This window comes from Brachybacterium sp. B718/18, assembly GCF_055454375.1.
Window position 1 is genome coordinate 95,810 of record NZ_JBVDDO010000005.1, and the last position, 43,711, is coordinate 139,520.

At 72.9% G+C, this 43,711-nt stretch carries 44 protein-coding genes; 24 read left to right on the forward strand and 20 right to left on the reverse strand.

The window, feature by feature from the left end; genetic code table 11:
• Positions 1 to 30: 30 nt before the first annotated feature.
• From ACZCAH_RS09595 to ACZCAH_RS09605, 3 genes are read right to left on the reverse strand one after another with little or no spacing between them, the layout of a single operon-like run.
• Positions 31 to 777, reverse strand: coding sequence for a phosphoglyceromutase (locus ACZCAH_RS09595; protein WP_464340863.1), 747 nt, complete (start codon positions 775 to 777; stop codon positions 31 to 33).
• A gap of 15 nt (positions 778 to 792) precedes the next feature.
• Positions 793 to 1,218 carry a D-aminoacyl-tRNA deacylase gene (gene dtd, locus ACZCAH_RS09600; protein ID WP_464340864.1) on the reverse strand — a complete coding sequence of 142 codons (426 nt, stop codon included), beginning with the start codon at positions 1,216 to 1,218 and terminating at the stop codon, positions 793 to 795.
• Between the two features lies 1 nt (position 1,219).
• Entirely contained in the window at positions 1,220 to 2,857 is a 1,638-nt protein-coding gene (locus ACZCAH_RS09605; RefSeq protein ID WP_464340865.1) for a phosphotransferase, read from the reverse strand.
• 56 nt (positions 2,858 to 2,913) lie between these two features.
• Between ACZCAH_RS09605 and ACZCAH_RS09610 the strand changes: the two genes are divergently transcribed.
• From ACZCAH_RS09610 to purM, 7 genes are all read left to right on the forward strand, one after another.
• Positions 2,914 to 3,339, forward strand: a complete 426-nt coding sequence (locus ACZCAH_RS09610) for a DUF3151 domain-containing protein (RefSeq protein WP_464340866.1) — start codon at positions 2,914 to 2,916, stop codon at positions 3,337 to 3,339.
• Between the two features lie 70 nt (positions 3,340 to 3,409).
• On the forward strand, positions 3,410 to 4,696 hold the full coding sequence (locus tag ACZCAH_RS09615; protein WP_464340867.1) for an adenylosuccinate synthase: 1,287 nt from the start codon (positions 3,410 to 3,412) through the stop codon (positions 4,694 to 4,696).
• A complete protein-coding gene (locus ACZCAH_RS09620; RefSeq protein WP_464340868.1) occupies positions 4,693 to 5,088 on the forward strand; it encodes a sterol carrier family protein in 396 nt (131 codons plus the stop codon). Before ACZCAH_RS09615 ends, ACZCAH_RS09620 begins: the two co-directional genes overlap by 4 nt.
• The gene (locus ACZCAH_RS09625; protein ID WP_464340869.1) at positions 5,085 to 5,855 is read left to right on the forward strand and encodes a copper homeostasis protein CutC; all 771 of its coding nucleotides are present in this window, start codon (positions 5,085 to 5,087) and stop codon (positions 5,853 to 5,855) included. The genes ACZCAH_RS09620 and ACZCAH_RS09625 overlap by 4 nt, the downstream gene beginning before the upstream one ends.
• A complete protein-coding gene (locus ACZCAH_RS09630) occupies positions 5,852 to 6,265 on the forward strand; it encodes a hypothetical protein (RefSeq protein ID WP_464340870.1) in 414 nt (137 codons plus the stop codon). Before ACZCAH_RS09625 ends, ACZCAH_RS09630 begins: the two co-directional genes overlap by 4 nt.
• A gap of 27 nt (positions 6,266 to 6,292) precedes the next feature.
• Positions 6,293 to 7,756 (forward strand): amidophosphoribosyltransferase, encoded by a 1,464-nt coding sequence (gene purF, locus ACZCAH_RS09635; RefSeq protein ID WP_464340871.1) that lies wholly within the window; start codon positions 6,293 to 6,295, stop codon positions 7,754 to 7,756.
• On the forward strand, positions 7,753 to 8,907 hold the full coding sequence (gene purM / locus ACZCAH_RS09640) for a phosphoribosylformylglycinamidine cyclo-ligase (RefSeq protein ID WP_464340872.1): 1,155 nt from the start codon (positions 7,753 to 7,755) through the stop codon (positions 8,905 to 8,907). Before purF ends, purM begins: the two co-directional genes overlap by 4 nt.
• A 107-nt stretch (positions 8,908 to 9,014) precedes the next feature.
• Here the strand turns inward: purM and ACZCAH_RS09645 are convergent, their stop codons facing one another.
• A complete protein-coding gene (locus ACZCAH_RS09645) occupies positions 9,015 to 9,218 on the reverse strand; it encodes a DUF3073 domain-containing protein (protein ID WP_464340873.1) in 204 nt (67 codons plus the stop codon).
• Between the two features lie 257 nt (positions 9,219 to 9,475).
• Between ACZCAH_RS09645 and ACZCAH_RS09650 the strand changes: the two genes are divergently transcribed.
• From ACZCAH_RS09650 to ACZCAH_RS09660, 3 genes are read left to right on the forward strand one after another with little or no spacing between them, the layout of a single operon-like run.
• A complete protein-coding gene (locus ACZCAH_RS09650; protein WP_329747230.1) occupies positions 9,476 to 9,685 on the forward strand; it encodes a BldC family transcriptional regulator in 210 nt (69 codons plus the stop codon).
• A complete protein-coding gene (locus ACZCAH_RS09655) occupies positions 9,682 to 10,620 on the forward strand; it encodes an alpha/beta hydrolase (RefSeq protein ID WP_464340874.1) in 939 nt (312 codons plus the stop codon). The genes ACZCAH_RS09650 and ACZCAH_RS09655 overlap by 4 nt, the downstream gene beginning before the upstream one ends.
• A gap of 29 nt (positions 10,621 to 10,649) precedes the next feature.
• The gene (locus ACZCAH_RS09660) at positions 10,650 to 11,141 is read left to right on the forward strand and encodes a hypothetical protein (RefSeq protein WP_464340875.1); all 492 of its coding nucleotides are present in this window, start codon (positions 10,650 to 10,652) and stop codon (positions 11,139 to 11,141) included.
• Here the strand turns inward: ACZCAH_RS09660 and ACZCAH_RS09665 are convergent.
• Positions 11,108 to 12,205 carry a lysylphosphatidylglycerol synthase domain-containing protein gene (locus tag ACZCAH_RS09665; protein ID WP_464340876.1) on the reverse strand — a complete coding sequence of 366 codons (1,098 nt, stop codon included), beginning with the start codon at positions 12,203 to 12,205 and terminating at the stop codon, positions 11,108 to 11,110. The genes ACZCAH_RS09660 and ACZCAH_RS09665 overlap by 34 nt on opposite strands.
• Positions 12,206 to 12,266: 61 nt before the next feature.
• Here ACZCAH_RS09665 and ACZCAH_RS09670 point away from each other — a divergent pair, with 61 nt between their 5' ends.
• Positions 12,267 to 12,602, forward strand: a complete 336-nt coding sequence (locus ACZCAH_RS09670) for a hypothetical protein (protein ID WP_464340877.1) — start codon at positions 12,267 to 12,269, stop codon at positions 12,600 to 12,602.
• 24 nt (positions 12,603 to 12,626) lie between these two features.
• Positions 12,627 to 15,239 carry a DNA helicase PcrA gene (gene pcrA, locus ACZCAH_RS09675; protein WP_464340878.1) on the forward strand — a complete coding sequence of 871 codons (2,613 nt, stop codon included), beginning with the start codon at positions 12,627 to 12,629 and terminating at the stop codon, positions 15,237 to 15,239.
• Between the two features lie 27 nt (positions 15,240 to 15,266).
• Here pcrA and ACZCAH_RS09680 read toward each other — a convergent pair whose 3' ends face one another.
• The 3 genes from ACZCAH_RS09680 to ACZCAH_RS09690 all read right to left on the reverse strand — a co-directional run bounded on the left by ACZCAH_RS09680 (position 15,267) and on the right by ACZCAH_RS09690 (position 18,934).
• Positions 15,267 to 18,092, reverse strand: a complete 2,826-nt coding sequence (locus ACZCAH_RS09680; RefSeq protein ID WP_464340879.1) for a multicopper oxidase domain-containing protein — start codon at positions 18,090 to 18,092, stop codon at positions 15,267 to 15,269.
• 153 nt (positions 18,093 to 18,245) lie between these two features.
• Positions 18,246 to 18,677 (reverse strand): hypothetical protein, encoded by a 432-nt coding sequence (locus ACZCAH_RS09685; protein WP_464340880.1) that lies wholly within the window; start codon positions 18,675 to 18,677, stop codon positions 18,246 to 18,248.
• Positions 18,677 to 18,934 (reverse strand): hypothetical protein, encoded by a 258-nt coding sequence (locus tag ACZCAH_RS09690; RefSeq protein ID WP_464340881.1) that lies wholly within the window; start codon positions 18,932 to 18,934, stop codon positions 18,677 to 18,679. Before ACZCAH_RS09690 ends, ACZCAH_RS09685 begins: the two co-directional genes overlap by 1 nt.
• Before the next feature lie 198 nt (positions 18,935 to 19,132).
• On the opposite strand from ACZCAH_RS09690, the gene sucC reads away from it, so the two are divergent.
• The 6 genes from sucC (at position 19,133) to ACZCAH_RS09720 (ending at position 25,139) form a co-directional block, all read left to right on the forward strand.
• Complete coding sequence (sucC, locus tag ACZCAH_RS09695) at positions 19,133 to 20,299, forward strand: ADP-forming succinate--CoA ligase subunit beta (protein ID WP_464340882.1); 1,167 nt, start codon at positions 19,133 to 19,135, stop codon at positions 20,297 to 20,299.
• A gap of 12 nt (positions 20,300 to 20,311) precedes the next feature.
• Entirely contained in the window at positions 20,312 to 21,202 is an 891-nt protein-coding gene (sucD, locus tag ACZCAH_RS09700) for a succinate--CoA ligase subunit alpha (RefSeq protein WP_464340883.1), read from the forward strand.
• Positions 21,203 to 21,379: 177 nt separating this feature from the next.
• Entirely contained in the window at positions 21,380 to 22,294 is a 915-nt protein-coding gene (locus tag ACZCAH_RS09705) for a lysostaphin resistance A-like protein (protein WP_464340884.1), read from the forward strand.
• 126 nt (positions 22,295 to 22,420) lie between these two features.
• Positions 22,421 to 23,140, forward strand: coding sequence for a metal-dependent transcriptional regulator (locus ACZCAH_RS09710; RefSeq protein WP_464340885.1), 720 nt, complete (start codon positions 22,421 to 22,423; stop codon positions 23,138 to 23,140).
• A gap of 188 nt (positions 23,141 to 23,328) precedes the next feature.
• Positions 23,329 to 24,210, forward strand: coding sequence for a C40 family peptidase (locus ACZCAH_RS09715; RefSeq protein ID WP_464340886.1), 882 nt, complete (start codon positions 23,329 to 23,331; stop codon positions 24,208 to 24,210).
• 86 nt (positions 24,211 to 24,296) lie between these two features.
• Positions 24,297 to 25,139: a hypothetical protein gene (locus ACZCAH_RS09720; RefSeq protein WP_464340887.1), complete on the forward strand. Its 843-nt coding sequence runs from the start codon at positions 24,297 to 24,299 to the stop codon at positions 25,137 to 25,139.
• A gap of 58 nt (positions 25,140 to 25,197) precedes the next feature.
• Here ACZCAH_RS09720 and ACZCAH_RS09725 read toward each other — a convergent pair whose 3' ends face one another.
• The 5 genes from ACZCAH_RS09725 to ACZCAH_RS09745 form a co-directional block, all read right to left on the reverse strand.
• Entirely contained in the window at positions 25,198 to 26,121 is a 924-nt protein-coding gene (locus ACZCAH_RS09725) for an HAD family hydrolase (protein ID WP_464340888.1), read from the reverse strand.
• 91 nt (positions 26,122 to 26,212) lie between these two features.
• Positions 26,213 to 27,088, reverse strand: coding sequence for a putative RNA methyltransferase (locus ACZCAH_RS09730; RefSeq protein WP_464340889.1), 876 nt, complete (start codon positions 27,086 to 27,088; stop codon positions 26,213 to 26,215).
• A gap of 6 nt (positions 27,089 to 27,094) precedes the next feature.
• The gene (locus ACZCAH_RS09735) at positions 27,095 to 27,640 is read right to left on the reverse strand and encodes a YceI family protein (protein ID WP_464340890.1); all 546 of its coding nucleotides are present in this window, start codon (positions 27,638 to 27,640) and stop codon (positions 27,095 to 27,097) included.
• 226 nt (positions 27,641 to 27,866) lie between these two features.
• Positions 27,867 to 28,493 carry an MBL fold metallo-hydrolase gene (locus ACZCAH_RS09740; RefSeq protein WP_464340891.1) on the reverse strand — a complete coding sequence of 209 codons (627 nt, stop codon included), beginning with the start codon at positions 28,491 to 28,493 and terminating at the stop codon, positions 27,867 to 27,869.
• Positions 28,494 to 28,535: 42 nt separating this feature from the next.
• On the reverse strand, positions 28,536 to 30,929 hold the full coding sequence (locus ACZCAH_RS09745) for an ATP-binding cassette domain-containing protein (RefSeq protein WP_464340892.1): 2,394 nt from the start codon (positions 30,927 to 30,929) through the stop codon (positions 28,536 to 28,538).
• Between the two features lie 179 nt (positions 30,930 to 31,108).
• On the opposite strand from ACZCAH_RS09745, the gene ACZCAH_RS09750 reads away from it, so the two are divergent.
• Positions 31,109 to 32,533 (forward strand): mycothione reductase, encoded by a 1,425-nt coding sequence (locus ACZCAH_RS09750; protein WP_464340893.1) that lies wholly within the window; start codon positions 31,109 to 31,111, stop codon positions 32,531 to 32,533.
• Positions 32,534 to 32,571: 38 nt separating this feature from the next.
• Here ACZCAH_RS09750 and ACZCAH_RS09755 read toward each other — a convergent pair whose 3' ends face one another.
• On the reverse strand, positions 32,572 to 34,707 hold the full coding sequence (locus ACZCAH_RS09755; protein WP_464340894.1) for an LCP family glycopolymer transferase: 2,136 nt from the start codon (positions 34,705 to 34,707) through the stop codon (positions 32,572 to 32,574).
• Between the two features lie 109 nt (positions 34,708 to 34,816).
• On the opposite strand from ACZCAH_RS09755, the gene ACZCAH_RS09760 reads away from it, so the two are divergent.
• Positions 34,817 to 36,277: a GuaB1 family IMP dehydrogenase-related protein gene (locus ACZCAH_RS09760; RefSeq protein ID WP_464340895.1), complete on the forward strand. Its 1,461-nt coding sequence runs from the start codon at positions 34,817 to 34,819 to the stop codon at positions 36,275 to 36,277.
• A 136-nt stretch (positions 36,278 to 36,413) separates the two neighbouring features.
• Positions 36,414 to 37,409, forward strand: coding sequence for a UDP-glucose 4-epimerase GalE (gene galE / locus ACZCAH_RS09765; RefSeq protein WP_464340896.1), 996 nt, complete (start codon positions 36,414 to 36,416; stop codon positions 37,407 to 37,409).
• A 34-nt stretch (positions 37,410 to 37,443) separates the two neighbouring features.
• Here galE and ilvA read toward each other — a convergent pair whose 3' ends face one another.
• Genes ilvA through ACZCAH_RS09780 form a run of 3 tightly spaced genes read right to left on the reverse strand, consistent with a single transcriptional unit; the run spans position 37,444 to position 39,571 of the window.
• On the reverse strand, positions 37,444 to 38,781 hold the full coding sequence (gene ilvA / locus ACZCAH_RS09770) for a threonine ammonia-lyase IlvA (RefSeq protein WP_464340897.1): 1,338 nt from the start codon (positions 38,779 to 38,781) through the stop codon (positions 37,444 to 37,446).
• Positions 38,778 to 39,275: a 2-C-methyl-D-erythritol 2,4-cyclodiphosphate synthase gene (ispF, locus tag ACZCAH_RS09775; RefSeq protein ID WP_464340898.1), complete on the reverse strand. Its 498-nt coding sequence runs from the start codon at positions 39,273 to 39,275 to the stop codon at positions 38,778 to 38,780. Before ispF ends, ilvA begins: the two co-directional genes overlap by 4 nt.
• Positions 39,272 to 39,571, reverse strand: coding sequence for a PTS sugar transporter subunit IIB (locus tag ACZCAH_RS09780; RefSeq protein ID WP_464340899.1), 300 nt, complete (start codon positions 39,569 to 39,571; stop codon positions 39,272 to 39,274). The genes ispF and ACZCAH_RS09780 overlap by 4 nt, the downstream gene beginning before the upstream one ends.
• A 98-nt stretch (positions 39,572 to 39,669) precedes the next feature.
• Here ACZCAH_RS09780 and ACZCAH_RS09785 point away from each other — a divergent pair, with 98 nt between their 5' ends.
• Positions 39,670 to 40,425 carry an IspD/TarI family cytidylyltransferase gene (locus tag ACZCAH_RS09785; protein WP_464340900.1) on the forward strand — a complete coding sequence of 252 codons (756 nt, stop codon included), beginning with the start codon at positions 39,670 to 39,672 and terminating at the stop codon, positions 40,423 to 40,425.
• A 10-nt stretch (positions 40,426 to 40,435) separates the two neighbouring features.
• Entirely contained in the window at positions 40,436 to 40,747 is a 312-nt protein-coding gene (locus tag ACZCAH_RS09790; protein ID WP_329747263.1) for a hypothetical protein, read from the forward strand.
• Between the two features lie 48 nt (positions 40,748 to 40,795).
• On the opposite strand, the gene ACZCAH_RS09795 is transcribed toward ACZCAH_RS09790, so the two are convergent.
• A complete protein-coding gene (locus ACZCAH_RS09795; protein WP_464340901.1) occupies positions 40,796 to 41,509 on the reverse strand; it encodes a 2-C-methyl-D-erythritol 4-phosphate cytidylyltransferase in 714 nt (237 codons plus the stop codon).
• A 10-nt stretch (positions 41,510 to 41,519) separates the two neighbouring features.
• Positions 41,520 to 42,002, reverse strand: a complete 483-nt coding sequence (locus tag ACZCAH_RS09800) for a CarD family transcriptional regulator (RefSeq protein WP_076810443.1) — start codon at positions 42,000 to 42,002, stop codon at positions 41,520 to 41,522.
• 262 nt (positions 42,003 to 42,264) lie between these two features.
• Here ACZCAH_RS09800 and ACZCAH_RS09805 point away from each other — a divergent pair, with 262 nt between their 5' ends.
• Positions 42,265 to 42,798, forward strand: coding sequence for a hypothetical protein (locus tag ACZCAH_RS09805; protein WP_464340902.1), 534 nt, complete (start codon positions 42,265 to 42,267; stop codon positions 42,796 to 42,798).
• Between the two features lie 132 nt (positions 42,799 to 42,930).
• Here ACZCAH_RS09805 and ACZCAH_RS09810 read toward each other — a convergent pair whose 3' ends face one another.
• Complete coding sequence (locus ACZCAH_RS09810) at positions 42,931 to 43,623, reverse strand: response regulator (protein ID WP_464340903.1); 693 nt, start codon at positions 43,621 to 43,623, stop codon at positions 42,931 to 42,933.
• Between the last annotated feature and the right edge of the window lie 88 nt (positions 43,624 to 43,711).

Sequence of the window (43,711 nt, forward strand, 5' to 3'; positions counted from 1 at the left end):
GGGGCGCCGTCCTCGTCGGCTCAGGTCAGCTCACTTCTTGCCCTGGTTGGCGACGGCCTCGGCGGCGGCCTTCGCGGCGACCGGGTCGAGGTAGCGGCCGCCCTTCTCGACGGGCTGGAAGTCCTCGTCCAGCTCGTACACGAGCGGCTGGCCGGTGGGGATGTTCAGGCCCGAGATCTCCTCGTCGGAGATGCCGTCGAGGTACTTCACGAGCGCGCGCAGCGAGTTGCCGTGGGCGGCGATCAGCACGGTCTTGCCCGCGATCAGATCGGGCTTGATGCCCTCCTCCCAGTAGGGGAGGAAGCGCTCGACGACGTCCTTGAGGCACTCGGACTTCGGCAGCTGGTCGCCGAGGTTCGCGTACTGCGGATCCTGGTCCTGGGAGAACTCGGAGCCGAACTCGATCTCCGGCGGCGGGGTGTCGTAGGAGCGGCGCCAGGCCATGAACTGCTCCTCGCCGTACTTCTCGCGGATCTCGGTCTTGTCCAGGCCCTGCAGCGCCCCGTAATGGCGCTCGTTGAGGCGCCAGTCGCGGCGCACCGGGATCCAGTGGCGGTCGGCGGCGTCGAGCGCGAGGTTCGCGGTCATGATCGCGCGGCGCTGCAGGGAGGTGTGCACGACATCGGGGAGGATTCCGGCCTCCTTCAGCAGGCGGCCTCCGCCGGCGGCCTCCTCGCGGCCCTTCTCGGTGAGGGCCACGTCGACCCATCCGGTGAAGAGGTTCTTGGCGTTCCAGTCGCTCTCGCCGTGGCGGAGCAGCACGAGTGTGTAGGTCATGTCGCCCAGCGTACGTCAGGCCTCGAGGAGGATCGTCACCGGTCCGTCCCCCGTCAGACCCACCCGCATGTGGGCCCCGAAGCGGCCGGTCGCGACCGTGATCCCGCGCTCGCGGAGGGCATCTGCGACCTGCTCGACGAGGGGCTCGGCGACCGTGCCGGGGGCGGCGCCGTTCCAGGAGGGGCGGCGGCCCTTGCGCACGTCGGCGTAGAGCGTGAACTGCGAGACGACGAGTACGGAGGCCCCGGCGTCGAGCACCGAGCGCTCGCCCGAGAGGATCCGCAGCTCGGCGATCTTCCGGGCGATCAGGGCGACCTGCTCGGGCCCGTCGTCGTGGGTCACGCCGACGAGGGCGAGCAGGCCCTCGCCGGTGATCTCGCCGACCACCTCGCCGTCGACCTCGACCCGGGCCCCGTCGACCCGCTGCAGCACCGCGCGCACGTCAGCGGGGCAGGATCGAGCCGATGCGACGCTCCTGCGTGGGGGCGTCGTCGTCGGCGTCCGAGGGGCCGGCGGGGTCCAGGGCGGCCGACGGCACCGGACCGGCGGACGGCACGGGACCGGCGGACGGCACGGGACCGGCCGACAGCGCGGGGGCGGAGTGCCGAGGCGGCGCGGAGACCTCCGGCCCGGCCGAGCGCGGCGCGGCCGATGGGACCGGTGCGGACTGGGTGGCGGACGGGACGGGTGCGGACTGGGTGGCGCACGGGACGGGTGCGGACTGCACGGCAGGCGCGGACGGCGTCGCGGGAACCGGAGCCGGAACCGGAGCCGAGGGAGCGGACCGCGCGAGGCGGGCCGTCTCGGCGGAGCGCGCGGCCGAGACCCACTCCTCGGCGACGCGCACGATCGCCTCGGTCGCCGCCTCCCACGCGGCCTCCTGCTGCCGATGCGGACCGGTGGCCAGCGACAGCACCACGCCGGCCGAGCGCAGCGCGAGCTCGGTGGGATCCACGCGATCGGCGAAGACGGTGTGCCAGGTGCGGATCGCGAGCTCGACCCGCTCCTGCATCGCACGGTCGATCCGTCCCGCATTGCCGTAGTCGGCGAGGACGCTGAGATGGGCCAGGAGGCAGGCGAGGTCGTCCGCACGGCGGCCCGGGCCGACGGTGTCGATGTCGAGCACCCCCACCACGCGACCGTCCTGCACGAACACCTGCGCCTCGTAGAAGTCGCCGTGCACCACGTCGTGCGGGCGCATGTCCATGCGCTGCTCGAGGGCAGAGAGGCCGTCGCGGATCGTGCGCACGAGGGCATCGAGGCGCGGCCCGAGCGAGGGCAGCGAGGAGGCGACGATCCCGGCGTAGAACTCGACCGAGTCCGTCCACGGCGGGCGCAGCGGCAACGGGTACATCGAGGCCGGCAGCCGGTCCAGCAGGGCGACCAGGTCCTCGGCGCGGCAGGCGTCCACGCCCTCGTCGATCACGGCCCGGGCGAGTGGGCGCCCGGGAAGCTCCTCGAGCACCACCAGACCGTCGTGGTGGGCGATCACCTTCGGCACGGGGACCCCGGCGGCCAGCAGCCGCTCGTGCCGATCCACGATCTCGCCGCTGCGATGGGGCTGCATCACCTTCAGGAAGACCGCATGACCTCCCTGCGCGGCGCGCAGCACGGCGCGGCGACCGGGCCGGTAGGAGACGACGTCGATGACGATCGGGGCGGCCGGGTCCGGGCCGAGGGTCACGCCGAGCCCGGCGAGGGTCCGACCGACCACATCGGGGTAGCAGACCTGCGGCAGCATCGGCAGCCACGGGTCGTGGGGATAGCGCCACACCCGGACGTTGATGTCGCCGTCGGTCATCACCAGGGTCTGCTCAGCGACGTAGAGGTCCCTCTCGCGCTCGCCAATGTGGGCGCTCGCTCCGAAGAGCTCCTCGCGGGCAGGGGCCTGCGGGCCGTCGAGCTCGGGCCACGACACCATGGTGCGGTAGAGGGCCTTGGTGCTGCGACCGGGTCGGTGATCGACATGGTCGAGCTGCCAGCTGTGCAGCACCCCGCCGGAGTTCCCGACGGCGGAGCGGAGCAGCCCTCCTGCTCCGGGCCCGGTGAGGAGCTCCGAGCCGTCCTGCGTTCGTGACATAGGTCTTTTCTGTTCGGTCCGAGGGATCGTCAGGCGACGGCGCCTACGATGCGTGCATGGCTGATCGTACCGACAACCTCACCGGCACCAACCTCCTGGGGATCCCCGAGACCCGGCTCCCCGACGACTTCGTGGATGTCGAGGTCGCCGCCGAGCTCGAGGACGCAGAGCCGCGCGACGTCGCCGCCCGGCACCCCGAATCCCCGCTGGCCTGGGCGACCCTGGCCGAGGAGGCGCTCGCCGACGGCGAGGACGTCCAGGCGTACGCCTACGCCCGCACCGGCTACCACCGCGGACTCGATGCGCTGCGTCGGGCGGGCTGGCGCGGCCAGGGCCCGATCCCCGCCTCCCACGCCCCCAACCGGGGCTTCCTCCGCGCCCTGGTGATGCTGGGCGAGGCCTCGTCCCGCATCGGCGACACCGTCGAGGCCGATCGGATCGCCGACTTCGTCCGCGAGGCGGACCCGACCCTGCTCCGTTGAGCCCAGCCTCTGCTTGGTAGGATCGCCGAGGTCCTGCACCCGCACCCCACCCCTCGCCCCAGGAGTCGCCATGCCCGCCGTCGTGATCGTCGGAGCCCAGTGGGGCGACGAGGGGAAGGGCAAGGCGACCGACCTGCTCGGAGAACGCGTCGACTACGTCGTCAAGCCCAACGGCGGCAACAACGCCGGGCACACCGTGGTCGTCGCGGGGGAGAAGTTCGAGCTCAAGCTCCTTCCCGCAGGCATCCTGTCCCCGCAGGTCACCCCGGTGATCGGCAACGGCGTGGTGGTCAACCTGGAGGCGCTCTTCGAGGAGATCGGAGTGCTCGAGGCGCGTGGCGTGGACACCTCCCGCCTGCGCATCAGCGCCAATGCGCACATCGTCGCCCCCTATCACCAGACCCTCGACAAGGTGACCGAGCGCTTCCTCGGCAAGCGCGCGATCGGCACCACCGGCCGCGGCATCGGGCCCGCCTACATCGACAAGGTGGGCCGCCTCGGGATCCGCGTCCAGGACCTCTTCGACGCGTCGATCCTGCGCCAGAAGGTCGAGGGCGCCCTGCGGCAGAAGAACGAGCTGCTGGTGAAGCTCTACAACCGGCGCGCCGTCGAGGTCGACGAGGTCGTCGACGGGCTGCTGTCCTATGCGGAGCGCCTGCGCCCGATGGTGGTGGACACCACCGTGCTGCTCGGCGATGCCCTCGACCGCGGCGAGGTGGTCCTGATGGAGGGCGGCCAGGCCACCTTCCTGGATGTCGACCACGGCACCTATCCCTTCGTGACCAGCTCCAACCCGACCGCCGGCGGCGCCGTGACCGGCACCGGCATCGGCCCCACCCGGATCGACCGGGTGATCGGCATCGTCAAGGCGTACACCACCCGTGTGGGTGCCGGTCCGTTCCCCACCGAGCTCGAGGACAAGTGGGGCGAGTACCTGCAGAAGACCGGCGGCGAGGTGGGCGTGAACACCGGCCGTCCCCGCCGCTGCGGCTGGTACGACGCCCTGATGATCCGCCACGCGGTGCGCATCAACGGCTTCACCGACATCGTGCTCACCAAGCTCGACGTGCTCACCGGGATCGACGAGGTCCCGATCTGCACCGGCTACGACGTGGACGGCGTGATCCACCGCGAGATGCCGATGACCCAGACCGAGTTCCACCATGCGGTGCCCGTCTACGAGACCCTGCCCGGCTGGAGCGAGGACCTCTCCGAGGCGCGGACCTTCGAGGACCTGCCCGAGAACGCACAGAACTACGTGCGCCGCCTCGAGGAGCTCGCCGGCTGCCGCATCAGCGCGATCGGCGTCGGCCCCGACCGGGCGGACACCATCGCGGTCCACGACCTGCTGCCGTGAGCCCCCGCCGCACCGATCCCGGGACCGGGCGGGCGGCGCTGCGGGCCTGGGCCCTCGACCCCGGCGCCGCGCCGCGCACCGTGCTCGCCCCGGCCGTCCGCTCGACCCTGGAGGACCTCGCCGAGGAGTACCCCGGCGGGGCCGTCGAGGTGCGCGTCCCGCCTTTCGCCGCGGTGCAGGCGATCGCTGGCACCCGGCACACCCGAGGCACCCCGCCCGCGGTCGTGGAGACCGACGCGCAGACCTGGTTGGGTCTCGCGACCGGTTCCGTGACCTGGGCGGACGCGGTCGCCGACGGCCGCGTCCGCGCGAGCGGGGAGCGCAGCGACCTCTCCGAGATGCTGCCGCTGCCCGGGGCACGCCGCGCCGTCCGCACCCCGGAGGAGTCATGAGCATCGCCGTAGAGATCGCGGTCCAGGACCTGGCCGGGCTCGAGACCGCCGCAGCGGCCGGAGCGGACCGCGTCGAGCTGTGCGCCGACCTCGACCGCGGCGGGGTCACCCCGCCGCCCGAGCTGGTCCGCTCCTGCGTCGAGCGGGCCGCCGCCCTGGTCTCGGCCCGGGACGCGAAGCCCCACTTCGACGTGCACGTGCTGATCCGCTGCCGCGCCGGGGAGGGTGACTTCCTGGAGCGCCCCGCGGAGTTCGTCTACTCCGACGAGGAGATCGAGCTCATGACCGAGCAGGCCGCCGAGGCCGTCGCCGCGGGCGCCGCGGGCGTCGTGATCGGCGCGCTGACCCCGGAGGGCGCCCTCGACGTCCCCGGCCTCGAGACGATCCGCGACGGGGCGCTGCGCGCCGCCCAGTCCGCCGCCCGCGGCGTGACCCTCACCTGCCACCGGGCCGTCGACGTCCTGCCGGACGCCGCAGCGCGCGCGGAGGCGGTCACCACGCTGCTCGGCCTCGGCATCCACCGGGTGCTGAGCTCCGGCGGCGCGGCGCGCGCCCTCGACGGCGCGGCGGACCTCGCGCTCATGGTCGAGGCCGCCGAGGACCTGCTCGAGATCTGCGCCGGGGGAGGGGTGCGTCCCGCGGACGTCGTCCCCCTCGTGCGCGCCACCGGCGTCGGCTCCGTGCACCTCTCCGCACGCACCGCCGGCTCCTCCACCACCGATCCGGCCGTGGCGACCGCCGCGGTCGAGGCCGCAGGAGTGCTGTGAACACCCAGGACGACCCCACCGCGCAGGACCCGCAGACCACCGCGGGAACAACGACGCCGCAGACCGCGCCCGCCGAGAGGGAGGCCCCGGACACCGCGACCCCGGAGGCCGCGCCCGCCGGGCGGCCGACGTCGCCCGACGGTGCCGAGCCGACGGACGCGACGGAGACCGGCACCGCGGTGTTCGTGCGCCGCGGACGCACCCCCGCCCTCGGGCTGTGGGTCGCGATCTGCCTCGCGGTGCCCGCCGTCGGCGCGCTCCTGGCCTCGCCGTTCCTCGGACTGCCGGACCTGCCCTCGGTCCTGAACCTGATCCTGCTGGCGATCATGTTCGTCGGCGTCCCGCTCGCCGCGATCGCCGCGCTGATCGATGCGCTCCGCCACCGGGGCCCGCGGACGCCGAGATCCTGAACCGCGCCCCTGTGTCAGAATGTGCCGGTGGCACGCGGCGACGGAAATCTCTCCCATGACCTGCTCCCCGGGGAGAAGGGGCCGCAGGACTCCTGCGGTGTCTTCGGCGTCTTCGCCCCCGGCGAGGACGTCTCGAAGCTGACCTACTACGGGCTGTACGCGCTGCAGCACCGGGGGCAGGAGTCGGCGGGCATCGCGACCTCCGACGGCTCGCAGATCCTGGTCTACAAGGACATGGGCCTGGTCTCGCAGGTCTTCGACGAGGCCTCGCTCGAGACGCTGCAGGGCCACATCGCGATCGGGCACACGCGCTACTCGACCACCGGCGGCTCCGTGTGGTCCAACGCCCAGCCCACCCTCGGCCCGCGGCCCGTGGGCACCGTCGCGCTCGCCCACAACGGGAACCTCGTCAACACCGACGAGCTGCTCGAGCTGGTCAACGAGCGGCACGGCGAGCAGCGCCGCGGCGAGATAGCCCGCGGCAACACCACCGACACCGCCCTGGTGACCGCCCTGCTGAACACCGAGGGTCCTCTCGAGGACGCGCTGCGCGAGGTCCTGCCGCGGCTGCGGGGCGCCTACTGCTTCACCGTCATGGACGAGACCACGCTCTACGCCGCCCGCGACCCGCAGGGGATCCGCCCGTTGGTCCTCGGACGGCTCGAGCGCGGCTGGGTGGTCGCTTCCGAGACCGCGGCGCTGGACATCTGCGGCGCGAGTTTCGTGCGCGAAGTCGCCCCCGGCGAGATGATCGTCATCGATGAGCGGGGACTGCGCAGCGAGCAGGTGCTGCCGGCCCAGCCCAAGGGCTGCGTCTTCGAGTACGTGTACCTCGCCCGGCCCGACACCCGCATCGCGGGCCGCAGCGTCAACGAGTCCCGGGCCGAGATGGGCCGGCGCCTCGCCCGCGAACATCCCGTCGACGCGGACCTGGTGATCCCGACCCCCGAGTCCGGCACCCCCGCGGCGATCGGCTACGCCCAGGAGGCGGGCATCCCCTACGGCCAGGGGATGGTGAAGAACGCCTATGTCGGCCGCACCTTCATCCAGCCCAGCCAGACGATCCGCCAGCTCGGCATCCGGCTCAAGCTCAACCCGCTCAAGGAGGTCATCGCCGGCAAACGCCTGGTGGTGATCGACGACTCGATCGTGCGCGGCAACACCCAGCGGGCCGTGGTGCGGATGCTGCGGGAGGCCGGAGCCGCGGAGGTCCACGTGCGGATCTCCTCGCCGCCCGTGCGCTGGCCCTGCTTCTACGGCATCGACTTCGCCTCGCGGGCCGAGCTCATCGCCAACGGCCTGGACACCGCGGAGATCGCCCGCTCCATCGGCGCCGACTCCCTCGGCTACATCTCCGAGGAGGGGATGATCGCCGCCACCGGACAGGAGCGCGAGTCCCTGTGCACGGCCTGCTTCTCCGGGTCCTACCCGGTCGCCCTGCCCGATCCGGTCGCCTCGGCCCAGGGCATCCTCGTCGGGAAGGACGCATGAACATCACCCAGCCCACCGAGCCCGGTCCGGCGCTCACCTACGCCGCCGCCGGCGTCGACACCGCCGCGGGCGACCGCGCCGTCGAGCTGATGAAGTCCGCGGTCTCCGCGACGCACGGACCGCAGGTCCTCGGGGGGATCGGCGCCTTCGCCGGGCTCGTCGACGTCAGCGCGCTCAAGGAGTACCGCCGCCCCCTGCTGGCGTCTTCGACCGACGGCGTGGGCACCAAGATCGCGATCGCCCGCGCCCTCGACGTGCACGACACCATCGGTCGGGACCTCGTGGGCATGGTGGTCGACGACATCGTGGTGGTCGGCGCGGAGCCGCTCGCCATGACCGACTACATCGCCTGCGGCGCCGTGGTCCCCGAGCGGATCGCGGACATCGTGCGCGGCATCGCCGAGGGCTGCCAGCTGGCCGGTTGCGCCCTCGTCGGCGGCGAGACCGCGGAGCACCCCGGCCTGATGGCGCCCGAGGACTACGACGTGGCCGGCGCGGCCGTCGGCGTGGTCGACGCCGAGGACCTCCTCGGGCCCGAGCGGGTCCGAGCGGGCGACGTCGTGATCGGGATGGACGCCTCGGGACTGCACTCGAACGGCTACTCCCTGGTGCGCGCCGTCGTGGCGGCGCATGGCCTCGACCTCGCCGCGCACGTCGAGGACCTCGGCCGGACCCTCGGGGAGGAGCTGCTGGAGCCCACCCGGATCTACGCCGCCGACGTCCTCGCCGTGCTGCGCGCGGAGAGCACCCGCGGAGCGGTCCACGCGCTCAGCCATGTCACCGGCGGCGGCCTCGCCGCGAACCTCGCCCGGGTGATGCCCGTCGGCCTCGGGGCCCGGCTGGATCGCGCGAGCTGGACCCCCGGCGCCATCTTCTCCCAGGTCGCCGCGTGGGGATCGGTCCCACAGACGGACCTCGAGGGCACCCTCAACATGGGACTCGGGATGGTGGCCGTGGTCGCCCCCGAGCAGGCCGACGCGGTGCTCGCCCTCCTCGCCGAGCGCGGGCTCGGCGCCCGGGCGATCGGTGAGGTGCTGGCGGCGGACGGCCTGGGCGCCCCCTCCCGGGAGCTCGAGCGCATCGTGACCGGCGCCAAGGGCGTCGAGGGCGGTTCGGTGCAGCTCGTCGGCCAGCACCCCGGCTGGGTCTGACCGGACCGACCGGGGCCGTCAGCGGAGACGACCTGAGACGATGCGAGGGCCGACCCGATGGGTCGGCCCTCGACAGTCGTCACGGTGCCGGCGATCGCCGGACAGCCTCAGCGGCGATGGGCGGAGGGGGCGTCCTCCTCGGCCCACTCATCGCTGTCCTCGGTCCACTCGTCGCTCTCGGCGGGGGTGGTGGACTCGCCGCGCTGGGACTGAAGCTCGCGCTGCAGGGCGGTGAGATCCGTCGGGGGGCTGTAGTACTTGAGGTCCCGTGCCACCTTCGTGTGCTTGGCTTTCTGTCGGCCGCGACCCATGGATCTGACCCCCTGTGCGTCTGCTGCCCGGGTGTTCTGATCGACCCGGAAGATGGCATTGATTCGGAACCCAAGAGTACATGGCGGTACCAGGATCCGGCGAACCCCCGCGGCCCCGGAGTGCTGGAGATCCCTTGTGACTCGTCGTGAAAGGGATTGCGTGCCGTCTTCCGGTGAACGGTACCCTGGACTCCATGAGCCGCCGTACCCCGGGCGGTACTCTCCCCATCCATCTGCCACGCAGGAGGGCCCGAGACATGTCGAACGGAACCACGGAGCGCGACGACGCTCCGGAGGAGCTGCTCACTCCTGCCGAGGTCGCGAAGATGTTCCACGTCGACCCGAAGACGGTCACCCGTTGGGCCCAGGCCGGGAAGCTCTCCTACATGCGCACCCTCGGTGGGCACCGCCGCTACCACCGCCACGAGGTGGTGGACATGCTGCGCTCCACCTCCCGCACCGAGTGATCCCGGATCGGGTCCTCGGCGCCGGATACACGCGCCGAGAGCTCGACCTCGCCCCCGATGACGAGGGCCCTGTCGTCGCGGTGCTGGTGCACCGCGAGCGCGAGGGAGCGGACCAGCTCCCCCCGATCCTGCTCCTGCACGGCTGGTCCGACTACGTCTTCGACCGGGAGCTGATGGAGCACCTCGGCTCCCGCGGCCTCGATGTCTGGGGCCTGGACCTGCGCAAGCACGGCCGCGCCCTGCTGGAGGGCCAGACCGCGACCGAGGTCGACCATCTCAGCCGCTACGACGAGGAGATCGACCGCGCGCTGCGGATCATCGGCCGCGACCGCCCGCCGATCCTGCTGGCCCACTCCACCGGGGGGCTCACCGCCGCTCTGTGGGCGCAGCGCCGCCCCGGCACCGTCCGGGCCCTCGCCCTGAACTCTCCCTGGCTCGAGATGCACCTCGGACCGGCCACGCGGCTCCTCGCGGAGGCCCCCGTGCGGGCGCTCGCGGGGCGACTGCGCCGCCGGCCGATCCTGCCCGTCGGCGCCTCGCACTACGCCCGCACCACGCACCGCGAGCACGGCGGTCTGTACGACTACGACCTCGTGATGAAGCCGCCGGGAGGCCACCCGTTCCCCGCCGCGACCCTCGCCGCCGTGCTCGACGGGCAGCACCGACTGCGCGCCGCCGGGCCCCTGGCCCTCCCGATCCTGGTCCTGCACTCGCGGCGCACCCGCATCGCGCGCCGCTTCTCCGAGCCGATGCGCCGCGCCGACACCGTGCTCGACGTCCGCTCCCTCGCGGCCGCCGCACGCCGCCTCGGGCCGCGGGTGCGCATCGAGCCGGTCGACGGGGCCCGGCACGACGTCTTCCTCTCCGACGCGGACGCCCGCGCCCGTGCCCTGCGCATCCTGGACGACTGGCTGGACCACCTCCCGCTACGATGAGCGCGACCCCGGCGGTGAGGAGGGACGGGATGCCCGCACCAGTGCGTGATCTGCGCTCCCAGGCGCAGAAGATGCGTCGGGCGGCGGACCGCCTCACCCTGCTCCGCCTGCGCCTGGCGAACTCCCTCGGAGAGCTCTCCCGCTCGGAGGACGCCCCGACCCGGCGCTTCGGCGAGGACCTGCTGGACCGCTGGACCGGGCAGGAGTACGCGGAGCTGGGGCGCCTCAGCAGCGGCCTGCGCGGCGCGGCGGGCCGGCTCGAGCGGGCCGCCCTCGCCGAGGAGCGGGTCAGCGGCCGACGCCTCGGCGGCTACGCGGGGGCGGGCTTCCTGGGCCGCGGCGACGACGCGCACCGGCACGTGGACGAGGTGGCCGAGTTCATCGGCACCCGGGAGGGAGCGAGCATCGGCGGCTATCCGCTCGCGACCGAGTCCGCGGCGGTGCTCCCCGCCCATCCCTCGCACACGCTCGGGATCGACACCCCGGACTACGACGAGCGGGACGGGGACGACGAGGGCTGAGCAGGCCCCGAGGAGCGGGCCATCGCGGCCGCGATCGCGATCCCGCCGCCGACCAGCGGCACCACGAGGGTCACGATGGCCAGCAGCAGCATCGCCGCGGCGGCGTCCGCCGCGACCACCCCGAGCCCGACGAGCGCCGCCGCGCCGACGGTCTCGGTGATCCCCGCCCCGCCCGGCGTCAGCGGGACGAGTGCGAGCACGCGGCCGAGGGCGAAGAGGGCGATGGTCAGCAGCAGCGGCACCTCCACGCCGGCGGCACGCAGGGCGAGGAGCAGTGCCGTCCACTGCGCGATACGTGCGGCGAGCGTGGGCAGGGCGAGGGCGAGGGGCCGCCGCCGCAGCAGGTCCACGAGGGCGTCCCGCTGGGCGAGGACGCCCTCGGTGGGGATCGCGTCACCCAGCTGGGCGAGGCGCTCGAGCACCGCCGCGAGCACTCTGCGGCGCAGGCCGAGGCCGGTCAGGGCCAGGGCGAGGACGCTCCCCGCCACGGCGAGGACCGCCGCCCAGATCCCGCCCGGCAGGGGCAGCGCCGTCGCCGAGAGGGCGTAGGCGCCGAGACCCAGCAGGGGGACGAGGATCGAGGAGACCACGAGGTCCACGAGGGAGGCGGCGAGGATCCCCGTGAGGATCGCGCCGACGGCGACTCCGGTCCGGCGCAGCAGCCAGCCCAGCAGCCCGAGGCCCAGGACGGTCCCCCCGGGGAGGGCGAGACCGAGTCCGGTCGCCGCGGCATGCGCCGGCACGACCGCCCCCAGCCGGGACCCGGCCACGGCCGTGCGCACGGTGACGGCCTCGAGCACGAGCGCCGCGGCGCCCAGGACGAGCATCGCCGGCAGCGCCCAGGCGGGCATCGTGGTGAGGGCCTCGAGGATCAGCGGCCAGGTGGCGCCGGTCGCCCAGGGCAGCGCCCAGGCCAGCATCGCGAGCACCAGCAGCACGGACAGCGCGGCCGCGACCGCACGGGCGGGGGAGACCCGGGGAGGGGTCGGGGTCTCGAACTCCTCGGCGAGCTCCGCGAGGAAGGGAGCCGGGGTCTCGGGAGCAGGGTCGTCGGCCGCGGACATGCGGCGATTCTCGCACGGTCCGGAGCGGGTCCTCCCAGGTGGCGGACCGTAATCTGGACGCATGTCGATCCTCCTCTCCGTCCTCGTCGCCCTCCATCTGATCTGCTGGGCCGTCGGCCTCGGCACCTGGGTCGCGGCCGCCCGCACCCGCACCCCGAACCCGGGCATGGCCCACGCGATCGCCGGGGCCCTGGTGCTCGGGATCATCCTCGCCGCGCTGGTCTCCGTGCTCGGCGACCCGAACCACCTCAAGCTCGGCATCAAGCTCCTGGTCGGGATCGCCGCCGCCGTCCTGGCCTACATCGCGAACCGCCGCCGCGAGCAGACCCCGTCGGCCGTGTGGTTCAGCATCCCGCTGGCGATCATCGTCAACGTGTTCGTCGCCGTGCTCGTCTGACCCTCGCTCTATCCTGAGGTCCTCATGAATTCCCTCTTCGACGATCTCTCCCTGCCCGACGCCTTCCGCCGCCTGGACGGCGTGGAGGTCGCGCCCCCGTCCGGCGGTGGAGCGCCTGCCGTCGGGGCGGAGCCGCCGCTCGACGAGGAGATCCCGCCCCACGAGGAGGAGGCGCCCCCGGAGGAGGACGCTCCGCCGGAGGAGGACGAGCCCCCATACGCTGAGCTGCCCCCGTCGCCCGTGCTCGCCCCGGCGCTCGCGCGCGCCGCAGCGCCCGCCGGGGACCTCGCGGGCCTCGTCGACGATCTCAACCCCGCCCAGCGCGAGGCGGTCGAGCACCGGGGGAGCCCGCTGCTGATCGTCGCGGGCGCCGGCTCGGGCAAGACCCGCGTGCTCACCCGGCGCATCGCCCACCTGCTGCGCACCCGCGAAGCGCTGCCGGGGGAGATCCTCGCGATCACCTTCACGAACAAGGCGGCCGCCGAGATGCGCGAGCGGGTCGAGGAGCTCGTCGGCCCGATCGCCCGCAGCATGTGGGTCTCGACCTTCCACAGCGCCTGCGTGCGGATCCTGCGGCGCGACGCCGCGGCCGCGGGCCTGAAGAGCTCCTTCACGATCTACGACAGCGCGGATTCCCTCCGGCTGATCACCACGATCGCCAAGGACCTCGAGCTCGACACCAAGAAGCACGCCCCGCGGATGATCGCCTCGCGGATCTCGTCGCTGAAGAACGACCTCGTGGACCCGATCGACTTCGCGGACCGCGCCGAGCTCTCGAAGGACGGCTTCGACCAGACCCTCTCGCGGATCTACACGAACTACACCGAGCGCCTGCGCCAGGCGAACGCCGTCGACTTCGACGACCTGATCGGGCTGACGGTCACGCTGCTGCGCGAGAACCCCGCGATCCGCGAGGGCTACCGGCGTCGCTTCCGCCACCTCATGGTCGACGAGTACCAGGACACCAACACGGCCCAGTACCAGCTGGTGCGCGAACTGGTCGGCGACGACCCGCACGCCTCCCTCACCGTGGTGGGCGACTCCGACCAGTCGATCTACGCCTTCCGCGGCGCGACCATCCGCAACATCATCGAGTTCGAGCAGGACTTCCCGTCCGCGCGCACGATCGTGCTGGAGCAGAACTACCGCTCGACGCAGAACATCCTCAGCGCCGCCAACGCGCTGATCTCCGGCAACCAGGGCCGCCGCGAGAAGAATCTGTGGACCGACCAGGGCTCGGGCGAGAAGATCACGCTCTACGTCGCGGACGACGAGCAGTCGGAGGCCCGCTACATCGGTCGGCAGATCGACGCGCTCGTCGACGACGGCCGCACCGCCGGGGACGTGGCGATCTTCTACCGCGCCAACGCCCAGTCCCGCGCGCTCGAGGACCAGCTGATCCGCGTGGGCCTGCCCTACCGGGTGGTCGGCGGCACCCGCTTCTACGAGCGCCGCGAGATCAAGGACGCCGTCGCCTACCTGCAGGTGCTGGGCAACCCGGCCGACGAGATCAACCTCCGCCGCATCCTCAACGTCCCCAAGCGCGGCATCGGGGACCGGGCCGAGGCCGCGATCGCGATGCTCGCCGAGCGGGAGCGGATCGGCTTCGGCGAGGCGCTGCGCCGCGCCGAGGAGGCCCCCGGGATCGCGACCCGCTCGCTGAACGCCGTGCGGGTGTTCGTAGCGATGCTCGAGGACCTCCAGGCCCAGGCTGAGCGGGGCGACGGCCCCGCCGAGCTGCTCGAGGCCGTGTTGACCCGCTCCGGCTACTACGCCGAGCTGCAGGGCAGCGACGACCCCCAGGACGAGTCGCGCCTGGAGAACCTCGCCGAACTGCTCTCCGTCGCCGCCGAGTTCGAGGCCCAGGTCGAGGCGGAGGCGGCGATCGCGAGCGAGCTCGAGGAGGAGGACGGCATCTCTGCAGACCCCGCCGCCTCGCTGCTGGACCGCTTCCTGGAGAAGGTCTCGCTGGTCGCCGATGCAGACCAGCTGCCCGGTGCCGAGGACCAGTTCGTCACCCTCATGACCCTGCACACCGCGAAGGGCCTCGAGTTCCCGGTGGTGTTCCTGACCGGCATGGAAGACGGCACCTTCCCGCACAACCGCACCCTCTCGGATCCCGATGAGCTCGAGGAGGAGCGGCGCCTCGCCTACGTGGGCATCACCCGGGCGCGCGAGAAGCTGTACCTGACCCGGGCGCAGATGCGCGCCACCTGGGGACAAGCGCAGTTCATGCCCGCCAGCCGCTTCCTCGACGAGGTGCCTGAGGAGACCCTCGACGTGGCCCGCGCCGGCTCGACCCTGAGCGGCGCCGGTTACTCCTCCGGCGGCTACGGCGGGTCCTCCTCCGGCGGCTACGGCGGGGGTGGCCGACGGGGCCCCTCGTTCAGCGGCGGGATCGGCGGCGGTCGCTCCGATGTGAAGCGGCCGAGCCTCGGGTCGGGGCGCAAGCCCACCCCGGCCGCCTCGCTGCCGCAGCTCGCGCCGGGGGACCGGGTCACCCACGACTCCTTCGGGATGGGCACGGTGACGGAGGTCGCCGGTCAGGGCGACAAGACCCAGGTCGAAGTGCAGTTCAAGGCCCCGCACGGCACCAAGCGCCTGCTGCTGCGCTACGCGCCGATCACCAAGCTCTGAGCCCCCTCGCGCCGCCCGGCCCGCGGCTCAGGCGGTGACGCGGATCAGCGCCCGCGCCCCGCGCTCCATCTCCACGAAGGAGTGGTTCACGGCGGTGTAGGTGCCCGGCTCGTCGAAGACCAGCTCCACGAAACCGCCCTGAGCGGCGGCGAGGTCGAGCGCCTGCGCCCCGCCGCCGCTGCCGTCCTCGGGGCGCAGCAGGTAGGCGCCCTCCTTGAAGACGGTGTCGAAAACGCCGCCCACCACGTGGAAGGAGATCCCGCGCGAAGGGCCCGCGGCGAGCACCCAGAGTCGCACCCGCTCACCCACCCGGGCCTCGAGCGGGGCATGGACGTACTGGGTGGCGTGGCCGTTGAACACGGTGAGGTCGGGCTTCTCGGCGGCGATCTTCGCGGGGCTGACCGGCAGGGCGCCCTCGTGCATCGCCGACTCGGAGCCCGCTGCGCCGGCCGGGACGAGATAGTGCTCCGACTGGACCAGCACGTACTCGCGGTCGGCGGCGGCGAGCTCCGGCGGCGGGACCACGAGCGCCCCGATCATCCCGGCGGCGAGGTGCACCGACATCGGCATGGTGGAGCAGTGGTAGAGCCAGATCCCGGCATGGTCGGTGGTGATCGAGTACTCGAGCCGCTCGCCCGGCGGGATCGTCCGCATCACCGGATCAGGCGCGACGCGACCGGCGTGCAGGTCGAGGGAGTGCCCCATCGACCCGTTGTTGACGAGGTCGACGGTGAGCCGGGCTCCGAGCTCGGAGCGCAGCACGGGCCCGACGACGGTGCCGTCGTACGTCATCGCGTCCAGGGTGACCCCGGGAGCGATCTCGGCGGCGACCTCGGTGACCTCGAGCGTGAGCCGCTGCGGAGTGACCGGGGGCGCGGGGAGACGCGCATCGCGCGTCGTGTAGCCCGATCCGGGCGCGGCGGTCATGTCGGCGGGCACGCGGGCCAGCTCGTCGGCACCGGAGCCGGTGCCGTGGGCCGCATCGCCCTCGGTCGCTCCCGGAGACGCACCGGTCGCGACGACGGTGAGGGTCATGCCCATCGCGCGGTGGCCGACGATCGAGCACCAGCCCTCCAGATCGTGGGTGACCACCCCGCCGTCGAGGACGGTCGACGCGCCCGGCTGCAGGCGGCCGGACGAGGCGCCGGTGGCGAGGACGAGGTCGTGCACGTCGTGGGGGTCGTCGTTGCTCAGTTCGATCACCAGGGTGTTCCCGACGGGGACGTCGAGCCGGTCGGGAACGAAGCGCATCTCGGCCATCGACACCGCGATCGTGGTCGTCTCCCCGGTGGGCGACACCGCCGTGGTGGTTCCGACGCCCGCACCCGCCGAGGACGGGAGGGAGCCCTGGGCACGGTCGAGGGAACCGCCGAGCGCGGTGGCCCCGAGCACCGAGCCGAGGCCCAGCAGCGCCCCGGTGAGCGCGCGTCGCTCCAGGCGGGGAGTGAGCTGCTCGACGGCGGGAGCGGGGGGATGCGACGTCGGGGACTCCAAGGACACGGGCACGGCGCCACGGTGGCGCCGGTTCTCCCGGACGGCGAGCACCATCAGCACCACGAACGCCAGCAGCATCGCGAGGCCGAGCAGGGAGAGGATCACGCGGGAGAGCGAGCCGAAGCCCGAGACCTCCGCCGTGCCGAGCGTGAGCGCGGAGAACAGCGCCCCGGACCCGGCGGTGCCCGCCTCGGCGAGCACGAACAGGGCGACGACCAGGTTGTAGGCGACCACGCGCAGCACGGCTCCGCGGCTCATCACGGCGAGACCCGCCGACGTCGCCCGGGGACCGCCGCCCAGGGTCACCGGCAGCAGATGGCTCATCGCACCGAACAGCACCTGCAGCAGGAAGCCGGCGACGAACGGGACGGTGAGCTGCTGGACGTCGGCGGCGACGAGCGACGTCACCATCTGCGCATCGGCCGACCGCCACCACATCATCAGCAGTCCCGTCGTCGCGACGACGAACCAGCCCATCCCGGCGGCGATCGACAGGATCGGGAACAGCGCCGGCGGCACCCGGTGATCCTGGCGCGCACCCTGCACGGCGACCCGCACCAGGGTCATCGCGACGGCCGCGAACGAGCCGAGATAGCCGAGGAGCGCGGCGCAGCCGATCAGGGTCGAGCCCGTCAGCGCCCCGGCGACCGCGAGAAGGACCGCGAGCAGCATCCCCAGCAGCCCGCCCGAGGCGCGCTGCGCCGCGTCGACCGGGAGGCGCGTGCGCAGCACGGTCGGCCACAGCGTCAGCAGCGTCCCCGTGACCGTGAGCCCCACGAAGCCCAGTACGTTCACGACCTGATGGGCGAGCAGCAGCCGGCCCTGCCAGGGCTCGCCCGGGCTGAAGGCCATCACCGCGCCGAGCACGGCACCGACGGGCAGCAGGCACGCCGCTGCGACGTAGGTGCGGACCGTGGCGGCGAAGCGAGGGGCCAGGGCCGCCTGGATCTGGGCCCCGAGCGCCGCGGCGTACCAGAGCAGCGCCGCGGAGACGGCCAGCGCGCCGAAGACCACGAGCCACGGCCACTCCGGCAGCATCCCCGCGATCGTCAGCATCACGCCGACGGTCAGCAGGCGCAGCCGGGCGAGCTGCCTGCCCCGCGTCTCCTCGGCCAGACGGGTCTTCAGCAGCGCCTCCGCGACGTGCTGCCCCCAGATCATGATCGACGTGGTGATCAGCCCCAGCGTGACCATGTGGACCATCAGCCAGCGCGCCTGCGGCACCCACTGGTGCCCGATCACCACGAGGACGAGGGCGAGCATCCACAGGAGCACGGGGCGGGAGGCGCGGCGATGCCAGGCGCCGCGCCCGGCGGCGGGACCTGCGGGACGACGGGGAGCGGCGGGGGAGGACGGCACGGTCGGGAGCACCTCGGGGCAGGAGGAGGTCGCCGCGGCGGCGGCGGTCCGGGCAGGGGCGGAACAGGGCCGCTCCAGGCTAGGCCCGGGCGCTCGCGCTCCGGTCGGCGAAGGTCCCGTGGGCGAGGGTCCCGTGGCGCGCCCGGGGCGGCCTCAGCCTCTGCCGGTGCCGTCGTCGGCGTCGCGACGTCGCGCGGAGAAGACGGACACGCCGGCGGAGAGCACCATGATCACGAGCACCGCGATGACCACCCCGGTGAAGGGGATCGGGATCCCCGCCGCGGCGAGCACCGCCCAGATCGCGAGCAGCGAGGCGCCGATCAGCACGGCGTCGCGGACGGCCCGCAGCAGGCGGGGGATCAGGTTCGCCCGCTTCACCCGCCGCTCGGCGACGGTGTAGTAGGCGGCGGCGTCCTTCTGGAGCCGCTCCCCGAGGGGCCGCTCCTCGCGTGCGGTGCGCGGCCGCTCCTCGCCGGCGCCGGCCTCGAGGGCCTTCCCGGCGGCGCGCACGTAGCCGGCGACGTCGGGCCCCTGCTTGCGGGCGGTGTTCCGCGCCGCCTTCGCGTAGGTCTTCCAGTCGGACATCAGCGGTCCTCCTCGCGCCAGCGGATGTCGCCGCCTCCCCGAGGAGCGGGGGAGCGGGGCCGACGAGCACGGTAGTCGGCGTAGTAGGAGAGCCCGACGTTCAGGCCGATGGTGATCAGCAGCGAGAGCATGAAGCTCGCGAAGGTCGAGCGCAGACCCGCCATGCGCAGCACGATGAAGAGCACGCCGATGGTGACCACGCTGATGACGAGGTGGTCCTTGATGCGCCCCAGGAGGCTGCGGGAGCGTCGGCTCATCCCGGCATGGTAGCGGCGCCACCTGGACGCCGCGCGGACGGAAGGCGCATTCCTGATCGCGACGTGAGACTCCGCGCACACTGCTCCGGGCGGCGGTCCGCAGGGCCCGAGCGCGTTAGGCTGGCCGTGTTCCCAGGGGCGGCATCGAGGCCGAAGGCGGCCTGCCGCCCGCTGCCGACATCGAGAGGAATGCACCCCGTGGACCTGTTTGAGTACCAGGCCCGCGATCTCTTCGAGAAGCACGGCGTGCCCGTGCTCGGAGGAGTCGTCGCGGAGGATCCGGCCACTGCCAAGGCTGCCGCCGAGCAGCTCGGCACCCCGGTCGTCGTCGTCAAGGCGCAGGTGAAGACCGGAGGCCGCGGCAAGGCCGGCGGCGTGAAGATCGCGAAGTCCCCCGAGGAGGCGGAGCAGAAGGCCGCCGAGATCCTCGGCATGGACATCAAGGGCCACACCGTGCACCGCGTCATGGTCGCCGCCGGGGCGGACATCGCCGAGGAGTACTACTTTTCGCTGCTGCTGGACCGCGCGAACCGCAACTACCTCGCCATGTGCTCCGTCGAGGGCGGCATGGAGATCGAGCAGCTCGCCGTCGAGCGACCCGAGGCCCTGGCCCGCGTGGCCGTGGACCCGAACGTGGGCATCGACGCGGCGAAGGCGCAGGAGATCGTCGAGGCCGCGCGCTTCGACGCCGAGACCGGCGCCAAGGTCGCCCCCGTGCTGCAGAAGCTGTGGGACGTCTACCGCGAGGAGGACGCGACCCTGGTCGAGGTCAACCCGCTGGTCAAGACCGGCGCCGGGGAGATCGTGGCCCTCGACGGCAAGGTCACCCTCGACGACAACGCGGAGTTCCGCCACGAGGATCACGCGGCCCTGGTCGACACCAAGACCGAGGACCCGCTGGAGGCGAAGGCCAAGGCCCTCGACCTCAACTACGTCAAGCTCGACGGCGAGGTCGGCATCATCGGCAACGGTGCGGGCCTGGTCATGTCCACCCTCGACGTCGTCGCCTACGCCGGCGAGGCGCACGGGGTGAAGCCCGCCAACTTCCTCGACATCGGCGGCGGCGCGAGCGCCGAGGTGATGGCCAACGGCCTCGACGTCATCCTCGGCGACGAGCAGGTCACCGCGGTGTTCGTGAACGTCTTCGGCGGCATCACCGCCTGCGACGCGGTCGCCAACGGCATCGTCGGCGCCCTGCAGAAGCTCGGCGACGCCGCCACCAAGCCGCTCGTCGTGCGCCTCGACGGCAACAACGTCGAGGAGGGTCGCAAGATCCTCGCCGACTTCGCGCACCCCCTCGTCACCCAGGCCGACACCATGGACGGCGGTGCCGCGAAGGTCGCCGCGGCCGCCGCAGGAAAGTGAGCAGCACCCGACATGTCTATCTTCCTTGATGAGAACAGCAAGGTCATCGTCCAGGGCATGACGGGCTCGGAGGGCATGAAGCACTCCCAGCGCATGCTCGACTCCGGCACCCAGATCGTCGGCGGCGTGAACCCGCGCAAGGCCGGGCAGTCCGTCTCCTTCGAGGGCGGCCACGAGGTGCCCGTCTTCGGCACCGTGAAGGAGGCCATGGAGGCCACCGGCGCGAACGTCTCGGTGGTCTTCGTGCCGCCGAAGTTCGCGAAGGATGCGGCGCTCGAGGCGATCGATGCGGCGATGCCGCTCCTGGTGGTCATCACCGAGGGCATCCCGGTCAAGGACTCCGCCGAGTTCTTCAACTACGCCCAGTCGAAGGGCACCACACGCATCATCGGCCCGAACTGCCCGGGCCTGATCAGCCCCGGGAAGTCCAACGCCGGCATCACCCCGGCGAACATCACCGGTGCGGGCAAGCTGGGCCTGGTCTCCAAGTCTGGCACCCTGACCTACCAGATGATGTACGAGCTGGCCGACATCGGCTTCACCACCGCCATCGGCATCGGCGGCGACCCGGTCATCGGCACCACCCACATCGACGCCCTCGAGGCGTTCGAGAAGGACCCGGATACCGTGGGCGTCGTGATGATCGGCGAGATCGGCGGCGACGCCGAGGAGCGTGCCGCCGCGTACATCAAGGACAACATGACCAAGCCCGTCGTCGGCTACGTCGCGGGCTTCACCGCCCCCGAGGGCAAGACCATGGGCCACGCCGGCGCGATCGTCTCCGGGTCCGCCGGCACCGCGCAGGCGAAGAAGGAGGCCCTCGAGGCCGCCGGCGTCAAGGTGGGCAAGACCCCCACCGAGACCGCCGACCTCATGCGCGAGATCATCAAGGGCCTTTCCTGACCCCCTTCTGAGCGGGAGCGTCACGCGCTCCTGAGCGCCTGCGGCAGCACAGCGCCCCGGACCCCGAGCGGGTTCGGGGCGCTGCGTCGTCCGGAGCCCGTCCGCGATCGGGGAGGAGTGCCGATCGTCGCCCGACGTAGGGGGTCCGGCGGGGGAGCGCTCGAGGAGGATGAGGACGTGACCCCCGCTGACGCCGGCTCTTCCGCGCCCCGCCCTCCGGATGCCCGCGCCGCTCGCCCGGCCCCCGCCGACCGGCCCGCCGTCGTCGGCGCCCTTATCTCGCTGTTCGTCCTCGCGATCGGCGTGACGATCGGGCTGAACCCCGAGGGCGTCGTCTTCTCCCGCGATCCGGGCTACGCCCCGATGCCGGTGCCGCTGCTGATCGTGCCCGCTCTGCTCGCGATCGCGCTCACCCTGCTGCTGCCGCGCGGCCGCGGCGACGCGGAGGTGGGTGTGCGCCGGCCCCGCGCCCTGCGCGCCGAGACCGCGATGCTGGTGATCCTCGCCTGCGGCTTCCCGCTGCTGGTGCCGCTGCTGCCCACCGACGAGGACTACGTGCTGCTCAAGGCCGTGATGTTCCTCGTCGTGCCGATGACGATTCTCGCGCTGTCCGCCCGGCGCCGTGGGTCGTCGATCGCGATCGGACGCCCCGAGGTGCGCCGGTGGCTGATCGTTCTGCCCGCGCTGGCGCTCGGCGTGCTTTCCACCGTCGGACCCTTCTCCTCGGGAGGACCCTCGAGCTGGCCGCCGCTCGCCCTGCTGCTGATCGCCGCGACGGCCACCGCGATCACCGCCGGCTTCGGCGAGGAAATCCTGTACCGACGCCTGCTGCAGACCCGCCTCGAGGCGCTCGTCGGCTCCGGGACCGGGCTGCTGCTCACCGCGATCCTCTTCGCCCTGATGCACGTCCCCAGCCATGGCGATGGGTCGCTGTGGGCGAGCACGGCGCAGTCCCTGGCCATGCAGGGGACCACCGGGATCGCGCTGGGCCTGATGTGGCGGCGCTGGCGACGGCTCTGGGTGTGCGTCCTCGCGCACCTGCTCCTCAACGGCTTCGCTGTGCTCCTGCACCTCGTCGATCTGCTCGTCTGATTGGGATGGGCGGGATGGGTCGGGACGGGTCGGGCCGTGACCGCTCCGCCGCCCGCGAACGGGGCCCCGCCCGTCAGCCGGGCGGATAAGCTGGACGACGCCAGTCGCGCCGACCGAGGAGGGCCTGTGTCCGGAGATCTCATCGACACCACCGAGATGTACCTGAAGACGGTGTTCGAGCTCCACGAGGCGGGGGTCGCGCCGATGCGGGCGCGGATCGCGGAGCGCCTCGGCCACTCCGGCCCCACGGTCTCGCAGACGGTCGCCCGCATGGAGCGCGACGGTCTGCTGCATCTCGACGACCAGCGCCGCATCCGGCTCACCCGGCAGGGCGAGGAGATCGCGACCGACGTCATGCGGAAGCACCGCCTCGCCGAGCGTCACCTGCTGGACGTCATCGGGCTCGACTACCCGCACGTCCACGAGGAGGCGTGTCGCTGGGAGCACGTGATGAGCCTCGAGGTCGAGCAGCGCATCGCCGCGCAGATCCGGCCGCCCTACGTCGATCCCTACGGCAACCCGATCCCGGGCCTCGCGGCCCTCGGGATCGACGAGACCGTGCTCACCCTCGAGGGTAAAGACTCCGCCCCCGCCGTCTCGGAGCTCGTGGAGGTGGTCGCCGACGGCGAGACCCGTGCCGTGCGCCTCGAGCGGATCGGCGAGCGGGTGCAGTCCGACGTCGCACTGCTCGGCGAACTCGCACGTCAGGGCATGATCCCCGGAGCGGACCTCGAGGTCGAGCGACTCGCCTCCACCCTCGTGCTGCGCGGCCCCGAAGGGGGAGAGGTCGCGGTCACCGAGGTAGTCGCCGGACAGCTCCACGTCAGCCTGCCGACCGCTCGGTAAAGGCTCCGTCAAGCTCTCCCCAGAACCTTTCGGTCGAGCTGTCCCGAAGCCCGCTCAGCTCCTAGTCTCGGGGTGCACCGCGGGACCAGGACTCACGGTGACCCGCCCGGAACGCCCCATCGCGCACCGGATCGGAAAGCGAGACGCCGAGAGCGCGAGGACCACGGTCCAGGGGCAGGGAGCTGAACGTGTCGAAGACTGCGATGAACACCCACCGCCGTGCCATGCGCCCGGTGACCCCGGCCGTGCGCGCCGGGCGCGCCGCCGCCGGGACCGCGATGGCCGCCGCCATGCTGCTCGGCGGTGCCGCCGCCGCGACCGCGGATCCCGCCGCCGAGGCCCCCGCCGCCCCGCAGGCCGACGCCGCCCCCGCCGTGCTCACCCCCGTGAGCGCCCCCGCCGTCGGCATCCCCGCCGCCGAGGCGTCCGCGAGCGCCGCGACCGTGATCGCCCCTGCCGCGACCATCTCCATCGAGCTGCCCGAGCCCGAGCCCGAGCCCGAGCCCGTCGTCGAGGAGACCCCGGCGGAGGACCAGGACGAGCAGGAGGGCACCTCGGAGGAGACCGAGTCCCGCGACGAGGACGAGTCCGCGGACCGCTCCACCGAGCGCGAGAGCCGTGAGGAGTCCTCCGACGCGGACGAGTCCGACTCCGATGAGTCCTCCTCCGACGAGGAGTCCTCCGACGAGGGGTCCTCCGAGGACGAGGAGCAGAGCGAGGCTCCGGCTTCTGCCGCGAAGGGCAGCTCGGTCCTCGCCACCGCCCGCTCCGGCATCGGCACCCCCTACGTCTACGGCGGCTCCTCGCCCTCGGGCTGGGACTGCTCCGGCTTCGTGCAGTGGGTCTACGCCCAGCACGGCATCAACCTCCCCCGCACTGCGGGCGCGCAGGCCGCCGCCGGGACCGTCATCCCCCGCTCCGAGGCTCGCCCCGGCGACCTGGTCTACAAGCCCGGCCACATCGGCATCTACGCCGGCGGCAACCAGTTCGTCGACGCCGGCAACTCCCGCGTGGACACCTCCGAGCGCAAGATCTACTCCGGCGACTGGACCTTCATCCGCGTCGGCTGATCGCTCCCGCGCCGTTCCGGCCCCGCCTCCCCACCGGGAGGCGGGGCCGCTCCCGTTCCCGGGAGAGGGCCGGGTACCGTGGAGCGGTGCCGACCTCACGCGCTCTCGATCCCGTCCGCGACCTCCTCGCCACGGTGCTGCTGCTCGTCGCGACGGTGCTGGGGGCGGCGTGGCTCCCCGCCGTCTGGCTCGAGGAGAACGTCGTGGACCAGGAGGGCTTCCTGGCGATCGCGAAGCCGCTCGGCTCCGATCCGGAGCTGCAGCGCGAGCTCTCCGACTCCGCCGTCGAGGAGGTGCTCGGGAACGAGAGGGTGCCCGGCTGGCTCGCGGACTCGATCCGGCCGACCCTCGAGGAGCAGGCCGCGAGACTCACCGGAACCGGCGGCTACCAAGCCGTCTGGGACGAGGCGATGGTCCAGCTCCACGGGGCCCTGTTCACCCCCGGCGGGAGCCCCGTCGACGTCGACCTCGCGCCCTTGGCCGATGAGATGCTCACCGCCGTGGAGGACGCGGTGCCCTTCGTGAGCGTGCCCCGCCCCGAGGACCTCACCATCACCCTGTTCACCGTCCCGGACGTACCGTTGCTCTCCCGAGCCGAGGTGCTCGACCCCTGGGCGCACCGGCTCGGGCCGATCGCCCTGGTGCTCGCCGCCCTCGCCCTGCTGCTCGGCGCGCATCGCCGGATCCTGCTGGTCCTCGCCGGGCTCGGCGGGATCGCCGCCGGGCTCGGCGACTGGTTCCTGGCGCAGCGGATAGAGCAGGTCGTCCCCGACCAGATCGACCAGGCCGCCGTCCTGGGGTCGATCGTGCAGGCGTTCCAGGAGCGCTTCGCGGCGGAGGTGGGGCCCTCGGCGGTGATCCTGCTCGGCGTGGGCGCCCTGCTGGCCGCCGCCGGGCTGGTCCTGCTGGGTCTGCGCCACCGCAGCTGAGGGGCGCGGCGGGAGGCCGGAGCCGCCCGCCAGCGGATCACTGCCGCCCGTCGGCGGATCAGAGCAGGCCGAGCCGCTCGAAGGCGGCGAGCACGCCGTGCTCGGCCGGAGGCGGCACTTCGAGATCCGCAGCGGCGAGGACCTCGGCGCGCGACCCCCGGATGGCGACCCCCGTGCCGGCGGCGCGGAGCATGCCCAGGTCGTTCATCCCGTCGCCGATCGCGATCGTGTCGGCGACGGGCACCCCGAGGTGCTCGGCGAGGAGGAGCAGGCCCTGGGCCTTGTCCACCCCTGCGAGATGCAGCTCGCCCGAGCCGAGGCCGTCCGGGGAGATGGAGTTGGGCAGCGCCCCGAGCTCGGGGCCGATCTCCTCCGCGAGGGCCTCGATCGGCACGGGCGAGCTCCAGACGGTGATCTTCGCGGCCGGCACCTCCGCGAGGCGATCGGTGGTCCTCACCGCGGCGAGGAGGTCCGCGGTGCCGCGGCCGCGATCCCCCTCGGCGGGGACCACCGAGCGGCGGGGACGCTCGCGCAGCTGGTGCGCGGACCGCTCGGTGCACCACAGGGCTTCGGGGGCCTCGAGCACGAAGGCTGCGCCGTGCGCCTCGAGCACGTGGACCGCCCGCGCGGTGACCTCCGGGGGCAGACGCTCATCGCGCAGCAGCTCCGCGCCGATCCGCACGTGAGCTCCGGCGGAGGTGATCCAGCCGTCGAAGAGTGCGGCGACGTCCTCCGCGACGATCGATCCCGGGCGCCCCGTCGACAGCAACACCGCATGTCCGGCCGCCCGGGCGGCCAGCACCGCCTCGGCCTGGGTGCGGGGTACGACGCCGTGCCGGGCGAGCGTCCCGTCGAAGTCGAGGAAGGCGGCGCGACGGCGCAGTGCGGGAGTCTCGCGAGGCTCCGACCGCTCGCGGGCGCCGACGGGGGCTCCCGCGCCGGGGGGCGCTGCGGGGACGGACGACGGGGCGGAAAGGGACACGGCGCTCCTGGACGGTCTCGGCGGCGGTGAGGCCGCACGGCGGCACGGAGCCTCCAGCCTAGGCGACGTGGACGTGCCGGCGGCGGTCGCCTCAGCGGAGGCGGTGCGCGCTGAGCCGCACGTCGAGGCGCACGGCGAGTCCGTCCGTGGACGCGAGGGCGGCCCCGACGGTCGCGGGATCGACGTGGCGGGCGCTCGGTGTCATCGCCACCAGATCCTGCGCCTGCTCGGCGGTGAGGACGAGCTCGCTGTGCACCTCGCGCTCCGCGACGAGGGTGAACAGCGGATCGAGTGCGCGGTGCAGTCGCTCCTCCTTGCGCGGGTCGACCGAGACCATCCCCGGCACCACCTCGCGCAGCTCCGCCAGATGAGCTTCCGCGGGGCGCGCCACCAGCAGGGCTCCGCCCGGGCGCAGCACCCGCGCGAACTCTCCCGGGTTCCGCGGCGCGAAGACGTCCAGGAGCAGGTCGACGGACCCGGTGGCCAGCGGGAAGGGGGCGAACACGTCCCCGGTCACCGCGGCGGCTCGCTCGTGGGCTCGCGCCGCGGAGCGCAGCGAGCGGGCCGACGTGTCCAGTCCCAGGCCCGCGGCCCCGTCGAAGCGCTCGAGCATCCCGGCCAGGTACCAGCCGGGTCCGCAGCCGGCGTCGAGCACCGTCGAGCCTCCGCCCCGCAGGGCGGGGACGGTCGCCTCGGCGAGATCCCCGAGAGCGGTGAGCAGCGGGTCGTAGGCGCCGGTGGCGAGGAATCGTTCGCGGGCCCGCGCCATCGACTCGTCATCGCCGGAGACCGCTCCGGCTCCGCCGAGCAGCGAGACGTAGCCCGCGCGGGCCCGGTCGAAGCTGTGCCGCTGCGGGCAGCGCAGGGAGCGCCCGTCGGCCGCGAGGGTGCCGGCGCAGGTGGGGCAGCGCAGCAGCGGGAGCCAGGCGGCGAGCGCGGGAGGGAGATCGGCGGGGGAGGGGGTCACCCGTGCTCAGGCCCGCTTGACCAGGGAGAGCTCGAACTCGAGCTGGATGCTCTCGGAGACCAGCAGGCCGCCCGAGTCCAGAGGGGTGTTCCAGGAGATGCCCCAGTCGCGACGGTCGATGCGACGGCTGCCCTCGAGGCCCGCGCGGACCGCGCCGAAGGGGTCGTTCTCGATGCCCACGAGGCGCAGCGGCACCGCGAGATCGCGGGTCACGTCGCGGATGGTCAGGGCGCCGTCCACGATCCAGCTGTCCTCGTCGACCTCCTCGATGCGACGGGCCACGAAGGTCATCTCCGGGTAGGTCCCGACGTCGAAGAAGTCCGCGCTGCGCAGGTGCTCATCGCGCTGCGGGGTGCGCGTGTCGATGCTCGCCATCTGCACGGTGAGGGTCGCGGACGAGGCGGAGGGGTCCTCCACATCGAGCACCAGCGTGCCGCTGACCTCGTTGAACGCCCCCCGTACCTTGGTGACCATGGCGTGACGAGCGGCGAAGCCGATGCGGGTGTGGGTGGGATCGATGTCCCAGGTCCCGGACAGCGCGGAGTCGGTCATGGTGGCCTTTACTGGTCGGAGGCGGTCCGCGGGGAGGGGCGGCACCGCCGGGGGTCGGGGGTCGTGAGGCCCCCGGGTCACGGTGTTCGACTGCCTGGTCGATCGACGGAAACCTACCAGGGCCCCGGGGCGGGGTCCATGTCGCCCGATCCTCGACCGTAGTGCCGAGCGATCCGAGAGGTGTGCCGAGCGGTCGGGCGGCAGAGCGGCGACGGGCCGCGGCGCCTCAGCCGCGGCCCGTGCCCGGAGCGGCCTCGTTCCGCGCCCGGGCCGCCTCGAACAGGGAGAGGTCGTGAGAGGTGACGATCCGCGCCTCCGGGTCCCGGGCGAGGGCACGCAAGCGCCTCTGGGTGCGGTGCATCATGCGCGGATCCTGCGCGACGAGCGTCTGGCGCAGCCGCACGTCGAGACGCAGCCGACCCGTGCGCAGCGTGCGCGCGTCGAGCGCCGCATCCCCGATGTGCAGCAACCACCCCTCGGGCGTCGGCACCGCGACCCCGGCGTGGCCGGGCGTGTGACCGGGCAGCGGCACCAGCGGCAGCCCGGGGGCGACGTCGTCGAGCTCGACCGTGCCCTCCAGCCCTTTCCAGGTGCGAGCACCCCGCGGATGGGCGACCAGATGCGGGCCGTGGCCCCAGTGCCCGGTGCGGTATCGCTGACGCACCCGGGGTCCGCGCCGGTCCCGGATCGCCGCCGCCTCCGCAGCGAGCCGGCGCGGATCGCGCACGTCCCCGGTGCCGAATCCGGTGTCGACCAGCACCAGACGGTCACCGATCTCCAGCAGCAGCACGTGGCAGACCATGCGGCCGACGGGGGTGCGGAGAGTGCCGCAGTCGAGATGATGGATGCGCATCGGGTTCTCCTCGGGTCGATGACCAGCCCTGGACACGGTGTCTCAGGCGCCGACGTACTCCCGCAGGTGCCTGCCCGTCAGGGTCGATCCGTCGGCCACCAGCCGAGCCGGGGTGCCCTCGAAGACCACGCGCCCGCCGTCGGCCCCGGCACCCGGGCCGAGGTCGATGATCCAGTCCGCATGGGCCATCACGGCCTGGTGGTGCTCGATGACGATCACGGAGGTGCCCGCGTCGACGAGGCGGTCCAGCAGCTCGAGGAGGGCGCCGACGTCCGCGAGGTGCAGGCCGGTCGTCGGCTCGTCCAGCACCACCGTGCCGCCCGCGGTGCCCATGTGCATCGCCAGCTTGAGCCGCTGCCTCTCGCCGCCCGAGAGGGTGGTCAGCGGCTGGCCGATGGTGAGATACCCCAGTCCCACCTCGTCGAGGTGGCGGAGGATCTTCGCGGCCGCGGGGACCCTCGCCGCCGGGTCCTCCTGGCCGGAGAAGTGGGCCAGCGCGTCCTCGACGCTCATCTCGAGCACCTCGGCGATGTGCTTCCCGCCGAGGGTGTACTCGAGCACGGAGGCCTGGAAGCGGCGGCCCTCGCACTCCTCGCAGGGTGTCGAGACGGTCTCGAGGAAGCCGAGCTCGGTGTAGATCACGCCGTTGCCCTTGCACACCGGGCAGGCGCCCTCGGAGTTGTTGGAGAACAGGGCGGGCTTGACCCCGTTGGCCTTCGCGAAGGCCTTCCGCACGGGCTCGAGCAGGCCGGTGTAGGTCGCGGGGTTCGAGCGGCGCGAGCCGCGGATCGCGGACTGGTCCACGACCGTGACGTCGGCGCCCTTCGGCAGCGAGCCGTGGATCAGCGAGCTCTTGCCGGAGCCGGCCACGCCGGTGACCACGGTGAGCACGCCGAGGGGCACGTCCACGTCCACGTCCCGCAGGTTGTGCTGCGAGGCGCCGCGGATCTCGAGGGCTCCGGTCCGATCGCGTACCGACTCCTTGAGCGCGGCGCGGGTGCCGAGGTGCCGACCGGTGAGGGTGTCGGCGGCGCGCAGGCCCTCGACGTCCCCCTCGTACTGGAGGCGGCCCCCGTGGCTGCCGGCCCGGGGGCCGAGATCGACCACGTGATCGGCGATCGCGATGGTCTCCGGCTTGTGCTCGACGACGAGCACCGTGTTGCCCTTGTCGCGCAGGGCGAGGAGCAGCTCGTTCATGGTCGCGATGTCGTGCGGGTGCAGTCCGATGGTCGGCTCGTCGAAGACGTAGGTGACGTCCGTCAGGGCCGAGCCGAGGTGGCGGATCATGCGGGTGCGCTGCGACTCGCCGCCGGAGAGGGACCCGGAGGGGCGGTCGAGGGAGAGGTAGCCGAGACCGATCCGCACGAAGGAATCCAGCAGCGCGGCGAGGTTCGCGAGCAGCGGGGCGACCGTCGGCCCCTGGTGGCGGCCGCGCAGCTCCTCGACCCAGCTCGCGAGCTCCGTGATCTGCCAGGCGGTGACATCGGCGATCGAGACCCCGTCGACGCGCGAGGTGCGGGCGTGCTCCGCGAGGCGAGTGCCCTCGCACTCAGGGCACTCGATGAACTTCACGGCGCGGTCCACGAAGGCGCGCACGTGCGGCTGCATCGCGTCGCGGTCCTTGGACAGCATCGACTTCTGGATCTTCGGGATCAGACCCTCATAGGTCATGTTCATCCCGTCGATGCTGATCTTCGTCGGCTCCTTGTACAGGAAGTCGTGCAGCTGCCGCTTCGTGAACGACTTGATCGGCTTGTCCGCCGGGAAGAAGCCGGAGCGCACGAAGATCTTCACGTACCAGCCGTCGGGTGAGTAGTTCGGGATGGTGAACGGGCCCTCGTCGAGCGACTTCTCCTCGTCGTACAGCTTGGAGAGGTCCACGTCGGAGACCTGGCCCATGCCCTCGCAGCGCGGGCACATGCCGCCCACCCGCGAGTAGGTGGCCTTCTCGGCGATGGTCTTCGCGCCCTTCTGCACGGTCATCGCCCCGGACGCGGTCACGGAGGGGACGTTGAAGGAGTAGGCACTGGGACCGCCGACGCTCGGCTCGGCGAGCTTCGAGAACAGGGTGCGCAGGTAGGCGTTCGCGTCGGTCACGGTGCCGACGGTCGAGCGCACGTTCGCGCCCATCCGCTCCTGGTCCACGATGATCGCGGTGGTCAGGCCCGAGAGCTCGTCGACGTCGGGACGGGCGAGGGAGGGCATGAACCCCTGCAGGAAGGCGCTGTAGGTCTCGTTGATCATCCGCTGCGACTCGGCGGCGATGGTGCCGAACACGAGCGAGGACTTCCCGGAGCCGGAGACGCCCGTGAAGACCGTCAGGCGCCGCTTGGGGATGTCGAGGGAGACGTCGCGGAGGTTGTTCTCCCGCGCCCCGCGCACGCGGATCACGTCATGGGCATCGGCCGACGGGACGGACGAGGTCTGGGCGGTCATGGCGACTCCTGCGGGAGGGGAGGGGAGGGCGGGAAGCGGGAGGAAGAGCGGGGAGGGCGGGGCCCGATCATCGGGGAGGGCGAGGCCCGGTCATTGTGCCACCGGCTCCGCGGCGCGGAGCGGCACGTGCCGTAACCCCGGAGCGGCCATGCGCGTCGGCCCGCCGATACCCTGGGGAGGTGAGCACCCCGACGCACTACGACATCGCCCTGATCGGCTCCGGCTCGATCAATTCCTTCCCCGGTCCCGACCTCGCCGGTCGCACGATCGTGCAGATCGACCGCGGCGTCGGCCCCGATCACGTCTTCGGCGGGACCTGCCTGAACCTCGGATGCATCCCGACCAAGATGTTCGTGCACACCGCGAACCTCGCCGCGACGCCCGCGGAGTCCGCGCGCTTCGGTCTGAGCGAGCGCCTTGAGGGCGTGGACTGGCCCGCGATCCGGGACCGCATCTTCGGGCGCATCGACCCGATCTCGGCGGGCGGCGAGGCCTACCGCCGCGATCACGAGGACAACGCCGACCTCACGCTGCTGCGCGGCACCGCGAGCTTCGTCGGGCCGAGGCACCTGCGCGTCGAGCTCGCGGACGGCGGCAGCGAAGAGATCACCGCCGACACGGTCGTGCTCGGCGCCGGGTCGCGGCCCGTGATCCCTGCGATCGACGGGCTCGCCGAGGCCGCCCCGCACACCTCCGACACGATCATGCGCCTGGAGGCGCTGCCCGCCTCCCTGCTGATCCTCGGCTCCGGGGTCGTGGCCGTGGAGATGGCGCACGTGTTCGCCTCCCTCGGCGTCGAGGTCACCCTCGTCGCCCGTTCGGAGCGGGTGCTGCGCGCCGCCGACGCCGACGTCTCCGCGCGGCTCACCGAGATCCTCGGCGAGCGACTGCGGCTCGAGACCGGGCTCTCGACCACCGCGGTCCGGCGCACGGCCGACGGGATCGAGCTGCGCGGCCGACGGGACGGCGCCGAGGTGGTGCTGGGCGCCGAGGAGATCCTCGTCGCGACGGGGCGGCGGCCCAACTCCGACCTGCTCGGGGTCGAGGCCGCCGGGATCGATCTGGCGGAGGACGGCCGCGTCGTCGTGGATCCCTACCAGCGGGTGCTCTCGGGCGGCGAGGTGCTCGAGGGCGTCTGGGCCCTCGGCGACCTCTCCAGCCCGCACCAGCTCAAGCACGTCGCCAACCACGAGCAGCGCATCGTGCGGCACAACGTGCTGCACCCGGAGGCCCTGCGCCGCTCGGATGCCCTGCCTGTGCCGGCCGGGGTGTTCACCCACCCGCAGGTCGCCTGGGTGGGGATCGACGAGGAGTCCGCCCGTGCGAGCGGCCGGACGGTGCGCGTCGCGACCCAGGAGTACGCCTCGATCGCCTACGGCTGGGCGATGGAGGACACGACCGGCTTCGTGAAGCTCGTCGTCGACGCAAAGACCACCGAGATCCTCGGCGCGCACCTCATCGGCCCCGAGGCGACCACCCTGATCCAGATCCTGATCCAGGCGATGAGCACCGGGCAGACCGCACGGGACATCGCCACGACCCAGTACTGGATCCACCCGGCCATGCCCGAGCTAATCGAGAACGCCCTGCTGCAGGTGATCTGAGCGCCTCCGGCCCGGCCCGGAGCGACGAGCGGTCGGGGTCAGCCGGCCTGCTCGTTGCTCGGCAGGCAGGACTTCAGCGGGTCCTGCTCGATGACCGGGGCCTCCGTCGCGGTCTCCTCGCCGGTGCCGGACTCCTCCGCGGAGGATTCCTCCGCGCTCGGGGTCTCCTCCTCGGCGGTGGTCTCCTCCGCGGTGGTCTCCTCGCCGGAGGACTCCTCCTCGGGGGCGGCGCCGGTCTCGGCGGGCTCCGTGGAGCCGGGCTCGGTCTCGCCCACGACCGACTCCGGCGGATCCACCTTCAGGGAGTCCTCGATGGAGGCCTGGGTCCACTCCTTGAGGTAGTCCCAGTCCGCGTTCGCCGACGGGGTGACGTCCTGCGTGATCGGGTACGAGGTGAACCCGCCGTCCTTGACCCGCAGGGCCAGGTCCACGAAGGCGTCGAGATCGGACACCGGGATGTCCGTGACGATGTTCTGCTCGGCCGTGTTGACCAGGCCGGGGATCGACATCGCGAGGGTCGCCGGATCGGCTTCCTCGGCGACGGCGCGGACCATGCGCTGCTGGCGGCACATGCGGTTGAAGTCGTCGGACCCCTCGCGGGAGCGGGCGTACCAGAGGGCGTGGAAGCCGTCGAGCGTCTGCGCGCCCGGCTCGATGTAGCCGTCGATCGGTCCCGCGCCGCCGCCGATCGGGATGCGACGCTCGACCACGAGGTCCACGCCGCCGATGGCGTTGACGAGGTCCTCGAAGCCCTGCAGGTTCACCATCGCGTAGTAGTCGGTCTGGAGGCCGAGGGTCTCCTCGACGGCCCAGCGGGTCGCCGTCAGGCCCGGCTCGGGATCTCCGGGGAAGAGGTCCGGACGGTCCTCGGCCCAGGTCCACACGGCGTTGATGAGGTCCTGGTTCTGCCCGAAGTAGCGGAAGCCGTCCGGGAAGACCTCCGCGGCGGGGGTGCCCTCGGGGAAGCGGACGTGCTCGAGGTTGCGGGGGATGGAGAACAGCGCGGTCTGGCCGGTCTTGGTGTCGATCGAGGCGACCATGAGGGTGTCGGGGCGGGTGCCGGTGCGGTCGGCGCCCGCGTCCTGCCCGAGCAGCATGATGTTGACCCGCTCGGTGTTCGCCCACGGGTCCGCGCCCTCGGCGAGGTCGCCGGAGCGGTCGCCGGCGAAGACGCTGCTCGAGCCGAGGAGGGACTGACCGGCCCACAGCGAGCGGACCGTGTAGCCGGCGGGGATCGCGACGGCGACGACCATCGCGGCGGCGACCGCGAAGGCCAGATACCGACGCGTGCCGGTGAGTCGCTCCTTGGTGGTCTGGGCGAGGTTCGCGAGCACGATCTGCACGATCCAGACCAGCCCCACGACGGCGGCGACCGCGAGGAACCCCAGGAGCACCGTGCGGGAGGTGAGCAGCTGGATCATCTGCAGCCGGTCGCCGAACCTCCACAGCAGCAGGCCCGCGATCACGACGGCGGCGAGCACGGCGAGCAGAGCGATGCCGAGCCGGCGCATCCGCGTGGTGAGCAGGCCGGCGCCGGGCAGCACGGTGGTGAGCACCGTCCATCCGGCGACCTTCGGCAGGGAGCCCTCCGCGCGGCCCTCTTCACGGCGGGAGCGCGGGGCGGTCGAACGGGCGGCGAGATGCTCCGAGGCAGCCGAGGCGTCGGACGCGTCCGATGAGTCCGGGGACTCCGACGCGCCCGGGACGTCGGGCCCGGCGGAAGCGTCGGCGGCGTCGGCCGACGGGGCGGGCTGGGTCGACGGGGAGGGAGCGCCCCAGGCGTCCTGCTCGTCGAGGAGGAACGCCCGCCGACGGCCGTGGCCGGGACGGCGCGCGGCGGGGTCCGCCGCGGCGTCCGCGGGCGGAACCGGGGCAGCGAGCGGCGACGTGGGGGGCTCGACGGGGGTGGTCGACGGCTCGACGGGCTGCGCGGGGGCAGTCGGCGGCTCGACAGGCTGGGCAGGGGAAGACGCCTGCGCGGGTTCGGCCGAGGATGCCGGGGGCGTCGTCGCTCCCGGCCAGGTGCGCTTCGCACCGCTGTAGCCGAAGGCGGCATCGCGGTTGGCGCGCGCCTGATCGGGGGGCAGCGGCGTCGAGGTCGGTCGCCGGAGCGGCTCCTGGTGCCTGCCGGACCGACGGCGTCGACGTCGGGGGGCCGAGGAGGGGTCCGTCATGAGCGACATCCTAGGTTCACGGGGCGCGATGATCGCGCATCTGCCTGTGAGGACCTGGTGGAGGGTCGATGCCCGCGCGGTGACGCGCCGCCTCCGTATCCTGAAGAGCATGCGCCTGATCCATGACCCGTCGACCGACCTCACGTACGACGACCTCTTCTTCCTGCCCTCCCGCTCCGCGATCACGTCCCGCTTCGACGTCGACCTCGGCAGCGATGACGGCACCGGCACCACCATCCCGCTGGTCGCCGCGAACATGACCGCCGTCACCGGTCGGCGGATGGCGGAGGTGATGGCCCGCCGTGGCGGCCTCGCCGTGCTGCCGCAGGACCTCTCCCCGGAGCGCCTCGACTCGATCGTCCGCTCCGTCAAGCAGCGGGACCTGCTGGTCGACCATCCGCTGACCCTCGGGGTCGACGGCACCCTCGGCCAGGCCGCGGACCTGCTGCCCAAGCGGCCCCACGGCGTCGTCGTCGTGGTCGACGCCGAGCGCCGCCCCCTCGGCGTCGTCTCCGCGCAGGAGATCGCCGGACGCGACTCCTTCGCCGCCGTCGGCGAGGTCCTCGACTCCGACGCGCTCGTGCTCGGCCCCGCGGACCTCGACGTCGACCCCGCCCTGCTCCATGCCCGCATCGCCGCGACGCACCACGACGTCGCCGTGGTCACCGCCGAGGACGGCACGCTGCGCGGCGTGCTCACCGCCACCGGCGTGCTCCGCTCGACCATCTACCGCCCCGCCGTCGACGACGCGGGCCGGCTGCGCATCGCCGTCGCCGTCGGCATCAACGCGGACATCGAGACCCGGGTGCACGAGCTGGTCGACGCGGGCACCGACGTGATCGTGCTCGACACCGCCCACGGGCACCAGGACAAGATGCTCGAGGCGCTGCGTCGCGCCCGCACCGTCCTCGGCCCGTCCGAGGACACGCCGGTGCGGCTGGTCGCCGGGAACGTGGTCACCGCCGAGGGCACCCGCGAGCTGATCGAGGCGGGCGCCGACATCGTCAAGGTGGGTGTCGGCCCCGGCGCCATGTGCACCACGCGGATGATGACCGGCGTGGGCCGGCCTCAGTTCTCCGCCGTGCTCGAGTGCGCGGCCGAGGCCCGTCGCGTCGGTGCTCGCGTGTGGGCCGACGGCGGGGTGCGCCACCCGCGCGACGTGGCCCTCGCGCTCGCCGCGGGTGCCTCGAACGTCATGATCGGCTCGTGGTTCGCGGGCACCTACGAGTCGCCCGGCCAGATGCGCACCGACGAGCGCGGCCGGCGCTACAAGGAGAGCTTCGGCATGGCCTCCAAGCGAGCCGTCTCGCACCGCACCGCCCACGAGGACGCCTTCGCCCGGGCCCGCAAGGGCCTGTTCGAGGAGGGCATCTCCACCTCGCGCATGTACCTCGCCGAGGGGGCGGGCGGCGTCGAGGACCTGCTCGACGTGATCACCGCCGGCGTGCGCTCCTCCTATACCTACGCAGGCGCGGCGGACACCGACAGCTTCCGCGAGCGGGCCGTGATCGGGCTGCAGGGCGCCTCCGGCTACGCCGAGGGTCGGCCGGTCTCCAGCTCCTGGAGCTGAGTCCGGGGCCGATCGACCGGGACCGGGCGGGGCAGCGCACGATGCCGTCCCGCCCGGTCCCGCCCGGTCCCGCCCGCGTCCCGCCCGCGTCCCGCCTGCGTCTCGTCGGGGCCGGTCGCCCGGTAGGCTTCCGGTCATGACGACTCTCGTGATCGGTGGTGCCGGGTACATCGGATCGCACGTGGTGCGGCTCCTGCAGGAGAAGGGCGAGCGGGTGGTCGTGGTCGACAACCTCTCGACGGGACTGCGCTCCCGTTGCGAGGGCGTCGAGCTGATCGAGCTCGACATGACCCTGCCCGACGCGGCGGAGAAGCTGGCCTTCCACCTCCGGGCCTCCGGCGCCGACTCGGTGATCCACTTCGCCGCCCACAAGCAGGTCGGCGAGTCCGTCGCGAACCCCGAGATGTACTGGCACGACAACATCGCCGGCCTCGCCAACGTGCTCGCCGCCTGCGCGAGCGCCGAGGTGCGGGACGTCGTCTTCTCCTCCTCCGCCGCGGTCTACGGCATGCCCGACGTCACGGTGGTCACCGAGGACCTCACCCCGCAGCCGATCAACCCCTACGGCGCGACGAAGTACGTGGGCGAGTGGATGCTCGCCGATGCCGAGCGCGCCCACGGGATGCGCACCGTCGCCCTGCGCTACTTCAACGTCGCGGGCGCCGGCTGGCCCGAGCTCGCCGACACCGCCGTGATGAACCTGGTCCCGATCGTGCTGGACCGCCTCGAGCGGGGCCTGGCCCCCGTCGTCTTCGGCGACGACTACGACACCCCCGACGGCACGTGCATCCGCGACTACGTCCACGTGCTCGACCTCGCGCACGCCCACATCGCGGCGCTCGACTACCTCCGCGGCGGGGAGCGGGAGCATCGCGTGTTCAACGTGGGCACCGGCGAGGGCTCGAGCGTGCTCGAGGTGATCCAGGCGATCGCCCGCGCGAAAGGCATCGAGATCACCCCGGAGGTCGGGGAGCGCCGCGCCGGCGATCCCGCCCGCCTGATCTGCTCCGGCGACCGCATCGCCCAGCACCTCGGCTGGAAGTCCGAGCACGGCCTGGACGACATCGTGCGCTCCGCCGTCGAGGCGCGCGGCGCGATCACTCCCGACGTCGAGGCGTACCCGCAGGGCTGAGACCGGCCGGGGCGGGCCCTCCGTCCGGGCGGCCTCAGGTGAGGTAGCGGTAGATCGGGTCCTCCGGATCGATCCGCTCGATGGTCATGTTCGAGGCGGCCATCCGCGCCATCAGCGGATCGAGGTCCGAGCGGCTGCCCAGCTCGACGCCGACCAGGGCGGGACCCTCCTCGCGGTTGTTCCGTTTGATGTAGTCGAACAGCACGATGTCGTCGCGCGGGCCGAGCACCCGGTCCAGGAACCGGCGCAGCGCCCCCGGCTCCTGCGGGAAGGTCACCAGGAAGTAGTGCTTGAGGCCCTCGTGCACCAGGGAGCGCTCGACGATCTCGGTGTACCTCGACACGTCGTTGTTGCCTCCCGAGACGATGACCACCACGTCCCCCGTCGACTCCTCGTCCTCCCCGCCGGAGCCCCCGCGGCCCAGATGCGGGATCGCCCCGGTGGCCACCGCGGTCGCCGCCAAAGCGCCCGCGGGCTCGGCGATGATCCCGTCGACCTGGTACATCTGCAGCATCTCGGTGCACACCGCGCCCTCGTCCACCGCGAGGAGCTCGGGCTCGATCGCGCGGACCATCCGCAGCGGGGCGGCGCCCACGCGGCGCACCGCGGCGCCGTCGACGAAGGTGTCCAGCTCGTGCAGGGTCACGGGCCGCTCGGCGCGCACGGCCGCGGCCATCGACACGGCCCCGGCCGGCTCGACGCCCACGATCCGCACCGACGGGGTGCGCTCGCGCAGCCACGCCCCGCAGCCGCCCAGCAGGCCGCCTCCGCCGACGGGCAGCACCATCGTGCCGACCTCCCGGCCGTGCTCCTCGCGCAGCTGCTCGACGGCCTCGAGGGCGACCGTGCCCTGCCCGGCCATGATCAGGGGGTGGTCGAAGGGCGGCACCTGCGTCGCCCCGGTGCGCTCCGCGTCCTCGGCCGCGGCCTCCGCCGCGTCGTCGAACGTGTCGCCGACGAGCAGCAGCTCGACGAACTCGCCGCCGATCGCGACGATCCGCTCGCGCTTCTGGCGGGGGGTGGTGCCGGGCACGTAGATCCGCCCCCGGATGCCGAGGGCGGCGCAGGCACGGGCCACCCCCTGGGCGTGATTGCCGGCGCTCGCCGCGACCACGCCCGCCTCGCGGGCGGCCGGGGGCAGGGAGTCCAGGAACAGATGGGCGCCGCGCAGCTTGTACGAGCGGACCGACTGGAGGTCCTCCCGCTTGAGCCAGACGTCGACGCCGGCGAGTTCGCTCAGCCGCTCGCTGTGCAGCAGCGGCGTGCGGCGGAACACCGGGGCGAGGCGCTCGGCGGCCGCCTCGACCTCCGCGGCGCCCAGCGGCAGGGCCGGGGGAGCGGGGTCGGCGGGGCGGGACGGGGCGTCGGTCATGCGAGGTCCTCCCGGGGGATGACCAGGGCGGTCGCGAGGGCGGCGATGCCCTCGCCGCGACCGGTCAGCCCGAGGGCGTCCGTGGTGGTCCCGGAGACCGCGACAGGAGCTCCGACGACCGCGCTCATCGCGGCGCAGGCCTCTTCTCGACGGGCGGAGAGCCGGGGACGGTTGCCGACGACCTGCACGGCGATGTTGCCGATCTCCAAGCCGGCCCCGCGCACCAGGCGAGCGGCCTCGGCGAGCAGGGTGGACCCGCTCGCGCCCTCCCACTCGGGACGGTCGGTGCCGAAGTGGGTGCCGAGGTCGCCGATCCCGGCGGCGGAGAACAGCGCGTCGCAGGCCGCGTGGCAGGCGACGTCGGCGTCGGAGTGCCCGGCGAGGCCGCGCTCGCCCTCCCAGGTGAGGGTGGCGATGCGGAGAGGGCGGGGGGAGTCCTCGGGGGCGAAGGCGTGCACGTCCACGCCGAGGCCGACGCGGGGCAGGACGCTCATCGGGCCCCGCCCGCCTCCAGGCGCGCGAGCTCCCGGTCGATGTCCGTGAAGGTCAGGCCCGCGTTCGTCCCCAGCAGCAGCGGCATGGCGGAGACTCGCGGGATGCCCAGGGCGGCGGGCAGGTCGACGGTGCTGACCACCAGATCCGCCTCGAAGTCATTCGAGAGCAGGTCCATCACGGTCGCCTGCACCACCTGCACCTCGCGCCCCGATTCGGTGATGTGCTCGCGTACCTGGTCCGCGATCAGAGCGGCGGTGGCGATCCCCGCGCCGCACACGATGGCGATGGTGAGCATGCAATCTCCTGGACTGGCGACGGGTGGGCGACGGTCGATTCTGTCATGCCCCGAGCAGGACGTCCACGTCAGCGGGGTCGGCCGTCTACGATGCCAGCGTGAAACAGCCCCGCCGCCACCGCTCGGCACGCCGCACCGGCCGTGCCGCCGGCATCGTGCTCGCCGGAGGCTCCGGCACCCGTGTGGGGGCCGGCATCAACAAGGCGTTCCTGCCGCTCGCCGGGCGCAGCATCGCCAGCTGGGGTCTGAACACCCTCGCCCGCGTAGAGGGCGTCGGGCTGCTGGTGTTCGTGGTGCGGCCCGAGGACCTCGAGCACGCCCGCTTCGTCGCGGACCGCGAGACCGAGCGCCCGCTCGAGATCATCACCGGCGGGGACACCCGGCAGGAGTCGGAGCTGCTGGCCCTGCGCCATCTCGCCGACCGGATCGATGCGGGAACCGTGGACACGGTGCTCATCCACGATGCGGCCCGTCCGCTCGTCTCCCACGGCCTCGCCGCCGCCGTGCTGCACGCCGCCCGGGAGACCGGGGGCGCGGTGCCGGGGATCCCGGCGACCGATGTCGCCCCCGTCGGCCCCGGCGACACGCTCGCCCCCCGGGCGCACCTGCGCCCCGAGTCCCTGGTGCGGGTGCAGACCCCGCAGGGCTTCCGCGCCTCGACCATCCTCGACGCCTACGAGGCGGCGGCGCGGGACGGCTTCGTCGGCACCGACACCGCCTCGTGCGCCGAGGAGTACACCGACATCCCGGTGACCTGGGTGCGCGGCGAGGAGACCAACTTCAAGATCACCTATGCGCAGGACCTGCTGCTGGCCCAGGACGTGGTCACCGCGCTAGGTTTGAGGTCCGGGTGAGGAGGAGCCGATGTCCGTCCAGGAGAGCTATCTGCGGTGCACCGCCTGCGAGCAGGAGTCCGAGCACCAGGTCGTCTACGCCGGCCGCTTCGTCACCGAGATCCAGTGCACCTCGTGCGGGGCGGTGACCCGGCTCGACGTCTCGGAGGACTACCTCCCCGATCTGCGTCAGCGCATCTCGAGCAAGCCCGGCCGCCTGATGCGCCGGCTCCGCCACGACCCGGGGGAACTGGCCACGAGCCTTCCCCAGCGCACCCTGTCGAAGCCGCGGCGCATGCTCGAGGAGTTCCGCACCGTCTGGCGCAGCCGCCGCGACGACTGACCTGCATCCTGCGGACCGGAGCCCGCGGCGGGCCCCGGGGCGGCGAGCTCAGGGGCGCCGCGCGAGGCCGTGACGGTGGGAGGTGTCGCGGGCGAGGCCCAGCGAGATCTGCGCCTGCCAGAGCGTGAGCCGGTCCACCAGGGCGGTCCCCGCGTGCGAGCCCTGGACGGTGCGGACGGCCGCCCCGCGGTCGAGCAACGCCTGGATCTCGTCGAATCCCTCGGAGGGGGCGTCGGCGACAGCCCCCACGAGTGCCTCGCGACGCAGCAGCCGCGGACTCTGCAGCGCCGCCAAGGTGCTGCGGTCCACGTTCCGCAGCCCGGAGGGTGCGATCTGCTTGACGGAGTCCGTCATCGCGACCGTCGGGACCACGGCGTCGACACCGGGGACGAGCGCGGCGAGCACCGCGGAGACCACCGCCGCCGGGGTCAGCGCGCGCTCGGCGTCATGGACCAGCAGGAACGGCTCGGCACTGTGCTCGAGCGCCGTGACCAGCGCCTCGCGTCGACCTGCGGCGACCTCGTGCACCGCCGCGCGGCCCGAGACCGCCCGGCGCAACGGTTCTGCCGCGTCGGTGCGCGTGATCACGAGCGGGGAGGGCAGGCCGAGGTCGCGCGCGCTGCCGAGCAGGCGATCGACCAGCAGCGAGCCGCCCAGGGGCTCGAGGCCCGGCGTGGGGGCCGCGCCGACGATGCCCGGCGCCGGCGGGGCGAGCGCGAGGATGATCGGCCGCACCTCGGCGGTCGACGGGAGAGCGGTCACGACCGGCCGCTCAGGACGCGAGGACCTCGTCGAGGATCGACTCGGCATCGGTCTCGTCGGTCTTCTCGGCCAGGGCGAGCTCGGAGACGAGGATCTGGCGGGCCTTGGCGAGCATCCGCTTCTCCCCGGCGGAGAGGCCGCGGTCCTGATCGCGGCGCCAGAGATCGCGCACGACCTCGGCGACCTTCTTGACGTCCCCCGAGGCGAGCTTCTCGACGTTGGCCTTGTAGCGGCGCGACCAGTTGGTCGGCTCCTCGGTGTAGGGCTGGCGCAGGACTTCGAAGACCTCGTCGAGGCCCTCCTTGTCGACCACGTCCCGCACTCCGACGAGATCGACGTTGTCCGCGGGGACCTCGATCGTCAGGTCGCCCTGAGCGACCTTGAGCTTGAGGTAGGTGCGATCCTCGCCCTTGATGGTGCGGGTCTTGACCTCCTCGATGAGCGCGGCACCGTGGTGCGGGTAGACGACGGTCTCGCCGACAGCGAAGTTCATGTGGTGGGTCCCCTTTCCGCGTGACAGTCTACCACCGGCTCCACGTGGTAAAATGCGCGGTTCTCCGCATCTCGGCTGGTCAGGGCCCGGTGGGAGCACTGGTCGGGCGCGGGTCGGGCGCGGATCGGGGCGGTGGATGGGCATCGGCGGACGCGGCGCGAGACGATCTGGCGCGGGAATCCGGACCGGGGCGGTGCGGTACCCTGTGAGAGCTGTCCTTCGTCCCTCCGCCGCCGGTCGCGGCATCGAACAGGAGTCCTCCGTGCGCACCTCCCGTCGTCTCGTGCTCTCCGCCGCCGCCCTGGGCCTGGCCCTCGCCGCGTCCGGATGCGCGTACTTCAACCCGGTGCAGACGCACGAGTTCTACCAGGCCGCCGACGGCACCAACGCGAACCTCTCGCAGGACGGCTCGACCGTGATCGGCGTGCGCAACGCGCTCGTGATCCTGCGGGAGGACGGCACCGCCGAGTTCTCCGCCACGGTCGTCAACTACGAGCAGGCGATCGAGGGCGCCGAGCCCACCCGTACCGTCGACCTCGCGGCCGCGACCTCGGACGGCACCGCGATCTTCGCGACCGGCGTGTCCCTCGCGCCGGAGCAGGTCGTCTCCCTCGGTGCGGGCGAGGACAGCGATCAGAGCGTCCAGATCGGCGACGCCTCCGGTGTCGTCGCCGGCGACATCCTCGACCTGACCGTCACCTCCGGTGATCAGACCGTGGTGATCTCCCTGCCCGTCGTCGACGGCAGCCTCGAGCACTACAGCGAGACCGAGAGCGGGGAGACCGCCGGCGCCTGAGCGCCACGCGACCGCGCCGCTGCCCCAGCCAGCAGCATCGAGTCAGACACGGAGCGCCCCGCGGCCAGGCCGCGGGGCGCTCTGTCGTCCGTCGTCCCCGGGTCGCTCTGCGCAGGAGAGCCCCGCGCGCGGTCAGCCGCCGGACGACTCGAACTTGTAGCCGAGGCCGCGCACCGTCACGAGGTGGACCGGGTTCTTCGGGTCGTCCTCGATCTTCGCACGCAGCCGCTTCACGTGGACGTCGAGGGTCTTGGTGTCGCCGACGTAGTTCGCGCCCCACACCCGGTCGATGAGCTGGCCCCGGGTGAGCACCCGGTCCACGTTGCGCAGCAGCATCTCGAGGAGCTCGAACTCCTTGAGCGGCAGCGCCACCTCCTGGCCGTGCACCTGCACGACGTGCCGCTCGACATCCATCATGATGCTGCCGGCGCTGAGGGCGGCGTCCTCTTCCCCGTCGCCCGAGTCCTGACCGCGGCGCAGCACGGCCTTGATCCGGGCGAGCAGCTCGCGGGAGGAGTAGGGCTTGGTGACGTAGTCGTCGGCCCCGAGCTCGAGGCCCAGCACCTTGTCGAACTCGTCGTCCTTCGCCGTGAGCATGATGACCGGCACCGAGGAGGTGCGGCGGATCTCGCGGCACACCTCGGTGCCGCTCATGCCGGGGAGCATCAGGTCCAGCAGCACGAGGTCCGCGCCATGGGCGGAGAAGATGCGCAGGCCGTCGGTCCCGGTGTCCGCGACCGCGACCTCGTAGCCCTCCTTGCGCAGCGAGTAGGACAGCGGATCCGAGAACGACTCCTCGTCCTCGACGATCAGGATGCGCGTCATGTCAGAGTCCCTTCCCCGTGGCGTGGTCCGAGTCCACGGTACGGGAGCGTCGGGCGGAGGCGGCCTCCGCGGTGTCCTTCCGATCGGT

Coding starts and splice junctions, on each gene's coding strand:
- pcrA (WP_464340878.1), top strand. CDS start 12,627: ATGAATTCCCTCTTCGACGATCTCTCCCTGCCCGACGCCTTCCGCCGC.
- ACZCAH_RS09595 (WP_464340863.1), bottom strand. CDS start 777: ATGACCTACACACTCGTGCTGCTCCGCCACGGCGAGAGCGACTGGAAC.
- ACZCAH_RS09605 (WP_464340865.1), bottom strand. CDS start 2,857: ATGTCACGAACGCAGGACGGCTCGGAGCTCCTCACCGGGCCCGGAGCA.
- ilvA (WP_464340897.1), bottom strand. CDS start 38,781: ATGACCGACGCCCCGTCCCGCCCCGCCGACCCCGCTCCCCCGGCCCTG.
- ACZCAH_RS09740 (WP_464340891.1), bottom strand. CDS start 28,493: ATGCGCATCCATCATCTCGACTGCGGCACTCTCCGCACCCCCGTCGGC.
- ACZCAH_RS09645 (WP_464340873.1), bottom strand. CDS start 9,218: ATGGGTCGCGGCCGACAGAAAGCCAAGCACACGAAGGTGGCACGGGAC.
- ACZCAH_RS09800 (WP_076810443.1), bottom strand. CDS start 42,002: ATGAACTTCGCTGTCGGCGAGACCGTCGTCTACCCGCACCACGGTGCC.
- ACZCAH_RS09810 (WP_464340903.1), bottom strand. CDS start 43,623: ATGACGCGCATCCTGATCGTCGAGGACGAGGAGTCGTTCTCGGATCCG.
- ACZCAH_RS09665 (WP_464340876.1), bottom strand. CDS start 12,205: ATGTCCGCGGCCGACGACCCTGCTCCCGAGACCCCGGCTCCCTTCCTC.
- ispF (WP_464340898.1), bottom strand. CDS start 39,275: ATGAGCGTCCTGCCCCGCGTCGGCCTCGGCGTGGACGTGCACGCCTTC.
- ACZCAH_RS09660 (WP_464340875.1), top strand. CDS start 10,650: ATGCCCGCACCAGTGCGTGATCTGCGCTCCCAGGCGCAGAAGATGCGT.
- ACZCAH_RS09610 (WP_464340866.1), top strand. CDS start 2,914: ATGGCTGATCGTACCGACAACCTCACCGGCACCAACCTCCTGGGGATC.
- galE (WP_464340896.1), top strand. CDS start 36,414: ATGACGACTCTCGTGATCGGTGGTGCCGGGTACATCGGATCGCACGTG.
- ACZCAH_RS09685 (WP_464340880.1), bottom strand. CDS start 18,677: ATGTCCGACTGGAAGACCTACGCGAAGGCGGCGCGGAACACCGCCCGC.
- ACZCAH_RS09735 (WP_464340890.1), bottom strand. CDS start 27,640: ATGACCGACTCCGCGCTGTCCGGGACCTGGGACATCGATCCCACCCAC.
- ACZCAH_RS09670 (WP_464340877.1), top strand. CDS start 12,267: ATGTCGATCCTCCTCTCCGTCCTCGTCGCCCTCCATCTGATCTGCTGG.
- ACZCAH_RS09755 (WP_464340894.1), bottom strand. CDS start 34,707: ATGACGGACCCCTCCTCGGCCCCCCGACGTCGACGCCGTCGGTCCGGC.
- purM (WP_464340872.1), top strand. CDS start 7,753: ATGAACATCACCCAGCCCACCGAGCCCGGTCCGGCGCTCACCTACGCC.
- ACZCAH_RS09790 (WP_329747263.1), top strand. CDS start 40,436: ATGTCCGTCCAGGAGAGCTATCTGCGGTGCACCGCCTGCGAGCAGGAG.
- ACZCAH_RS09650 (WP_329747230.1), top strand. CDS start 9,476: ATGTCGAACGGAACCACGGAGCGCGACGACGCTCCGGAGGAGCTGCTC.
- ACZCAH_RS09615 (WP_464340867.1), top strand. CDS start 3,410: ATGCCCGCCGTCGTGATCGTCGGAGCCCAGTGGGGCGACGAGGGGAAG.
- sucD (WP_464340883.1), top strand. CDS start 20,312: ATGTCTATCTTCCTTGATGAGAACAGCAAGGTCATCGTCCAGGGCATG.
- ACZCAH_RS09745 (WP_464340892.1), bottom strand. CDS start 30,929: ATGACCGCCCAGACCTCGTCCGTCCCGTCGGCCGATGCCCATGACGTG.
- ACZCAH_RS09690 (WP_464340881.1), bottom strand. CDS start 18,934: ATGAGCCGACGCTCCCGCAGCCTCCTGGGGCGCATCAAGGACCACCTC.
- ACZCAH_RS09760 (WP_464340895.1), top strand. CDS start 34,817: ATGCGCCTGATCCATGACCCGTCGACCGACCTCACGTACGACGACCTC.
- ACZCAH_RS09625 (WP_464340869.1), top strand. CDS start 5,085: ATGAGCATCGCCGTAGAGATCGCGGTCCAGGACCTGGCCGGGCTCGAG.
- ACZCAH_RS09780 (WP_464340899.1), bottom strand. CDS start 39,571: ATGCTCACCATCGCCATCGTGTGCGGCGCGGGGATCGCCACCGCCGCT.